Genomic DNA, 57,671 nt, shown 5'->3' with positions numbered 1-57,671 from the left:
CCAGCATTTCCATTCGTTCATTCAGCAATGGGAGCCGGGATTGAAAAAAGAGCTCTGGAATCCCGCCCTCCCTGCACTCGGCCCTGTATAAACAGCGCTGCATAGTCACCCTCCAGCCTTATGTCATCTTCCTCTTCAGAGTAGCGCATCCGGCGGGCCGCTTCCTTGACGATCAGGACCATCTTTAGCATAATAACGACATGACAAAAAAACTCTATGCACGAGATCTGGGACTCGAACCCGGCTTCACTTTCCGTATTCAAAAATGCCCGCTGACGCATGATTATTATGTGCACTGCCATGATTTCTCGGAACTGGTGGTCATTCTGGAGGGAAGCGCAATTCATATCATTGAAGGAAAGGAGTACCCCGTTTCTGCGGGTCAGGTATTTTTTATACACAGTGATATTTCCCACGGCTACAAAAATGTGCAGAATATTCAATACGTCAATGTCATGTTCCATCCCGACCAGCTGCTCCAGCTGCCAGAGCTTAAGCTTCTCCCGGGATTCCAGGCACTGTTTTATCTGGAGCCCTTTTTCCGCAAGGAAATGTTCTTCAAAGGCATGCTCGCTCTGCAGCCTGCTCAGCTTGATGAGGTGAATCTTTTGCTGGACCGGATTCTGGAGGAGCATGACCGGCAAATTGACGGCTACCGGCTGATGATCCGCACCTATTTCACGGCGCTCGTCGGCACGCTGTCACGGTATTACCGGCAGAATGGCGGCGGGACCGAGAACAAGGCACTGCGGATCGGGGAGGCGATCACCTATATTGAGGAGCATTTTTTGCAGCCTGTTTCTCTGCAGGGTCTGGCCGATCTGGCCTATATGTCCAAGCGCCAGTTCCTCCGTGTATTCACCCGGAATTATCATACGACACCTATGGATTACGTTATCCGCAAAAGGCTGGACTACTCCTGCACGCTGCTGCGCAATCCAGAGCTGTCCATCTCTCAGGTGGCAATGGACAGCGGCTTCCGGGATCACAACTATTATTCCAGGCAATTCAGAAAAGTGTTCCAGTGCTCGCCTTCGGAATATCGGGTGCATAAGGCGGGGCTGTGATTGCAGGCCGTCTATGTACAAGAATCTTGCTAATAGCCGCCGTCTCTGGCATTGTTCATAATGAAATCATTGAATAATCAGGAGGTTGAAATGTTATGAAAGTCAAGCTTGATCTTTTTCCGGGCGGTGTTACTAAAGCGCTAACAACGAGCTGGGATGACGGCAGAATCTATGACAGACAGCTTGTGGCGATACTGAACCGGCAGGGTCTGAAGGGCACCTTTCATTTGAATTCAGGGTTTTTCGGCAAGGAAAGCTATATCCTCGGAGAAGAAGTGTCATCCCTTTACAAGGGTCATGAAATATCCGCACATACCAGCACTCATCCCTTTCTCTCCATGACCCCCCGGGCGGGCATTGCTGAAGAAATTCTGAAGGACCGCGGGCATCTGGAAACCCTTGCGGGCTATCCCGTGAGAGGTATGTCCTATCCGTTCGGTGACTACAGTGATGAGGTGCTGAGCATTCTTCCTGCACTGGGAATCGAGTATGCACGCACTGTGCAATCCCACGGCGGCTTCACCTTGCCGGATCATCTGCTGGCTTGGCACCCCACCTGTCATCACCGTGATATGCTGCCGCTCGGACAACGATTCCTGGAGGAGAAGCCCAGACATTCGCGGATGCAGCTCCTATATGTCTGGGGGCACAGCTATGAATTCAACGACAATCACAACTGGGAGGAATTAGAACAGTTCGCCGGCCTGATGGGCGGTCGTCAGGAGATCTGGTATGCGACCAATATCGAGATTGCCGACTATCTGTCTGCTGTACGGGGGTTGCGCTTCTCCGCTTCCCAAGCCATCGTGTATAATCCGTCAGCAGTGGATGTATGGATCACGGCAGAGGACCAACCCCGCCAGATATCCGCAGGCGCTACGGTGCGGCTGGATTAAAGCAGGATGCGGCAGGAGCTTGCAGACAAAGGCTGAATTTCAACGGGAGTGTTTCCAACGATAATGGCCTGGGCTGAAGCAGATCCACCTGCGATGCTTCAACAACGGTATTTCTGCCGTTGTTACGGAGCAGATCCACCTGCGGCGCTTCAACAACGGCATTTCTGCCGTTGTTTCGGAGAGAACCCCTCCTTTGGCCGATTCAGCTTTTATTCGCAGCAGCAGATCATCATTCCCTAAATAAAAAGAGACCCGATTTCTTCCTGCACCAGCCGCAGAAGAGATCGGGTTTCCTTGTTAAAGTGTGTGTTATCAACACATAGCTGGACTAGCTGCTCAGCCATCCTCCGGCGGCTGGCTTAGCCTGATCCTGCCGGGCCATCCAGGTCAGGCAGGCTGCCCGCAGCAGCGCTTCTGTCCGCTGGCCCGCGCTGCAAAAGATCCCGCCGAAGCCGATCCGGTACAGATCGGCCAGCGCATACGCCGCCGGGGCACCGGCGGCGAGCAGTACCGCCGCCGGCTTCACGCGCTGCACGGCGGCCAGGATCTCTTCCGCCGCCTTGGCGAAGCCTCCGGCGGCGTCTTCCGGCGCGGCTTCACCTGCCGCGCCGTCCAGCACCAGGAAATCGGCGATGCGCGCGATTTCCCCCGCGGCGGCGCGCTCCACATCGGGCGGAATCATCGCCCCGATGCGGCACGCCGCCGCGTAAGCGTGGCCGAGGGTCTGTTCGGCCACGCCCTCGATGAATTCGCGCTGCGCCGCGAATTCGGCTGCGCTGGCGGGATACGGCGCCAGCAGGTCCACGCGGCAGTCGCCGCCCAGGCGCTGGCGCTCCGCGACCGAAGCGAAAAGCGCCTCAAGCTGCGCATCCTGCAGCGCAGCCTGCCTGGCCGGCTGATCGGCCAGCTCCGGCATGAAGGGCAGCGTAACGGCGGCCCAGGCCCCGTCCGCCGACTCCAGCAGTGCTGCTGCTGATGCACGCAACCGATAATAGATCCGCTGCAGAATCCGTTCCTCCTGCTCGGCGGTTTCGCTGAACAGCCAGCCCGCGTAGAGTTCGTTCACCTCAGGAGCAAACAGCCACTCCCCGCTGCGGATCAAGCAGGGGCCCGCAGGCAACGCTCCAGGTTCATCCCGCAGAACCGTCCGCTCCTCGCGCCCATCCCGCAGCACCAAAAAAGCCGGACGTTCACCCGGACGTCTGAAATAAACACGGTGCATCGGCTCGATTAAGCTTGTGCGCTCTCCTTCAGCAATAAACTCTGCAGCTGCGGAAGCCACAGACGCAGATTGGCTCATTTCTACCCCAATTGCCCGATCTCCGGCAAGATACTTGAACGGACGCTCTTCCTTATTCCGGTTATGCTCCTGCTCGCGTTCACCCTTCATTTCCGCACCCACCTTTTTAGCTTTGGATTGCTGCCGGCTTCCTTCGGGCTTCAGACCACCACCGGCATCGTCTGCATACTTCATCTTATAAATACGGGAACCCGCAGCAAAATATGCAAGCGTTACCAATTTATTAGGGGAACAATGCGGGGGAAAGTGTAACTCTGCCGCCGATCCCTTTTTAAGGAATAGGCATACAGCGCAAGTGATATCCTGCATTATTTAAGCGGATAAGCAGCAGCTACATTTCATGAAAAAGGCCACTATCCCATTACGCCGCTCACCGATCGATGAACGATTGCGTATTTGGATAGTGGCCTGTACACACTCTGACTTATTGTTGGCTGGCTGCGATGGCCTGCTCCAGATCATATAGAATATCGTCGATGGATTCTGTACCGATGGAGAGCCGGATTAATTCCGGGGTAACCCCCGCGGCAATCTGTTCCTCATCCGAAAGCTGCTGATGCGTGGTGCTCGCCGGATGAATAATGAGCGATTTGGAATCACCGACATTGGCCAAGTGGGAGAACAGCTTCACGCTCTCAATCAGCTTAACCCCGTTAGCCGCTCCGCCCTTAATTCCGAAAGTAAGAATAGCCCCCTGCCCCTTGGGCAGATACTTCCGGGCCAGCTCATACGATGGATGGCTTGGAAGTCCCACATAGCTGACCCAGTCCACAGCTTCATGCTGCTCCAGATAGCGGGCTACCTTCAGTGCATTCTCACTGTGACGCTCCATTCTCAAATGAAGGGTTTCTAGGCCCTGCAGTAGCAGCCAGGAGTTGAACGGCGAGATCGCTGCACCCAAATCACGCAGCAATTGTACGCGTGCTTTGATGATATAGGCAACAGGTCCTACAGCTTCCGCATAGACCAGTCCGTGATAGCTTGGATCAGGTTCGGTCAGGCCGGGGAATCGTCCGCTTGCCTTCCAATCAAACTTGCCGCTGTCCACAATCACCCCGCCAATGGAGGTTCCGTGTCCGCCAATAAATTTGGTAGCAGAATGGACAACAATATCTGCACCAAATTCAATAGGACGAAGCAAGTACGGACTTGGGAACGTATTGTCCACAATCAGCGGGATTCCATGCTCATGGGCGATAGCCGCCACCGCTTCGATATCCAGCACATTTCCCTGCGGATTGCCGATGGTTTCGGCGTACAGGGCCTTTGTCTTGTCCGTTATCGCACTGCGGAAGTTCTCCGGATCATCTGAATCCACAAAGTGCACCTTGATTCCCAGCTTCGGAAGTGTAGTGGAGAACAAATTATAAGTACCGCCATACAGGCTGGCAGAAGAGACAATCTCATCTCCGGCCCCGGCAATATTAAGGATGGAAAAAGAAATTGCCGCTGACCCGGAAGCTGTCGCAAGCGCACCCGCCCCGCCTTCCAGTGCAGCAATACGCTGCTCAAAAACATCGGTGGTCGGATTCATCAGACGGGTATAGATGTTGCCGAACTCCTTCAGCGCGAACAAATTGGCGGCATGCTCGGCGTCACGGAATCCGTAGGAAGTGGTCTGGTAGAGCGGCACTGCACGTGCGAAGGTAGTAGGATCAATCTCCTGGCCTGCATGCACGGCTAACGTTTCAAATGACAGCTTGCGATCTTCTGACAATGGGTTTTCCTCCCTTGATCTGTATGATGGTAAACCTTAACAACTAAGAATTGTACCTATTCTCTCACAATCTATGTTATTTGGGAAGAAAAATATCTCATTATTCCAATGTGTTTTATTCAGTTGAGAAGAACTGTGATTCGCAACATCCCGCCATGGTAAGCGTTCTCAAATGTATCGAAGCCAAACTCAAGCCTCTCCTTCGGAATTCCATCTTCTGATGAAGCTGCGTAAGCGGCAAAAGTAGTCATCCGGTAAATTGATTTCGCCGCAAAAAGAAATATACCAGATTATCTACAAGCTCCGCCTCTCTAGAGAACCCCAACGCCATCAGCAGGCGTATGGATCTGTCATTCCCGGGATCAACTGTAGCTTCGATGACCTCAAGCCCCATCTGTTCAAATCCAAATTGGATCACCGGATGAAGTGCTTCCGTCATCAGACCCTTGCCCCAGAAGGCTCTGGACAGATCGTAGCCAATTTCCGCTGTGCCTGGGGGTCCAGTTCTCCAGCAATGATATCCACAGGTTCCCGCCATTCGCTCCTGCTGTTTATCGAATATTCCCCAGCGGCAACCCGAATCGTCGATGTGAAACTGGATCATTTCATCGGCTTCGGCAATATCCCGGCAGGGCGGAATATCCATATAGCGCGTTACTTCTTCATCCGAGAAATGCTGGAATACAGCCTCATTATCTTCCAGCGTAAGTACTCTTAACCTCAGTCTATCTGTTTCAATAACAGGGTAATTCATCTTCGTCAATGACCTCTTCTCCGCCTTCTCATTCCCTAGAGAATCCTATTAATTCTCATGCAATAAAAAAAGGCTGCAGCGTCCCTGATACAATGACGCCGCAGCCGCTTTTTTTGAAACTAACTGCAATTAATAGTTGCTCTGGCTCTGTTCGCCTTTGGCAATAGCCACTCCGCCGCTGGTGCCGATGCGGGTTGCGCCTGCCCCAACCATAACCAGCCCATCTTCTGCGCTGCGCACGCCGCCGGAAGCTTTGACACCAATATCAGGACCTACAGTCGCACGCATCAATGCAATATCTTCCTTAGTCGCACCGCCTGTGGAGAATCCGGTCGAGGTTTTCACGAAATCGGCTCCGGCTTCTACAGCGAGCTTGCAGGCGCGGATTTTCTCTTCATCTGTAAGCAGGCAGGTCTCAATAATCACTTTGGTCAGCGCTTTACCGCGAGCTGCATCGACTACCGCAGCGATATCTCGCTTCACCAGCTCGTTGTCGCCATCCTTCAATGCTCCGATGTTGATGACCATGTCCACTTCTCCCGCACCGTTCGAAATCGCATTCGTGGTCTCAAATGCCTTGGTTTCCGGTGTCGAAGCGCCCAGCGGGAACCCGATAACCGTGCAGACCTTCACTTCAGGTGTATCCTTCAATACCTCGTAAGCAGTAGCAACCCACGCCGGATTCACGCAAACTGAAGCGAATGTATAGGTTTTGGCCTCTTCCGCCAGCTTGATGATATCTTCTTTACGGGCATCCGCCTTCAGCAGCGTATGGTCAATAATCCCGGATAATTTGTTTTCGCTCATTATTAATTCCTCCATGATAATCGGTAGTAGACGTTCGCATTCCTTGTAATCATACCAATAGTAAGGCACTTTGGAAAGCTGTGCGGGCGGGCGTCCCTTTAGTCTAATTATAGTTAACAAGACCTTGCCTGCACTTTCACCTGGCGGATGGCCCCGCATATCATTCGTGTTTGCGCGGATAACCTTTGAAGCCTTGTACACTTCACTTCTTTGATTTTCTCCAATTGAAGATCGGTCAGCTCCCGGATCTGCCGGGTCTATCCGACTCGCCGCTGGCAATTTTCATGTTGTAGCTGCTAATCGTACCCTTCACAGCCGAGCCGGTATCCCCCTTTGGATGGCTATGTTCCCTGCCGCGATGCAGATGATATACAGAAGATACGGGCAAAAGACAAAAAAAGAAGCCCTCTCCGCAGCCAGGTATCTGGCATTGGAGAAAACCTCTCAATGAACATCATTCAACTAATGACCGCCAGATGGTGACAATCCGATCCGTTTTACCAGCAGCGCGCTTTGTTCGTTCAAACCGGTAAGGGTTACTTTCTTGCCAATAGCTTGATACTTGGATATGATCTTGGCCATTGCATCTACTGCGGACTGATCCCATACATGCGAATGGGTGAAATCAATAATGATCTGCTCCGGATCGCTGTCCACCATGAAATGATGGATGAATTGGCTTGTTGTGCCGAAGAACAGCTGACCATGCACCGTATACCGGGTAGAGACCGCCGCTGTATGAATAGTCATACGGATGGAGGCGATTTTCCAGGCAAAGGTAAGGGCACTGAGCAGGACACCGAACAATACACCAATCGAGAGATTATCGGTGACAACCACCGTAACCACGGTGACGAGCATAACCAGAGCATCGCTTAACGGAACCTTCGTCAATGAAGTTAGTGATTTCCATTCAAAGGTACTGATGGATACCATGAACATCACCCCAACCAGAGCTCCCATGGGAATCTGCTTCACCACATCGCCCAGAACCAGAATCAGGAACAGCAGAAAAATTCCGGACACAAGGGTCGACAGCCGGCTGCGGCCGCCCGATTTCATATTCACCATAGATTGGCCGATCATCGCGCAGCCAGCCATGCCCCCAAAGAAGCCGGTGACTATGTTCGCCAGACCCTGACCCTTTGCTTCACGGTTCTTATCGCTCCCGGTGCCAGTAATATCGTCAATCAGGGTCGCGGTCATCAATGATTCCAGCAGTCCTACTACGGCAAGCGACAGCGAATAAGGTAAAATAATCAGCAGTGTATCCAGGGTAAACGGAAGCACCGGCAGGTGGAATACTGGCAAAGCCGACGTGATCTCTCCCATATCACCTACGGTTCTCACATCCAGATCCAGAACAATGCTGAGCACGGACACCACTATAATCGCCACTAGTGCCGAAGGCACCGCCTTAGTGAAACGGGGAACCGTATAGATAATAAGCAGCGTGAGTGCCACCAGAGCATACATTACCCACCCTTGTCCGCTGAAATGCGTCAACTGCGCCATAAAAATCAGAATCGCCAGCGCATTCACAAAACCGGTCATCACCGGCTGCGGCAAAAAGGTAATAAATCTCCCAAGCTTCAGCATCCCCATGAGGATTTGAATGATTCCGGCCAGCACGGTAGCTGCAAACAAGTACTCTATGCCGTGGTTCAGCACCAGGCTACCGACCAAAAGGGCCATGCCCCCCGTAGCTGCCGAAATCATACCCGGCCTTCCACCCGCAAAAGCCGTAACCACCGCAATGCAGAACGAAGCGTACAGGCCTACCATGGGACTGACTCCCGCAAGTATAGAAAAGGCAATCGCTTCCGGGATCAGGGCAATAGCCACCGTCATCCCGGACAAAACATCGTTCCTCGTGTTCAAAAACCACACGTTCTTCAAACTAAGCTGCTTCAAATCTTTTGTTCCTCCTGTGACTGTTATGGGATGAGGCACTTTCTGTATAGTCCCGGGTCCGGTGCAGCTCCAATGCTACTTAATTGTACCTGACCATCCATAACCTCCACAAAAGTTCAATCTGCTCTTGTAAGCGTTGTTTATTGCGTTATCCTCGTCTTAACTGCACTATCCGTCCAAATTCTATATATTCAAATTTGAGTTTGACAGATTCAGCGGTTTTAGCGGTACAACCCGGAAGCTTTTACTTCATTGAAGAACGTATTGAACTCCTCAATGTTCAGCTGCTGCGCGGCATCGGACAACGCAGTAGCCGGATCAGGATGAACTTCTACCATAATGCCGTCGGCTCCAGCGGCGAGAGCAGCCTTGGCACAAGGGATCAGAATATCCTTGCGTCCGGTTGAATGGGTCACATCGACCAGCACCGGCAAATGGCATTCCTGCTTGAGAATCGGCACGGCCGAGATATCAAGCGTATTGCGGGTCGCTTTCTCATAGGTGCGGATACCGCGTTCAATCAGCATAATTTCCATATTGCCCCGGGACATAATATATTCCGCCGCATGGATGAATTCATCCAGCGTAGCCGATAGTCCGCGCTTCAGCAGCACCGGCTTGTTCACTTCGCCTACTGCTTTGAGCAGTTCGAAGTTATGCATATTCCGCGCGCCAACCTGAATCACATCCACATAATCAAGGGCCTCTTCAATATGGCGGGGGTCTACAATTTCACTAATGGTGAGAAGACCGTACTCCGTAGCTGCTTCCCGCAGAATTCTCAGGCCATCCATTCCAAGTCCCTGGAAATCATAAGGGGAGGTACGGGGTTTGAAGGCTCCGCCGCGCATAACCTTTACACCAGCCTTCTGCAAAGCGGCAGCAACGGTACGGGTCTGCAGCTCACTCTCCACGGAGCATGGACCTGCCACCATCAACGACGATAATCCGCCGACCGTAACATTACCCGGCAGAACGATAACGGTATCCTCCGCGTGGTTTTTCCGGGCTACCAGCAGGGACTTTTTATGCTCCGTACTTTGCAGATCAAGCGATGCAGAGAAAATCTGCTTGAAGAGGGTGCGGATCGTTCCGCTTGTGAAAGGACCCTTGTTGCTTGCCACCAGCTTCTCCAGCATCTGTTTTTCCCGTTCGGGATCGAACTTTGGCACACCCTGTTTTTCTTTTACCGCTCCAATTTCCTGCACAACCTGGGCCCGCTCGGAGATTAACTCCAGCAGTTGTCCATTGATCTCATCCAGGCGGGCTCTCAGCCCATTAAGTTCCACGTTGCTCATTACCTTCCACTCCTTCTTGTCAGTTGAATTTAAAATATGAACGCAAAAAGGCCCCCCGTCGCAAGGGACGAGGAGCCGTGGTACCACCCTAATTTAGAAATTAATCCATTCTGAAGCTTCGGCAAAAAACACCTTCAAGCCCGGCTGGAATCAACTCTGTCTTATACCCGGTAACGCGGAGCGCGGGCCGTCCTACACATACCTGCTGCAGCAGTGTACTTCAGGGGCCAACTCGGAAGTGAACTTCGGCGCAAATCGTCTCTTGAGGGTGCTCTCAGTCTCCGGCACACCTTCCCTGTTAAGATCCGTTTCTCGCGCTTACTCTCTTCGTCATCATCATTTCATTATGGCTGGCACTACATTTGTACCAGTTTCTGCTATCTTAAACAAAATAGATAACACATGCAAGATATCCATTCACCGCATCTCAGCTTTAATGCAGTACAATGATTTATATACGGTTCCGCAGCCCATCTTCAGAAAAACTTGCCTAACATAGTGCTTACGGTCTCACTTCTCAGCGGCTTGCTGATATATTCATCCATTCCGGCAGCCAGGCATAGCTCGCGGTCTCCCTTGAGCGCATTGGCAGTAACGGCAATGATCACCGGCTGCTTCTCCGGCGGCAGCATTTCTTTGATCGCCTGTGTGGCTTCCAGACCGTTCATGCGCGGCATTTGCACATCCATAAATATAAGATCGTAGCTCTTCCCGCGAACCATCTGCATGACCTGCAGCCCGTCTCCCGCAACATCGACGGAATAACCGCGTTTCTCCAGAATTTTACGCAATACGATCTGATTGATCTCGTTGTCCTCAGCCACGAGAATCCGCAAGGGATGTCCGCCCGAAAGCGGTTCAGTCCCTTCTTTGCCAGTCTCTGTACCAGACTGCCTGCCTGTTTCTTCATGCAGCACGACTGTGAACACAAAGGATGATCCTGACTCCACTGAAGTATCCAGAGCGATTGTGCCGCCCATCAGTTCCACAAGCTGCTTGGTAATGGCTAGTCCCAATCCTGTCCCCTCATGGCGCCGGTTCATGAAATGATCAAGCTGATAGAAGGGCTCGAACAGCCGGCTGCGCGAACGCTCGGGAATCCCAATACCGGTATCGGCCACTGTGAATTCCAGCGTCACCTTTCCCTCGGCTCTTGCTGCTGTCCTTAGCCTTACCTTTATCCCTCCGCTGTAAGTAAACTTCACGGCATTCCCCACCAAATTAAGCAGGATCTGCTTCAGCCTGTCACCGTCACCAATCAGATGGTGCGGTACATCCGGACCGATGTCCATGTCAATCTTCAGGCCTTTCTTGTCTGCTTTATGCTGCAGCAGCTCTAGCACAGAATCTACACAGGTCATCAGCATAAACGGCTCTTCATGCAGGACGGTTTTGCCTGCCTCGATTTTGGAGAAGTCCAGCACATCATTGATGATTGCTAGCAAGGTATCGCCGCTTTGACGGATGATATCCAAGTACTCTCTTTGCTGTGAACCCGGTTCACACATATCCAGCAGCAGGTCCGTCATCCCGATAACACCGTTCATGGGCGTACGAATCTCATGGCTCATCATCGCCAGAAACTCGCTTTTGGCGCGGTTTGTTTTTTCGGCAGACTCTTTGGCAATCAGCAGCTTCTTCTGTTCGGTAATATCCTTAACGATAATATAGAATCCTACTGTGATGTTATTGATAATAATCGGGGCAATGGTCGTCAGCACCTCTACAGAATGCCCCTCCCGATGCCAGATATGGCCGATATTCACCTCAGCGTAGCCGTCTTTTTGGGGATAGGTAATCACTTCCTCCAGATGGTCTTCCCCGATAATCCGGCCCACATTCATACCAACCAGCTCCGGAATGCTGTAGCCAGTAAGCTGGCAGGCTTTCTCATTCCCGTTAATAATTCTACCCTCAAGGTCAAGGGAAATAATCGCATCATGGTTATACTTTTTAAGGGATGTATATCTTTCGACGGATTCCTGCAGCTTCTGTTCCACAATCCTGCGTTCCGTCACATCCCGTCCGACAGCGAGTACGCTGTGCCGGGATCCCTCTTCGATCAGGCGAAGGGTGAACTCAATCCACAAATAGCGGCCGTCGGCATGTTGAATCCGGATCTGAACCCTCTGAAAATCCTGAGTTTCAGGAAAATCCAGCCCCTCAAGATCATCAGGATGGATTAGCCCGCGGATATCCCGGCCCACCAGCTGTTCGGGATCGTAGCCGAGCACCTCCCTTACCGAAGGTGAACAGTACCTGCAAATACTGTCCGGTGTTGCATAGTAGACCACATCGGAAATATTGGCCACAATCTGTTTATACAGCACGTCTGTATGAGAACCCAGCTCATCACTTTCTGCTTCAGCAACCAGCTCCGCCAGATGCAGCAGATAATACAGCTTTTTTCCCGTCGAGGGATCGCTCACAAGTGTCATATGGAGCAGCACCGGCACCGGCGATCCGGAGGCGGCGGACAAATTAATTTCGCACTCCAAAAAAGGTGTCTCTCCAGCGTCTAGAGCACCTGCCATCTTAATATATTTCCCTAGTGAATCCCCGTATAGAAGCTCTCTGAAATGCTGTCCCAGGAGCTGTTCCTCCGTAAACCCGAGCAGCGAGGTTACCGCCGGATTTACGCTGGTCCAATGCTCGTCCATGGAAAGGAAAGCTACTCCAACCACTCCCGTTCTGCATGCATATCCAAAGTGGGAATATGCTTCTGCATGTTGTTTTGACATGTAATTTCACCGCCCGTTTGTGGAGTATCAAACGCAAGAATTTTAGTTAAAATCTTCAGTATTAATATCTTGCATTATCGGGTGAATGTCAAATGATAATCTAAGCTGGTTCTTCTCCCCTGAAATGTCTGTAGCATCAGTCAATTCCGGCTAAAAGCTTCTCCACAGCCTCTGTAAGGGCTTTTACCTGAAACGGCTTGGTCATATAACCGGAAAATCCTGCATTTTGAGCCCGTTCGATATCAGATCTCTGGGCAAAGGCGCTGATCGCCAGCACCGGTATCGGACGTGTTAATTCATCATTTTGCAGCCGGTCCATCGCTTCATATCCATTCAGGTCGGGCAGGCCAATATCCAGAATAATCAGATCCGGCAGTGCCCGCCGGGCGATCTGCAGACCCAGCGCTGCCGTCTCAGCTTTTAGCAGAAGTACGGAGGGCAGATTTTTTTTGAAGATATGATGCATTAAAGCCATATTGAGTTGATTATCTTCCACGTACAGCACTGTCTGCTTACGATCCACCAGCATGTCCCCCTAAATATCCAGCGTAACTCTCCCTATGAGACAGCAGAAAAAATAAAAAGCCGAAGAAAGGGGATCAATCCCCCTTCTCCGGCTCATGTTCGGCTCATTCGCATGTCCGACTCATTTCCGCCTCATATGATGGTGATTATAGAAAAGTATAGGCTATTACGCTGGTATCTTTGTCGAAATCCCAATCCACATAAATGTCGGCAAGCTCTTTGCCGAGCATCGGCGCAATCGTGGTGGTATCCTCCAAGTATCGTTTTTCCATCTTGCGTTTGGTTGTTTTGAGTGTGTTCTCATAACCAAGTCCAATTAATTCCTTCTCCAAAGGAATCAGAATACCTTCACGCTTAATAATCAGGGTGCGGGGGCCCAGCCACCAGGAATCAGTATATACCGGCTCCTTCTGCACCTTTCTGCTTACCTCGTTAATTTGGGCATGAACCTCATCCCGTCCAGCATAATCGTCAATTTCTGCTCCATCCTGCTTTATGAGCGCAACGATCATTCCTGAAGCGTTATGTATCCCCCAATCGTAAAAAAGCTCGCCGACCTCAATAGCCATCATGTCCTTCAGGTACGCTGAAAGCTCTGGAAGCAGCGATTTCATTAAAAGTTCACGTGTGTACCGGAAAGCCTGTTCCTCTTCCTTGTTCAGCAGAAACCGCTCCACAGGTCCGATAAAATTACGTATATGCAGGGCTATGCATTGCTTCCCTATAGATGCATGGATAGACTCGGGTCCTTTCCCGAAACGCTCCCGAAGCAGTCTTCCTGTATAACTGGATAGTTGGCTAGTAAGTTCCGTAGTGCTCATTCAATTTCCCCCAGCATTATTTTTTGTGTATGTGTTTGTTAGTGTGGGGAGAACTCCACCTGCTGAAAGAAATGGCCAGTTCTCTTAAGTATAATATTATCCAGCTTCTGCGTATACAGTAAAATTAACCAGATCAGTTGGAATACTAATCAAATGGCAAAGGTTAGACCAGATACCTCAGATAGATATACACGCTTGAGATTACAATGGACAGCAGCATCAGAGGAAAGCCGAATTTCAAATATCTCATAAAGGTGATCGGATGTCCCTCTTTTGCCGCAAGGCCTGCTACAATTAGATTCGCACTTGCGCCAATCAGCGTCCCGTTCCCTCCCAGACATGCCCCGAGTGCAAGACTCCACCATAAAGGCTCCAGGTTATGGATACCCAACGTTCCCATCTCCTGAATCAGAGGAATCATCGTTGCCACAAAAGGAATGTTGTCCAGAAAAGCCGAGGCCAGCGCGCTCAGCCATAAGATCAGCATTGAACTGGCCACCAGATTCCCGCCGGTAAGCTCCATCGCTTTGCCTGCCAGTTGTGCGATCACACCCGTCTCCACCAGGCCGGACACGAGCACAAACAGACCGATAAAGAAAAATATCGTAATCCATTCCACACTCTTAAAGGCTTTAAGCAGCATCTTTTCTCCCCCAGCCAGGAGAAGCAGTACAAAAGCTCCAGCCAGCGCCACTGTTGCCGACTCCAGATGTATCGACTGATGCAGGAAGAACCCAAGAATCGTCAGTCCCAGCACCCACAGACACTTGCGCAGCAGCTTGCGGTCCTTAAGCATCGCCTGTTCATCCATCTCCATGACCCTCTGTTGCAGCTCGGGTGAGGTCTTGAGCTGCTTGCCGAACATGAGCAGGAACAGCGGCAAATATGCCAGAATGATAATCAGGATCACCGGAGTGAGGTTGCTGATAAACGCCATGAATGTCAGTTCCTTTACGGCGCTGCCAATCATAATATTCGGGGGATCCCCAATCAGCGTCGCTGTACCGCCAACGTTCGAGGCAACGATTTGTGATAACAGAAACGGTATTGGATTAATCCGCAGCTGTCTCGTAATGCTGAAGGTAATCGGCACCATGAGCAGAACCGTGGTCACATTATCAAGAAACGCCGAGGCCAGTGCAGTCACTACGACCAGTGCCACTAATATTCGCCTAGGCTCACCCTTGGCCACCTTGGCTGCCTTTACCGCCACATAACTAAACAAGCCGGTCTCCGCGGTAATCCCCACCATCATCATCATTCCTACCAGCAGGCCAAGCGTATTGAAATCAATATGCTCCAGCGCTGTTTCCTGCGAGACAATGCCTACCCCAACCATAATCAAGGCTCCCAGCATCGCCACAATCGTGCGGTGAACCTTCTCCGAAATAATCAGCCCGTATGTAAGCAGAAAAATACTTATTGCCCAAATCCCTTGCTGTTCCATAATGCCTCCCGTAAAATTCTTATGGCTTGCTCTAAAGCTTATCATATCTTCCTTGGTAGCAAAAAAAAAGCCCGAAGGCCATGTGCCTCGCAGCAGCAAGCTGAACAGGTTCACGCACATCCGGGCTTAGGAGAGTCTTTTGAGAGGATTCCCCCCTTAGTTTTACATCTCTTTCATCAGCGTAATCAGACCTTCCGTCTGGTTCCAGGTTACATTCCATTGCAGAAGTTCAGCAATGAAGCGAAGAGGAACCATCGTTCTGCCGTCTTTGTTAATGATGACTTTGGCGCCGACAGATTTTTGCATACCATTGACTTCCATTACATTTCTGTCAATCCAGAACTTCAACGTATCATTGCCCGCCATTACCCATACGGTGCGGGTCTGGTGATCATATTTCACTTTTGCTCCAATGCCCTCACCAAGGTAACGCAGCGGGATATATGTTGTACCACTCCTATTCGAAGGTTTTGTATCCATCATCGTTACAATTCTGTTAATGTTCAGTTCTTTGCTGTTCAGCTTCATCCATACCGTGGTCATGCTGGCGGGAATTGCTGCTTCCTGGAACTTGTCGTTGAACTGTGCGACAATCGCTCCCGACAGGGCCAATCCTACGCCGAACATCGTTTTATAGCCTGCACGGTTTGTGGTATAAGAGGCCGTATAATCTCCGGCAGCATACTGGTCCAACGTGCTCTGCACCTGACCTTCATGGGCCTTCAATGCAGTCTGTGCCGCACTTGCCGGCAGCTTCCCGGCCGTTGCAGTGCCCAGAAATTTGCCCAGTTCCATAGTGAAGCCGTCGATCCGTGCCAGAACGGCTGCACGCGCGGCAGCATCTTTGTTCTTCACTGCATTCACATAATCGCTCTGGGCAGTGATATGGTTGCCCACCCAAATCTGTTCAAAAGCATCCCCGCCAGCAGCGCCGTAGATCGAGGCAACAGCCGCTTTGAAATCAGCTGTATTGCCCGCTTCGGCGTTAATGAGAGCCTGGTAGTCGGCTTTGCCGTCGAATTGCTTCTGCATTTCCAGTACCGAGAGCGCAAAGTGCTCAGCAGCTACACTGTTCAGCGCTGAACGGAGGTCAGCAGCCTTGGTATCCGGACGGGTGTTCTGGAATTTATCCGGCATTTGCGTGGCAATTGCTGTAGACAACACCTTGCTGATCGTGAACATTTCCTGAAAACCAGTGCGATAGGTCGTGTATGCCTTGTTATAATCACCGGCTACATAAGCATCGAATATCTGCTGTACATGATTTTCATGACTGCGAATCGCTTCTTCTGCCGCTGTTTGCGGAAGTTTTCTGGCAGTTGCGGTACTCAGAAAAGCAGCAAACTCTGTGACGAAGCCCTGAACCTCCTGCTCTGCTTTTTGACGGGCGGCGGTGTCGTTCGCTTTGGTGGCCTTGACCAAATCATCCGTATATTTGTTATGTTCGCGGAAGATCCGTTCAAATTCTGTACCTCCGGCTTCGCCGTACAGCGAGGTAATCGCCGGCTGCATATCCAGAGCATTCTGGTCCAGCGCCTGATAAGCGGCAGCAGCATCCCTGGAACCGTCATAGGCTTTGGTCATCGCGGTAACCGCAAGGGCGAAATGCTCGGACAGCAGGTGATCGAGACTCGCTCTGAGCTGGGCGGCTGGTGTATCCACAACGGCTTGGGGCGGCGCTGCTGCCGCACTCGCCATCACTGGCAGCAACAGGGACAAACTAAGTACAGGGGCTAGCAATTTCTTCAGCTTCATCTTCTTACCTCCTTGGAATGGGGTGAACCTGGGCTCATGTAGAGGGTGCCAAATTGGAGAAGCGCTCGCTCATCAGCGCATACGCTTAATCCTGCTTACTCTAATGAATCGCAGAGTTTATATTTTTGGATCACCTTTTCACAAAAAAATTCAAATCAAAACCCAGGGCACCAGCAGTCCATGGATGAAAACAAAAAAATCCAACACACTAATCCTAAGTAAAATCATGGATTCCAACACATCTGCAAACTTACACTCATGTACTTACATTTTGTAAGTTATTGTGATACAATAACTTATATTCTTCCTTACATCGGATAGGAAAACACTAATACTTAAATAACAAGGGGTTTGAACGATGGACAACAATACTATAGAAGAAACATTACCGGAATTTGAATTTGGCATTTACACATTGGGGGATATTGTAACCGACTGCCACACAGGGCAGCGGATCAGCCCTCAGCAGCGTATGAATGAAGTCATCGAAGCCGCCAAGCTTGCTGATGAAGCGGGGCTTGATGTATTCGGGGTGGGTGAACATCACCGGCTGGACTTTGTGATCTCCTCAGTACCCGTGGTGCTCGCCGCCATCTCTCAAGTGACGAAGCGGATCAAGCTGACCAGCGCAACTACCGTGCTCAGCACTATCGACCCGGTGCGGGTGTTTGAGGATTTTGCTTCCCTTGACTTGCTGTCCGGCGGACGCGCGGAAATCATCTCCGGACGGGGGGCATTCCTGGAATCCTTCCCGCTGTTCGGCTATGAACTGGAAGACTACAAACAGCTCTTTACCGAGAATCTGGAGCTGCTGCTGCAGCTCAATCAGCAGGAAGTCATGAATTGGAAAGGGCATTTCCGATCCCCGCTGCACAATGCCGAGATCGCACCGCGTCCCCTGCAGCAGAAGCTTCCGCTCTGGGTCGGCATCGGGGGCTCCGCCGAGAGCGCTGAACAGGCTGGACGTCTCGGCATAGGTATGGCCATCGCCATTCTAAGCGGCAGCCCGGAGCCTTTCCAGAACCTTGCCAATACTTACCGGAAGAGCGGAGCTGCGGCCGGACATGCAGCAGCAGACCTGAAGATCGCCATCACGAGCCATGGCTACATTGCCAAGACTTCACAACAGGCGCTGGATGAATATTATCCCTACTATTACAGCTACCGCAATGCCATTAGTCCAAGCCGTAACCAGGAATACCGCGTCTCCCGCAGTGATTTTGGCCACTTCGTATCTCCGGTCAACACTCTGGCTGTCGGCAGCCCGCAGCAGATTATTGAGAAGATCCTCTACCAGCACGAGCTGTTCGGCCACAACCGCTTCATGACCCAATTGGATATTGGCGGAATTCCCTACAATAAGGTGGCTACTGCGATTGAACTGCTGGCTACTGAGGTAGCCCCGGTTGTGCGCAGAGAAATTGCCAAGAAGAGCAGCAGAATTTCGCCCGCCCGTGAACTTTAACACCGTTAATTTTTACGTCTCCGACCGGTATGATTTACCAAGCTCCGCACTTAATCCAAAGTAATGGCGGAAATTATAGATCAGCGGGTTCCAGCTTGACGGATGAATATGATGTTCACCGGCAACCAGTTCCTTATGGACATGCACCTGTGTGCTTTTCGTTTCGACAATAGCAAAATGCGGTGAATCCTCCGGAATACGGATATGCTTCACCCGCGCTTCAATCTGGATCGGGCATTCGGCGATTCTGGCTGTTTGTACCGTAGTGGATACAGCCTGCGTAAAGCCTGAATGAGCAAATTTATCCTTTTCAAAAATAAATCCGGCTCCCTTCCTTTCAACAGGGACCGGATTTTTCCCTGTCAGTCTGGCTAATCCTTCCACCTGCTCCCACTGCGAAGCATCCGGCAGATTGATCACGCATTCAGGCATCCGTTTGAGGTTTTCCAATGCTTTCCCGTTGATTCCCAGTCCCAAAATAATATGATCTCCTAAAGCCCACGAGGAGGAAATCGGACTAATATTAACGGTTAAATCCTCATTTAGTGTCGTCAACAGGATGACCGGCGTCCCGTAATAAAGAATTTTCGGATGTATCGGTACCGTTCGGTGGGTTTCTGCAAAATTATTCATCCTATAAGCTCCTCTGCAAGTGTATTCGATTCTATTGTAAAATAGAGATCTTACAATATTCATCGAAATATGGAATACAGAAGGAGGATATACGATGCAAGCTAATCCAGCCGTTGCCCGAGTGGCATCCCTGATCAGCGAACCATCCCGGGCAAGCATATTGACAGCATTAATGGACGGTGGACTCCACCCTGCCACGGAGCTGGCTTATGTAGCCGGAATCAAACCCCAGACCGCCAGCTTCCATCTTAACAAAATGGCTGAAAGTGGCGTACTCACCGTTCATACCCAGGGCAGACACCGTTATTATGGCATTACCAGTCCGGAAATCGCCCAAGTGGTAGAGCTGTTGTTATCCATCTCGCCTCCAGTGAAGGTTAACTCCCTTCGCCACTCCGTACAGGATCATGCCATGCGCGAAGCCAGAACCTGTTATGACCATCTGGCCGGAAAATTCGGGGTGCAGTTAACAGAAGCTTTGCTGCTTGAGGGGATTATAGCGGAGGAAGCAAACGGCTTCTCCATCACAGCCGCAGGTGAACTTGTCTTGGGCAGGCTGGGAATACAGCTGGATGAGGTTAGAAAATGCAGGCGCGCCTTTGCCCCCAAATGCCTGGACTGGAGCGAACGGCGTTACCATCTTGCCGGGGCCTTGGGAGCTGCTATCCTTCAACTTCTGCTGGAACGCCATTGGGTGAACAGACTCCCTCGTACAAGAGCCATTGTTATAACTGCAGAGGGAAAAAAAGGATTGGCGGCTGCGTTTCCGTCGACCTTTTCAGAACCTTTGTAAACGAATCGGTCATTTAACACAAAAAGAGGGCCCCCAGTATGTACTGGGGACCTATCCTGGTGAAGCACCGGTTAAGCAAACGAAGGCTTGGTATTGTCAACCTTCCCGCTGATGAGCTTCTTATATTCGTCGTCTCCGCCTTCAAGAGAAGGCGCAATATATACGTTCATGGTCGAAGGTGACAGCTTAGTGGGCCTTCCCGCTCCTGTCTTTCGCTTCATGCGGCCTTTGCCGCCTTCACTGCCGGTGCTGCTGTTCGCGGTTCGGCGGACAGCACTGGATAAACTGACTGCATTCTTCATATTCTTCATCGTGTCAGTCCCCTCCCACTAAATGATTGACGGTACGGAACAAATCCCGGTTGTACGACACGACCTCGGTCAGATCATCCGCAGACAATCCGTCGTTTCCGGAAAAATGAACAGAAAGGACATGCCTCTCACCTAAAGGATAGCATAGGATATATACCTCAGCAACTTCGGTACGCTGCAAAAAGGTCCATTCTTTGGCTAAAAAAGCATCCACCACACCCGGACGGGAGCCCTTTTCTTCAGTCATTGAAAAAGGATAGGAATGTCCGCGCCCCACATTACCGCCCACCTGCACCAGCCCCTCCTGCTCTCGGGCCTGCCACATAGCTGCGCCAATCACCCGGCAATGCTTGGGCGGCAGAAAGGAATTGCGGATTGCCTCGCTGAGCGCCTGATATTTCTCCCTGTCATCTGTGATAGACATATTACTATTATATTGCCAGAAGAAGTGAAGGATACTTTCTTTCCGCCTAAGTTCAAGCTTCAGATGTTCCAGCTCCTTCTGCGGATCACGGAAGCTTCCCAGCTCCTGAATGCTGTCGATTATCTTGCCGCAGCTGACATCTACGGCTGCCACCGGATTCTCATGCTGCCATTCGTATTCCAGCGGGGTGAGGCCGGATAGATCCGACAGCAAATGATACTCCTCAATATTCTCTCCCGGAATTAAATCCTTGTGGACAGGCACCTGGTCCGGAAGCAGACAGAACACGCGGCTTCGCCGCAGCCGGGCCCAGAACAAGCCCATTTCGAACTGAGTATTATCACGGGTCACATAATAGTATTTACCGCGGATCCTGGCTACATCATCCGGCGAGAACACAAACACGGCAAAATCACTCTCATCAAGATTTCGTTCCAGCGCTTCCATGGTATATTCATTTGCCCGGAAAGCATTGGCATACCACGGATTGACCTGGGCTTCCCGTTTCAGCTGCTCATGTATCGCCCGTGCGTAACGGATGGATTCTCTGGAAGATCCAATAAATAATTTCGGTCTGGTCACGTCGGCACTCCTTTGTCGTCTTCCCCGATATGTAATAATTATACAGGTGATTGCGGACCTGGAACAGAGACAGTTTTCGTAAACATCAATTTCTTTCCTGCAGCGTAAGCATCGTTGCAAGTGTCGGGAAAGTTGCGGTTTTTTTCTTTCTCAGTATAACGATCACTTCAGACTACAGATGCAGGTAAATTTGAAAAAACCGCAAGGAAGCGAACATAACAAAAAACAGGTCTGACCATAATCGACCTGTTGATTGTAACGGATTAACGTTATTTAGGTTATAAAATTAAAGCATCTTATGTGCGTACAACCAAAAGGGAGAAATCTTCATACAGGTATTACATGGGTTATTTGTGTTATTGGGTGGATGTAGGGTTCATTCTGCACTGGGTAGCCCCCCACACATGATACACTAGGGGACTGGCAAGACCATCATATTTACATGTTATCAATACCTTCCTGAAACATATCTATTGTATAATCATCAAAGGTTTCATAGCGGACGGAAAGTTCTCCTCCCCCCCTAATCCAACTAAATACTCTTTCGTCATTAACATCAGCGGAGTACATACATCGAACAAATTCTCCTGAATCTTCAATCACAATTAGCCCCATATCTAACCCTATGTTTCTCCATCTTTCAGTCGCCTTTACTACAGACGCCCCAAGATTTCCCTGAACACCTACGATTTCAACACCACATATTCCACCTGAACCATATTCTTTTAGAAATTCTCGGTAACTCTGAGGAAACTTTAAACCAAGCATTTCTTCAGCATTAAGAATATCTTCCTCTGATGCTCCTCCGAAAAAATCCCTTTCTTCACTATGTTCTTCGATCATTTTTATAATTTTCTCATTCATGGTATCCCTCTTTTCTATTCTTCATTTGCACGCATTTTCCAGTAATTGCTTCTAAAATTATTATACTGTTTTTCAAGTAACGGATCATTCCTGAAGCTATTTCCATCCTCTACCAAACCATGTAGTTGACTGCTGTACTTATCGTGGGTAGATTCAGCAATTTCAACCATACCTCCTGGCTCTTTTTGAATCAAGTGGTGCAGTTCAACTTTACTCTCCACTCCGTCTTTTGCAACATAGGGGGATTTCCCTTTCGACATTAGTTCCTTATTAGTTAGTCCGCCTGCGGCCGGATCTTTCGGAACATAGTTTTTATCAATCTCGATTTGGTACACTCTTCTTGATACATCTACATCTTTTCCTGCCACTTTAACAGATCCTTTTACTTCTACAGCAGTATATTTATCTGGTAACCAATCCAGTTGGGTTCTTTCAGAAGATAGCTTTGTGGGTTTTAGCCTACCTTCACCCGTCCCCTCAGCAATCTTACCCACCGGTTCCACCGGTTTGGGAACCGTTACCTCAGGAACCGAAACTTTTGGCTGCTTCACCCTGGATGCTGGTATTTCATTTGCCCCGGGATGGAGCGGAAGATTCCTCTTTAGACTCCCCCGAAATGATTCAATCCCTTGAAAAGTAGTGATTAAACTGCTGACTATTATACCATAGGCTTGCAGTTTAGATATTTTTTCACCGGTCCAATAGTTAGTTCCATTCTTGGCTGCTAATATTTGTTCCGTAAGGTAATCGACAGGTACATTCTCCTGATAGGATTTAATCTCTCCATTCTTAATGGCCTCGTTATACGCCATGGAGGCTTGCGCTGCCTCACGATCAGTCTTGCCATTTTTACTGAGCACCCATGTATTTCCCCAGAGTGTTTTAGTATACTCATCAAAGTTATATGTCTTTTTCCCTGTCTCTGCATCCAGTGCTAATTGACGTTCCGCTTCCTCAATCTCCAGCCGCTTTGCCTCCAACTGACTTTTTGCATTTTCTCCAGCGGGGGTTTTTTCCATCGCCAACCGCAGCAGGAGTAGATATTCCTCGTTTTGTAATAGCGGTACATGTTGAGTTGTGATCGACGGATCGTAGTCGCACGCTTGAACCGCGGGCTGCTTAAAATACACGCTCAAATCCTTCCCCGCTTCATAGTGGATCTTATCTACTTCCATGGACTCCAGCTTCTGACGTGCTTCTTCCGCCTGTCGATTCACTGCGTTCATCTGTGCCTTGTTTCCAAACTCCTCATAGATCTTATAAGCCCATTGCGCCTTTGCAATCTGATCCCGCGCAGCGAAGATATCCTTCAGTTTGCTCTGTGCTGCAATATTCTCAACGGTCCCGAGTCTAGACGTTTGGATGGTATTCCGGAGCTTCTCTACCGCAGGATCGCTATCCAGCTCATCCCGTCCCCCTAGGGCGGCAAACGAAGTGATCAGATTCGCCGCCGCCTTCTGGGCAGCCGTTGGTATCGTATACCGCCCTGCAAACGTCTGTGTTCTAAAGCTCGCAAACATCCCAGCAAATAAACTGAACCACTGGGTAAGCTGGGTTTGACGCTTGCCAGTTTTCAATTTAAATTTTGACTATCTGCGGTTTCTCTCCTGTCGGAGCGGGTAATAAGCCTTTAATCTATTCCTGAAACAAGAAAGGGAAATTTATAGCGTGAAACCAATAAAGATAAATTCACATCATTTCAAAAAAACAATATCTGCATCCATGCTGGCTGTCACCTTATTACTATCCACTACTTTGCAGACTGAATCAGTCCATGCTGCTGGAGCCTATACGGCAAAGGTCTACGCTTCTTCCCTGAACGTGCACAGTGAGCCAGCCGCAAGCGCGTCAGTCACCGGATCACTAAAAAGCGGAGCGCTGGTCACCGTAACAGAAGAGCAGCACGGCTGGCTCAAAGTACGCGCTGGTTCCGTGTCCGGCTGGGTCGCCGGATATTATCTCAAACGAACCGGCGGAACAAGTTCCGTAGCTTCGGGGACCACTGCAGCAGCAGCTTCCGTGAAGACCTCGGCCAAACCCTCTGGCAGTGCCGGCGGAAGTGCGCACGTCACCGCCTCTTCCCTACGGATTAGGGGAGGTCCGGGAACCGGGTATCACGTGCTGGGATCTTTGAAAGAAGGGGATTCTATTACTGTATTGCTTCGTCAAGGAGATTGGGCACGCATTCGTACCACGAGCGGAGAGACTGGCTGGGTATCAGGTCAATATATTGCCGGAGGAAGTACAAGCTGGAGCAGCGGGAGCAGTAATCCCAGGATTTCCGGGAGCATCCGCGGAAAGATTATCGTCATTGACCCCGGACACGGCGGAAGTGATCCCGGTATGCTGGGCACAAGCTTTGACACAATGGAGAAGGACTTGACGCTGCAGACCGCTTTTTATGTGCGGGATTATCTGACAGCCAAAGGGGCGCAGGTGAAGCTGACGCGTACACGGGGAGACCAGAAACCTTCCCTCGCCAGGCGGGTACAGATCGGGCAGCAGCTGCGGGCGGATGCTTTCGTTAGCATTCATTACAATTCTTCTCCGAAGAAGGTATCGGGGACCCTCACTTTTTTCTACTCGGAGAATAATGATCTGCGGCTGGCCCGTTCCATTGAGAACCGGCTAAGGCAAGGGATTGGCCTGAAGAGCAATGGACTATCCTTTGGGGATTATCATATTCTGCGGGAGAACAGCCTCCCGGCAACGCTGGTGGAGCTTGGTTTTCTGACCAACCGTTCCGACGAGTCCATCGTCCGCAAAGCGTCTTATCAGAAAAAGGCTGCCAAGGCGATTGCCGATGGGCTGGCAGACTATTTTGACTAAAACACAGCAATCTTACGCGTTACTCAATACTGATCTCTTTAATCTTAAGGGTATTCAGCTTACTCAAGTCTATATACTCGTCATCAACCTTCACTAAAGGGGTTTCAATATCATGGGGGTTCAAGTAGACAATCTCACCGATCCGCCCGTCTGTCAGTACCACCTCGCGGCCCACGGTGCGCTTCACGATATTCTCAAGAAATACGGATACAATATTCGGATCAAGCGCACCAAAGCTTCCCCTTCTCATCTGATCGACAATGGTATGGAAGGGAACCGGTTCATGATAAGGGCGTCTGGAGGACATCGCATGAAAAATATCAGCAACGGCTACAATCTTGCTATAGGAATCAATCTGCTCTTCTTTTAGACCCAACGGATAGCCTCTGCCATCATTCCGCTCATGGTGCTGAAGTGCTGTCAGTGTAATATGGGAATTGGCCCCTGTAGTCTCCTTCAGCATTTCATAACCCAGAATGGTATGTTTTTTGACGATTTCATATTCATCCGGGGACAGCTTGCCCGGTTTGTCCAAGATCTCCGTGGGAATCTTCAGCTTGCCGATGTCATGAAGAGTCGCGGCCAATGACAGCACGGACAGCTCTGCCTCACTCATGTTAAGCCATCTGCCGATAAGCGTGGATAATACACCCACTCCAATATTATGCTGGTACGTATAATCGTCTTTGCCCTGAATCGCACTGAACAACGCAAAAATATCGGAATTCCGGGATATTTCCTGAACCACAGGCACGACTTCCTTGCGGATATCTGCCAGAGGAACCTTACGTGAGTTTCTGAAGGATTCGAACAAATTCTTGGAGACGTTAACTACGTTATATGCCATCTCCTTGCAGGAAGGTGCCTGACCCGCCTCACCTGCAAAGATGATGTCAAGTACATTAATCTTCTGCTTGCGGATAAGCTCCAGGTGCTCTACATTCAGAACACTGTTCGCGGGGATTACTGTTACTCCATAGGCATTGATCAAGTCATTTTTTATTTTTTTGCCTAAATACCTTTCCATGCCCCGTCCTCCCGAATCAACCGAATGAATATGTAGCTTAGCTATACCTATACTATCGGTTAAAAGCAGAAAAAAGCTGAAAGGCCCGGCTGACAAATTTGCTAGAGGGATTCTCCCTGCTTACGGTATTCCCTGGGCGTTTGCCCCGTGGACTTTTTGAAGACACGGCTGAAATATTTCTCATCCTCATACCCGACCAGCTCCGAAATTTGTGACAACCGGAGATTCGTATTCTGCAGCAGCGTTTTGGCTTTGTCTACCCGGAGGCCGGTCAAATAATCAGACAGATTCTCTCCGGTGATCTGTTTGAACTTCCGTGAGACATTCTCCCTGCTGATAAAAAACCGCTCCGCAATATGCTGCAGCGTCATATCCCGGGCATAGTTCTGATGGAGATACTGCCTGATCTCCTCCACAAGCTGGCTATCCGGCGCCTGGGTATTCCCCTTGGACAAGCGCTGAATCACCGCCTTGAACTGATCCTGCCAATTCTCCACGGAGAAGAGGCCCTCGCTGTCATAGCAAATGTCTAACGAAATCTCCTCATCCGGCCGCCAACGTTTCAGGACCTCCACAATCTCTTGCTGAAGCTGCAGGAACCGGCTCTCCGTCAGCAGAGGCAGTCCCGACAACAGGTCTGACCATTCATCTACAACCCGCTCCATTTTGTCCAAGTCTCCGGAGAGCACTGCTACTCTCAGCTTGTCCAACTGAGCCTCGGAGGCGTAGTCCCTTGCAGGCCCACTCTCTTCCGAATGCTCCCGGTACAGGTGAATCCGCCCTTCCCGCTGCAGCAGATTGCGCTCGTTCAGACCCTGCCCTGCCTGGTAGAACGCCGTTTGCAATCCTTCTGGAAAGGCTGCGGGAAGGCTGAGCCCCATATCCATTTGCACACCATAGGTCTGCCTGATGGACTCATTAATGCGGCCCAGCTCTACCTCCGTCTCTCTGACGGCTGCCCAGAACAGAAGGACCAGGTTCGCCCCCCTTTGCCAGCTGCGGAAGGCGAAGCCGATCTGCTTCGGGGCAAGCACCTCATTGCAGACATTTGCCAGTACAAAAGAAGTCAGTCCCACATCGCCATGAAACCTCTGCAGTAGCCGGCAGTCCGCTCCCTGGAGTGAGATGACCGCAATTCTGCACTCTGCCGCAAACAGCGGCATACCGAGTTCTTCGCTCAGCGAATGCTTCAGCTCCTGAAAGGAAGCCTGTCCAGCCACCAGATCCGAGAGTACCTTATCCCAGTAGAGCGGACGCAGCACATTTAACTGCATATTCTTACGCTGCGCCTGCTGCCGGCCCTCCTCCTCATCCAGCCACAGCTTGAAGGCATGCTCGGCTGCAGCAATCAGCTGCTTGCTGTTCAGCGGCTTCAGCAAATAATCGGTTCCGCCGAAGACAATCGCAGGCTTCACATAGTTAAAGTCCTGATAACCGCTGATCACAATAGTCTTCGTATTCGGATAGTGGGTGTGCAGCCACTCCAGCAGCTCCGCTCCATCCATGAGCGGCATCCGCATATCCGTGAAGACAATCGCAGGCTGATGCTCCTGCATGATCTGCATCGCTTCCTGCCCGTTGGTAGCCTCATAGATATCGGTAATATGATGTTTCTCCCACGGCACAAAATAGCGGATTGCCTCTCTAACATGCTTCTCATCATCGACTATCAGCACCTTCATTACCCGCAGCCCCTTTGTGTAAATGATTGTATAAGCTGTCCAGCGGAATCATGAGCGTGACCGTTAGGCCTCTGTCTCCATTGTCGTGCAGCAGCAGCTCCGCCCCGCTGCTCATCTGTAAACGGAGCCTTGCCAGCACATTGTACAGTCCAATCTCTTCATGCTCCGTTCCTCTGTTGCCTGCAAGCAAGGCATTGATTTCCTCCAGCCGCTCAGGTGCAATCCCTTTACCGTTATCCTTGACGGCAAGCACTAACCGGCCCTGCGTATCCACCGCGCAGGCGATGGAAATGAGCCCGCCCTGGATGCCGTCCGCGAAGCCATGCTTGAAGATATTCTCCACGATAGGCTGCAAAATCATTTTGGGCACCACTACCTCCAGCGCTTCCTCTTCAGCATCGACATCTAGGTGCAGGTTCTCTTCCCCAAACCGCTCTGTCTGCAGGATAACATAGTTCTGCACATGCTCGATTTCGTCGCGAAGCGGCACCTGTATGCGTTCTGTATTCATGGAATAACGCATCATACTGCCAAGTGAATAGATGAGATCATATACCTTCGGCGCATTGTACCGCAAGGACAAACTGGCGATAGACTGCAGGGCATTATACAGAAAATGCGGATTGACCTGGGCCTGCAGGGCCTTCAGCTGGTTGGTCTTGTTCGCCAGCTCCAGCTTGTATTCCTTGAGGATCAGATCATTGATCGTCCGGGTCATGCCGGTGATTTTGCGTGTTAGCAGGCCGAATTCATCTTCCCGTTCCACATCCATATGCGCATCGAGCTGCCCAATCTGCACCTTCTGGGTGAAAGAGATCAGCTTCTTGATCGGTCTGGTGAAGCCAATAGAGATGAGCACCGCGCTGATTCCGCCCACGAACAGAAACAATATGCCAATTCCGGCATTGAACCGGGTGATGATCCTGGCATCGCCGTACAAATCCTCGTAGGGAACCAGCTTGATAATACTGCCCTTAAACAGAGGGTCTTCTATATGCCGATACATGACAATTCCCTCAAATCCATCCTTCTTCCAGGTAAAATGGCCGCTGCCCTTGCTTCCGGGAAGCTGGCTCCAGCCTGCCTTGAACGGCTTGCCAATCCATTTGGAGTCGGAGGCGAACAGTGCCTGACCCTGATCATTCAGCACATAAAGACGTTCCGTATCGGAATTGTACATGGATTTGACGATCCCCTCCAGCTCTGTAAGGCGGTAGTCGACCGACAGATCCGCCAGAACCTCCGCACTTGGGGTTTTGTATATGGGGAAATGGGCAGTAAATACCGGTTCAATCCCCGGCTTCAAATTAGGGAACCCGGACTTCATCCCGTATTGGTGATCCATATGTGTGACCTCAATGTAAGGACGGTATGTTCCTTCCAGGTGCTTCTCCAGGGCATAGCGGCTGTTTACCTCCCGGCGGAAATATCCGCCGAGCAGCAGATTGGACTGCTGGACCGCCCGCACATACAGATGAATCTGAAAGGTGTTCCGGTCGGAGAGGAACAGGTTATACATCTGGGTGGAGATCACTGCTCGGGTATCGGGAACAGCGGTGCCGGGCGGAACATCTTTCTGGCTTTTGGAGGTGAGCAGTGTGGTATAAAAAGAGCTGGGCACATTGATCCCGCTATACAGCGACATTGCCCGCTGACTCATACCGCTGAAATAGCTGCTCAGATTCGCCTCTCCGAGGGTCAGCAGCTTTGTGTTCTGCTTCACTGACTGTTCGGTAACCGATTGCTTGGTATACAGATAAGAGAATGTAACCGAAATGGCTGATGGAATCACCGAGGCCAGCAGCACAAGCGCCATGAGCCGGGTCCGGATGCTGTTTTTGAACATGATTAGGCCTCCTGGAAATTTGGTTAGCATCCGCTGCAATATAATCCACTTTTATCATCATCAAATTGAGTGTTGATCATTCCTGCCTGTTCCTATAATGAAGGTGTGAACCCGTAGATTAACTATACAAAGGAGACTCCATATGAGAAAAACTCTGCGCCTGCAACGAGGCTGGGGACAGCAAATTATCTTCCTCTGGCCCGCCCTGCTCTTTTTCCTGACCATTGTGGTCACACCCTTCATCCTTGGCTTCTATTACTCCTCCACCGACTGGAACGGGCTGGATCTGAACAAAGCGGTCTGGACGGGTGCGGCCAACTGGAAACGAATTTTTACGAATGACGACAAGTTCTGGGAATCCTTGCTATTCACCTTGCGCTTCACCATCGTATCCGTGATCGCTGCCAACGTGCTGGCACTCCTGCTCGCATTCCTGCTGATGACGACGCTGAAGACCAAGAAGGTACTGCGTACCATCTTCTTTATGCCCAATGTGATCGGCGGTATTCTGCTGGGCTACATCTGGCAGTTTATTTTCACCAAAGGTTTCGCCACGATTGGCGACATCACCGGCATTTCCTTCTTCAAGCTCCCTTGGCTGGGTACGCCGAGCACCGGATTCTGGGGTCTGGTCATCGTGTTCGTCTGGCAGACTGCCGGGTATATGATGGTGATTTACATCGCCGGACTGGCTGGAATTCCGAAGGACCTGATCGAAGCGGCCAAAATCGACGGCGCACGCGCTCCACAGCTGTTCAAAAGCGTCTATGTCCCGCTGATTATGCCAGCCATCACCATTTGTCTGTTCCTGACCACTTCGAATGCCTTCAAAATGTTCGATCTCAACCTGTCACTGACCAAAGGCGGACCCGGTACCTCCACCCAGTCGCTCGCCTATAACATTTATGCGGAAGCGCTGATCAACAACCGTTATGGACTCGGCACCGCCAAAGCACTGCTCTTCTTCTTCGCCGTCTCCATAATCACTGTCACCCAGGTCTGGATCACTAAACGGAAGGAGGTATCGGCATAATGCAGAGCAGCAGATACCGTCTCAGTAATTTCATTCTGGAAATCGCCGCCATTCTTCTGGCTCTTGTGTTCCTGTCTCCGTTCTACCTAGTACTGAGCAACTCGGTGAAGGGACTGAAGGAAATTCTGATGGATGCCGCATCCTTCCCGCAGGTCTACCAGTGGGATAATTACTCCAAGGTATGGGACGCCATCAATTTCCCTCAGGCATTCTGGAACTCGCTGCAAATTACGGTCCTGAGCGTGATCTTCATCGTGATGTTCAGCTCCATGGCCGCTTACCAGATCGTCCGGAAGCCGTCGCGTTTCAATTCCTTTGTATTCCTGCTGCTCGTATCGGCAATGATCATCCCGTTCCAGTCCCTGATGCTGCAGTTGGTCCGGGTAACCAGCATACTGGAGCTGCGCGGTGAATTATACGGCATTGTCGCCTGCTATCTCGGCTTCGGGATGCCGTTGTCCGTGTTCCTGTTCCACGGCTTCATTAAGAGTGTGCCCATTGAGCTGGAGGAAGCAGCCCGGGTCGACGGCTCTAGCCCATATGGAGTATTCTTCAAAATCGTCTTCCCGCTGCTGATGCCTATTATCGTAACTGTTATTATTCTGAACACACTATGGATCTGGAATGACTACCTGCTTCCGGTGCTTGTGATTGGAGGCAACAAGGATCTGACCACATTACCGGTGGCGGTGACCAAGTTCTTCGGCCAGTACACCAAGAAGTGGGATCTTGCCCTCGCGGGTCTGGTTATGGCGATTACGCCAATTCTCTTGTTCTTCCTGTCGCTGCAGCGTTATATTGTTGAAGGTGTGACCGCCGGCTCCATTAAGGGATAACTCCTTTGCAACAATATCCACCTTTTCGAGCAAAATATTAAGTGTAAGTCCAATCGTATATCCATTACGATCAAGTTGCAGGAACCACTAGACCAGGGAGGTTATACTATGAAAAGAAAGTTCGCATTTGTTATCGCAACCGTTTGCACACTTATTATCGCAGGTTGCGGTAATGGCGGCAATAATAATTCCGCAAGCAATGGGAACGCTGTCAATTCAGGAACAAAGACAGCGGCACCAGCGGCTACCGCAGCTCCGGCCAAAAATGTAACGATCAAAATGTTCCAGTTCAAGGTTGAAATTGCCGAGCAGTTGAACGCACTCGCTGAACAATATGAGAAAGAAACCGGCGTAAAGGTTGAAGTGGAAACACATGGCGGCGGTGAAGATTACGGCGCACTGCTCAAAGCGGAGATTGCTTCCGGCTCCGAACCTGAGATTTTCAATAACGGCGGTTACACAGCCCTGGTTCCTTATATGGACCGTGCCACTGATTTGTCGAATGAGCCTTGGGCGGCCAATCTGATTCCAACCTCCAAAACGCCTGCAACCGTGGACGGCAAGCTGTACGGCATGCCGATGAACGTTGAAGGCTACGGACTGATCTATAACAAGGACCTGTTCACCAAAGCAGGGATTACCGAAGAACCCAAAACACTTCCCCAGCTGAAAGATGCAGTGGCCAAATTGAAAGCTGCAGGCATCACGCCTTTTGAAGCTACCAATGAATGGTGGTCTATGGGGATTCACTTGGTTAACGTAGGCCTGGCTCACCAGCCGGATCCGAAGAAATTCATTGAGGATGTCAAAGCCGGCAAGGCAACCATCAAAGGCAACCCGGTCTTCGAGCAATGGCTCAACTTGGTAGACGTTATTTTTGACAACGCACAGGATAACAAAATGACTACAGACTATGCTACCCAGGTTGCTGAATTTGCATCCGGCAAAGCGGCTATGATGCTGCAGGGCAACTGGACACAAGGGGATATCGACAAAATTAATCCGGCGATGAATCTTGGCCTCCTGCCACTCCCAATCAGCGACAAAGAAGGAACGATCCTCGTAGGTGTGCCTAACAACTATGTGGTGAACAGCAAGTCGGCGCATCCGGAAGAAGCCAAAGCATTCCTTAACTGGCTTGTGACTTCGGAAACTGGTAAAAAATATCTGACCAAGGAATTCAAATTCATTCCGGCTGAAACCAATGTGGAAGCCGATGCCGCAGATATCGGTCAGGTTGCCGTTGCTGTGCAGAAGCAATCCGCCACCGCACTCGGCTGGAACTGGGATATGTTCCCTGACGGTGTAACCCAAGGCTTCGGTGCAGCCATGCAGGAATACCTGGGCGGCCAGCTGAATCATGATCAGCTTCTGGAAAAGCTCGACAAAGCTGTACAGGATATCGTGAAGCAATAACAATTACAACAACAAGACAGGTTAATCCTTGCTCAAACTTAAATAACGGGGCCTTCCTACTCAGGAGGGTCCCGTTATTTGCTTGCAGCTATTCAAAATGGGTACTTGCAAGGGCGGAAATCTGTACAGAATTAGCCCCAAGACCCTCACCAAAGCGAGTGATGAAACTTAAGTGGAATTTGTCCACCTGTTATTATAATTATTATCCTTTTCCCAGCTTTAGGTGGAAAAAATCCACTTACTTTAGCGGGATATCTCCAAAAGGGCCTTTATCCAGCCTAATCAGAAATTTTAGATGGACTTTTTCCACTTATTTCAATATTTTCTACTAAGCAAACTCAATTAGTGGTACTTTTTCCACTTAGCATTACCGAAATGAATGCTCCGTGCTCCGCCAACCCTCTCAGATAACCATCTCCACAATCAGGAACAGATTCAGCGATACAACCAGTGCGCAGATGATCCAGCCCAGGATTGTGGTGATCCGGTGATTGACCAGTCCGTTCATAATCTTGCGGTCGCTCGTGAAGATCACCAGCGGAATCAAGGCAAAAGCGATCCCGAAGGAGAGAACGACCTGACTCATGACCAGCGCGCTTGTAGCATTGATGCCGAAGGCAATGATGGCCAGCGGAGGAATAATCGTAATCGCCCGCCGCAGGTAGAGATTGATTCTTTTGTTAATGAAGCCCTGCATGACCACATCGCCGGCCATTGTCCCTACCGAGGAGCTGGAAAGGCCGGCAATCAGCAGGCCCAGTCCGAAGGACAACGCAGTAACCGGTCCGGCTAAATGGCGGAACTGCTCGAAGGCAATATCCAAATCCTCGACCACTAAGCCGTTTTTGAAGAATAACGCGGCAGCCACAATCACCATCGCCATATTGACCGCCCCTGCAATCAGCATGGCAATCAGGATATCGATGAACTCCAGCTTGAAGATCTGTTTCTTCTCCTTGTCATCGATTCCGACCACGCGGCTCTGTGTCAGCGAGGAGTGCAGATAAATCGCATGCGGCATTACCGTGGCACCAAGGATACCCGCAGCCAGCAGAATACTGTCCACACCCTGGAATTGGGGAGTAAAGATCCCGGCGACTACCGACCCGGCATCCGGCTTTGCCATGATTACCTGGAACGCAAAGGCCAGAACAACGATAAGCACCATGCTGGCGATTCCCGCCTCAAGTGTACGGTACCCGCGCCGCTGCAGCTCAAGTATGGCGAATGAACCGACAGCGGTAATAAGTGCGGCTGGCAGCATCGGAATACCGAACAATAAATACAGTCCGAGAGCCGCCCCGATAAACTCTGCCAGGTCCGTAGCAATAATCACCAGCTCACTCTGAATCCACAAGAAAATCGATACACCCTTCGGGAATTTCTCCCGCGCCACCTCGGGTAGATTTTTACCAGTAGCGATGCCGAGCTTGGCGGATAAAGACTGAATAAGAACAGCCATCAGATTGGATGCAAATATTACCCATAACAGCAGATAACCGTATTTCGAACCTGCCGTAATATTGGTGGCGAAATTCCCGGGGTCCAGATAGGCTACGGAAGCGATAAAAGCCGGGCCCAGGAAAGGAAGGAGTCTTTTAAGTCCTTTGACATCCCCGTCTAGCACTGCCTGTGCAGTGAGTCTGTTTTTACGTCTGTGTATCATTGGAGGTGTTTCTGCTAAGTTTTGCTCCATCATTTTCAATCCCTCCTCTTGCCCGGAAAAGTTGTCTATACACACGAAAGTTTCCCTGATGCAACATTTAATTTAATTTTATTATAATCTGCGTTGTGAAAAATGTAAATGCATTTACGCAAACAAATGCCTGACATCATTTCCACACCCTATTCTTAACCCAACCTGCCTGCCGTTCATGTTTAACAAGTTAATCTAGGCTACCTTATTCATATGAAAAAAAGCCCCACAAAGTGAAGCCTTGGCGAAAAAGGATTCTCGCAAAAGAAAACGGGCGAGGTTCAGGATTACCCTGACACTCGCCCGCTGTTACTATATGCCTTTTTCTTCATGCCGTTAAGAAATAATACTGTTAAGATCTGCCCGCATTTTTTCATTTTGCGCCTTCAGCTCATTCAGTTCCTGCTGCAGATCCTCAACCTTCGGCTGCCGCCGTGAATGCATGCCGTGCCCATGTCCTCCACGTATGCCGAACATCATGAAGATCATCATTAGTGGACAGACCAGTGTAACTAACCAGGACCAGTTCATCACTCTACCTCCTCCAGAATTCAGGGTGCTGAGTTTATTATAAAGAGGGGTTGTGAAGAAACTGTGTTGCTGCGTGAATTGCTCCGTGAATTACCGCATGTGTTGCCGCTTATTTCCCGCCCTTCCACGTATCCTTCAGTGGAACGATGCGGTTGAACACCAGCCGCTCTTCACGGGTCAGCTTGTTGTCTACGCAAAAGTAGCCTTGGCGCATAAATTGGAATTTGTCTTCAGACTTGGCATTAGCCGCATAAGGCTCCAACAGGCAATTCTTCATAAGCTTTATAGAATCGGGATTCAAGTACGCCTCCCAGGTTTCGCCTTCTGCCTTGGGGCCATCGTTGTCTTCCAGCAGCTTTTCATACAAGTACACTTCCGCCGGTATGCCGTGACAGGCCGAAACCCAATGGATTGTGCCTTTCACCTTACGCCCGCTAAGGGCCCCGCCGCTTTTCGTCAGTGGATCGTAGGTACAGCGGAGCTCGCTGATCTCACCGGTAGCTTCATCTCGAATTACTTCATTACATCTAATGATATAGGCCCCCTTCAGCCGCACTTCGCCGCCCAAAGTCAGCCTGCGGAACCCCGGAGAAGGTTCCGCCATGAAATCTTCACGCTCCATGTAGACTACACCGGAGAACGGCACCGCTCTCTCGCCCAGCTCCGCATTTTCGCTATTATTGGCAAGGGTCAGCCATTCTGTCTCCTCCGGTTCGTAGTTGGTAATTACGACCTTCAGCGGCTCGAGCACGGCCATAATACTCGGTACACTGGCCTTTAGATCCTGTCTCAGGCAGTGCTCCAGCATGGAGAAATCCACCATCGTCTGGTTCCTAACCATCCCGATCTCATGGACAAAGCCCTTGATGCTCCCGGGGGTGAAGCCCCGTCTCCGCAGCCCCCGCAAGGTGGGCAGCCGCGGATCATCCCAGCCGTCCACATAGTTCCCCGCCACCAGTGCTCTGAGATACCTCTTGCTGGTGACGACACCCGTCAGGTTGACCCTGCCGAACTCCCTTTGCCTGGGCGCTTCTTCAACTCCCAATTCCTCCAGCACCCAATCATAGAGCGGCCGGTGATCCTTAAATTCAAGCGAGCATAATGAATGGGTGATGCCTTCAATGGCATCCTGAATCGGGTGGGCGAAATCATACATCGGATAAATACACCACGAATCCCCTGTACGGTAATGCTCCGCATGAATAATTCTGTACAGCACCGGATCACGCAGATTGATATTAGGTGAAGCCATATTGATTTTGGCCCGCAGCACCCGGGAGCCGGTGGGGTACCCCCCTTCTCTCATCCCGCTGAATAACCGGAGATTCTCCTCCACGGAACGTTCCCTGTAAGGGCTGTCCTTCCCCGGTTCCGTAAGTGTTCCTCTATAGGCGGTCACCTCTTCCGGTGATAAATCGCAGACATAGGCTTTGCCTTTACGGATCAAGTCCAGCGCGCTGCTGTAGATGCGCTCCGAGTAGTCCGAGCCGTAGTAGATATGCTCTCCCGGACTGCAGCCCAGCCATTCGATATCCCGGATGATCGCTTGAACATATTCCATATCCTCTTTGAGCGGATTCGTATCGTCGAAGCGCAGATGAAAGGTTCCGCCATATTTTTGTGCTATCCCGTAATTGGTGTGAATGGCGAACGCACTGCCGATATGCAGATACCCGTTTGGTTCCGGAGGGAACCTTGTGCAGATCTCTCTGCTGTAGATTCCGGCCTCTATATCTTCCCGGATCAGCTTATCCATATAATTCTCCGCTGCCGCGGCTTCCAAGTCATTACCCATGGCCCAAACCTCCTGTGTATGTGATTACCGCTTTTACGAACCTTTGCCCATGCAAAAAAGAACCTCACCTCCAAGACGTATGGTCTTGGGGACGAGATTCTCGCGGTACCACCCCAGGTTTATTAATATGTCGCCATATTAATCTCATCGAGTACGGCATTGTCGGGCAGGCAAGACTTATACTCTAGCTCTGTAACAGGAGCTCCTGTCGTACCATCCCCAGCTTCATCAGCCCGTTCCGATACGCCGCTCAGAGACTTGGTTCAATACACCGTTCTGTGCCCCTTTTCAGCGTCCGGAGCTCTCTGTGAAAGAATGGATATATCTACTCTTCTCTTCATTGCGTTTCATTATAATTGCTTATATTATTACCAAAAAACTGCCGTAATGTAAAGCAGGCATCAGTCCCCGCTAAGTGCTGCCAGCAGATCCAGCGCTTCCTCATGCTCCGGCGCAAGAACCAGCGCCTGCCGGGTATACTCCAGCGCAGCTTCCAGATCCTCAAGCTCATAGCTGCAGATCGCCAGGCAGTAGAGAACTGTAACCACAGGCTCGTCTTCCGTCTCCTTCAACGATTGCGTAAGGAAGCGCCGGGAATCCTCATACAATCCCATCTCAAACAGCAGCAGACCGCTGTCCAGGGCCAAATCGTATTTCTGCGGCATCGGGTAGAAGCCTGTCCACATCCGGTCGATCCCCAGCTTCAGATCAAGAATCTCCTCGTCACTGGCATCCTCCAACAGGCTGGAGATCCGCTCCGCAGTCTGAATGAACAGCTCCGCATCATAGCCGCCCAACCGCCAGAAGGCCAGGATCTGCTGCATTCCGATGGTATCAAAATTCTGATCGATCCATAGCTTCAGGCTGAAGAAATCATCCGGACCAAAGCGCTCGATAAATCTGCGGTAGGCCAAGCGGGCCTGGACATGGCGCATCGGCTCTTCCAGCATATAGATGCAGCCAACGTTCAGATTCTTGTAATGATGCTCGGTAAATGAAGATATTGCACCTTTTTGTTCAAAATAACACACCAGCGCATGATAGTTGGCGGTTAGCGAGATGCTGCCATGATGAATCAGCTTCGGCGGCTCGGCATACTCCCAGTTCTCCGGCCGGTGATCGCCTTTATCGGCGGTCAGCAGCAGAAAGCCCGCCACGGACAGCGCACTCAGCCGCTCCATACATCCCAGTGCAGCCGCAGGGAAGAGGACATGCGCATCCTCCATCTTTTCCTGATAGAAGGCGATCACATCGCGGTACGGGTATGACTTCTCTTCGTAGCCCTCTGCACGGCGGTAGTAATATTCCGGGATAAGATCCCTGAGCACCTCTGAAGGGCCCATGGTGGCTGACTGCTCCGGGTACTTCAGGGATACCTCGCATTCGTATATTTTCCCTTCATCCACATAGAGCAGCTCCTGCGGGATACTGTCAAAAAAGTAGTTGGCAATGACCATCAGCGGCTGCTCAAGCGTTCCCGGTATAATCACCTTTCCGCTCTGCGTCAAATGCAGCTCTGTATCCGCAACGGCATCGAAACGCGCGAAATCAAGGATACCCTGCTGAGCAAATGGAATCAGGCCGGGATGCTGCTGCCAGCCGGTGATATTTTTCCAGGGAAGATCGCTCATGACATAAGTAAATGGAGGAAGGGTCAGCCCTGCATAATCGATTAATTCACACAGCTTCTGCAGCACATGGAACGCAAGGCGTCCTGCCCCCGCACCCAGCTCCAGAATAATCACCGGCTCTGCCGTCTGCCCCATCGCCGCCCGGTCCTGCAGAAAGCCGAAGATCATCTCCGCATAGCCCGTTCCAATCATCGGATTGCTCGTTATATACTGGGGAACCTGGTCGTTCTTCCAGGCTTGCATACCCAGTTCTTCATAATATTTGCGCTGCAGCTCCCATATCGGCGCTTCGCTGAAGCGGTAGCGTTCTTGTCCGCTGTCTGTCATATGTGTATACCCTGCTCTCTGTAATCTTCTGATAAATATTACTGTTATTGCCCTTTACTCACTGTTCTTGAATTGTAAATGACATACTGGGCGGCGGATGGAATGTCGGCTGTAACGGATAATGCCGCAGCCTTGGGTGTCTGAACGGACGGGCCAGGGACTCTGCGTACAATGGCTTGACCTTGGCTATCCACAGCCACCAGCAACAGTTCCGAGCTTGCCTTCGGAATGTCGAACCCGGATGTATTGATCACACTAAGGTTTAGCCGGTACCCCTTGCCGGATAAATCCTGGGTTAATACCACCGGATAAAAAGGATTGTAGTTCTCTCCGGAAACGCCAGTAAATGGTGTAATGCTCAGCCAAGGTCCCGTCTGCGGCAATGTCACGCCCATTCTGCCTTGTATCGACAGCGTATACCGGTTGATATTATTGCCCATGTTCTCCCAGCGGACGGACTTCAGAGCTCCCAGCACAGGGCTTATGGGAACAAATAGCACACCTTCACGCAGCTCTGGTGCTACTTCAAGGGAAATTGCCTTTCCCTCCCCGGTTTCAGCTGAAATCTGCCCGGCTCTGATATGATTCACAGTTTGCCCGAGGAGCGAAACCGAGATGCTCTTCGCGGGGACATTGTACGTCATTTGTGCTCCGAGCGCCATGGAGAACGGACGAATGGGGACCATTAATTTCCCCGATTTCGTATAGGGAGCAAGCTTGCCAGGGAACAGCACATAGCTATTGTGAATCAGTATTGGCTTGATCTGATTTCCCATCACCGGTTCCGCCTTTGCGGCTGAAGACATCAGGGACAATAACATGATTGCACATACTGCCAGGATTGAGTATGGGGTTCTTCTTAATCGCTGGAGCAGAAATCCGGGTTGATTCATCACATACTCTCCTTCACGGGTAAGTTTCCAAAGTATAAGTCCACTATTAAGAATCCATCTTCAAGCGGCCTCTGTCAATTACTGTTTTAGAAAAGCGGGCATCTTCAAACATCCTTACGGCATATATTCTCTATTGAGCGATTGCGATCAGGAAAGGAGCCAGGCCCATGGAATCCGCTAAACATTCAGCGAGTTACCCAAAGATCCCCCAGCCGATACGCAGTGACGGCGCAGGCAATGTTGATCTCGGCCCCCGCGATGTGATGCGGGACCGGGAGAACCCGGATATGTTCGTCCCTCCAGTTACAGATAACGGACTCATTCCCAATCTGAAATTTTCTTTTTCCGATGCCCACATGCAGCTGAATCAGGGCGGCTGGTCCAGAGAGGTCACGGCCAGAGAGTTACCCATTGCCACCACTCTTGCGGCGGTCAACATGAGTCTGACCCCGGGCGGTGTACGGGAGCTGCACTGGCATCAGCAGGCCGAATGGTCCTACATGCTGCTTGGAAGTGCAAGGATTACCGCGGTAGATCAGAATGGCCGGAACTTCATTGCTGACATCGGACCGGGGGATCTGTGGTACTTCCCTCCGGGAATTCCCCATTCCATTCAGGGGCTGACGGAGGGCTGCGAATTTTTACTTGTTTTTGATGATGGCAGCTTCTCCGATCTCAATACCCTGTCTATCTCCGACTGGTTCGCCCATACCCCAAAAGAGGTGCTGTCCGCTAACTTCGGGGTGCCGCCTTCGGCCTTTGACTATCTCCCGAAGGATCAGGTCTATATCTACCAGGACCAGGTCCCTGGCTCCATACTGAGCCAAAAGGTCCAGTCCCCGTTCGGTGAAATTCCGCTGAGCTTCAAGCATCAGCTGCTGGCCCAGCCCCCACTGAAAACTCCGGGCGGAAGCGTGCGGATTGTGGACAGCTCAAACTTCCCCATCTCCAGGACGATAGCTGCAGCGCTGGTTGAGATCGAGCCGGGGGCGATGCGAGAGCTGCACTGGCATCCGAACAACGATGAATGGCAGTATTATTTGACCGGAGAGGGCCGCATGACTGTCTTTGGCGGCAACGGGGCAGCACGTACGTTCAACTACAGGGCCGGGGATGTCGGTTATGTCCCCTTCGCCTTTGGACATTATATCCAGAATACCGGAACAGAAACCTTATGGTTCCTGGAAATGTTCAAGAGCGACCGCTTCGCCGACGTCTCGCTGAATCAATGGATGGCGCTCACACCTGAGGAACTCGTCAGGAGCAACCTGAACGTGGGGCCTGAGCTGATGGACGCGCTGCGTAAGGTGAAATGGCCTGTCGTTACCTATCCAGGGTACGGCAGCCCGGGGAAATGAAAGGCCCATGCATAATCGCATGGACCAAGAGTTAAATCTTATAGTTTGGTTAACTCGAAGTTGTCGAATGCTGCCCAGTTATTTGTATTGGCGTCGGACCATACGCCCACTTCAATTTGCCCTGTCGTAACTTTTATATTGTCTATTGTATACTTGTGCCAGTAATCTGAAGCGTTAGATGTAATTTCAGCCGTCACTTCCTTGCCGCCTGTTTTGGAGAACAGATGCAGTGACTTTTGCCCTCCGCTTGAACGTACCCAGGCGCTGAACTTATAAGTGCCATTCGCTACAGCTACCGTTTGTTTGGTTAATTGCTGATAAGCAGTGGACGCCCAATGTGTCAGCTTATAGGTACCTGTATAGGGGTTATCCGTATCCGCTGATTGGGCTGGAGTACCTCCATTCCATTGCTCCCAGCCTGTCATCGTCCCTGATTCCAACCCTGGATTGGTCAAGAGATTACCGGCGGTTGTAGAGGAGGTCGGCTTCACTTCTAGCCAGTTCAAATTCCAGTTGCCCGCAGCGGCATGAACTCTGAGAGTCTGAACGCCGGCATTCAGCGGGACATTGTTCGAAACGGTTGTCCATGTCTGCCATCCACCCGTATTTGGCACACTGAATGTGGCAAGCGTCGTCGATCCGTTCTTCAGTTGGATTCCATTCGTCGCACCTGATAAACTTGCTACTCGCAAACTGACTTTGTAAGTTCCTGATACAGGGACGTTCACCCTGTAATCCATCCAGTCGTTCTCATCCATAAAACCCGTATTCAATCCGCCGTTAATATCCGTCGTTGCTTCCGTTTGAACGCCATACATGCTGTTGTAATTTTCCGCTTCGATCACGCCTGGCGTCTCTTTCGTGTTGGTCGCGGACGTGTTCAGGCCAAATCCGTATGGAAAGAGAGGCGAATAATTGGCATCATTCGAGTTGGCCGGAATTTGCGCCATACTTCTTGGCCAGGTAAGCGGAAGCTTTCCTGTGAATTCATAATCTCCAAACAACACATCCGAAAGCCCGCTGCCTTCCGTTCCCGGCAGCCAGGCAGCTACGAAAGCAGCCCAATCCGGGAGCCCATTGGTGATTATCATCGGTCGCCCCGAGAGCATGATGACAACCATCGGAACACCGGAACTTTTCACATTGTTCAGCAAGGTGATATCATCCGTGCTCAGTTCCAAATCCGCTATCGGCTGTCCGGTTCCAACATCCCCGACCATTTCAGCGTAAGGATATTCTCCAATTACAACAATGGCCGCATCGTGCCCAGCCGCGCCAGTACCGGTAGATGAATAGGTGACATTGGAGGAATTCGCAACAGCGTTTTTAACGCCTTGCAGGATCGTCGTGCCTGGCGTAATATTGCCCGGAGAACCCTGCCACGAAATCGTCCACCCTCCAGATTGATAACCGATGTCGTTCGCTTTGGTACCGGCTACGAATACTTTCGCCCCTTTGGACAAAGGCAGAATGTGGTTTTCGTTCTTAAGCAGCGTCGCCGATTTCCGTACGGCTTCCCGGGCAATCGCACGGTGTTCGGTCCCGCCGAATGTGCCGCCGCTAATCAAGCTTCTGTCGGTATAAGGCGCTTCAAAGATTCCCGCTTCGAATTTCACACGCAGAATACGGCTGACTGCATCATCAATTCTGGACTGGGAAACCTGTCCGGTATTGACAAGATCTTTGAGCGCCGGAATAAACTGCTGCCAGTTATCCGGCTCCATAAACATGTCGATACCCGCATTTACCGTATCCTTTAGGGCACTGGAGTAACTGGAATAGACGCCTTGATTGAACAGTGCATACGTACCATTCCAATCCGAAACGACCATCCCCGTAAAGTTAAGGTTTTGTTTTAGCATATCTGTAATCATATGGTGATGCGTATGCGCTTTTTCATTATTCCATGTGGTGAGTGAGATCATAACCGTTCTTGCACCAGCTGCAACCGCTTCACGATACGGCTGAATGTACGGCTCTAATTCCGGTTCGGATAGGATAACATTGCCTTGGTCGTCACCGTTTACGGTATTGCCATCACCCATCCAGTGTTTGATGCTCCCTACCGCTTTAGTTCCTTTCATGAAGCCGCTGCCGGAAGGAAGACCCTGCAAGCCTTCTGTGTAGGCAACGCCCATTTGAGAGACAAGCGAGACATTTTCAGAGAAGCCTTCATAGGTTCTGCCCCATCGGATATCTTGCGGCGCACACAAGCATGGAGAGAAATCCCATTGCACCCCCGTCGTTCTGACTTCTTTAGCGGTTGCTGCGGCAACACGCTTCACCAGATCCGTATCCCGGGTCGCCCCTAGACCCGCATTGTGAGGGAAAATAGTCGCCCCATAGACGTTATTATGGCCATGAACCGCGTCAACCCCATAGATGATTGGAATTTGAAGCCGGGTTTGCATCGCAGCAGTCTGAAAAGCATCCACCGTATCCGCCCAGGCAGTTGGAGTGTTCGGGGTTGGATTCGAGCCGCCTCCACTCAAAACGGAACCGATGAAATGATCTTTAACTTGCGTCGTAGTTGCAGTTAGACGTTCAACTTGAAGCATTTGGCCAATCTTTTCGTCCAGCGTCATCCGTGAAATGAGATCCGCTACTCTAGTATCAATGGATTGAGCGGGATCTTGATAAGGCAGTACGTCTGCAGAAACAGTAATTGGAAACGCCGTTGACAATGAAAATATCATGCAACTGATAAGCGCAATGGAAGCATATTTTCGAAAAATGAAAAATGGCTTAACATGTTTCATACGATCCCTCCTGTTCATGGAGAAGCCCTTACGATTATTCATACACTCTGAATTCAGAAATCGACCACCAGCTCGCGGAGCTATGCTTCAAGGTGATCTTAATATAGCGGCCTTCGGTTATCGGGAAGTTGACCGCTACGATAGGACCAGTTCCTTCGCCATTCGCTACCGTTTTCCAGTTCGTATTGTCGTACGACATTTCTACAACAAACTCCCTCGCATAATCATTTGTGCTGGTGCTGGAATCCATGACAATATGGTTAATCCATTGATTAGATCTCATATCTACTGTGAACGACTGTCCATCTGCTTGTGCTGCACCGCTGCTCCAACGGTTCGCGGTGTTTCCGTCCAAGGCATTTGCCGCTGAACTGCCCGATTCTGTTGAAGATGCTGAAGCTATCCAACCCGTACGGTTCCTCTCCAGTTCGCCGTAAACGTTCAGTTCTGCGATTGTCCACCAATTGGACGCGTTGCCCGTCTGAACGACTTTCAAATAACGTGCGGTCTGCGGAGCGAAATCCACAAGAACCGAAGGGCTGCTGCCGGTTCCGCTTGCTATAGTCGTCCATGTCGAAGCATCAGCGGACACCTGAATTTGATACCCTCTTGGATAATCAGTCGTATGAGTTCCTGCATCGATTAATACACGATTAAACGTTTCGGCCCGCCCGAAATCCACTTGGTAATACTGGCCGTTCGTTTGCCCGGCACCGCTGGCCCACCAGGTGGAACCGCTGCCGTCAATACCTCTGGAAGCAACGTTGCCAGAAGGGTCCGACGACGATGCTGTGGCAGTCCAGCCCGATTTACTGAGCATCTGCTCGTTATAAATATGGAACTCGGCGATCGACCACCAATCGGGACTGGTGCCGGTTTGGATAACACGCACATACTGTGCATACTGCGGCGTGAAGGTTATCGCCTGCTTCCAGCCAAAGCCCTTGCCGCTCTTCACCGTCGTCCAGTTCGTCCCGTCATTGGATACCTGGATATCATAACCTCTCGGATAATCCCACTTTTCTGTAGACTTCGTTTCGAACGAAATCTGGTCAAACACCTTCTTCGATCCCATATCCACCTGGAACCATTGACCGTTCGCCTGCGGCGCCCCGGCGCTCCAACGGGTGCTTGCACTCCAATCAAGCGCATTGGAAGGAGAGCTGCCGGGCTCCGTGGAAGAAGCGCTTGCCGTCCAGCCTGTTTGGTCAAGCGGTACGGTTGCCAGCCATGGATCACCCTTGGCGAACTTTTTCACCGTGTTGATAAAGCTGGTATTCGGTTGGAAGTTGCTTGTTGCAAATTGCTGCAGCTTTGATGTAATCGTGGACGCGGAATCATTATTGATGACTGGTACCGGTGCAGAGTTGCTGTTATACAATCCCCAGTAGCCACCAACGCCTTCATTCATATCGCCTTTAACCTTGTACGTCCAGTTAGTCCAGTTCGCATGAATGGCGTTCAGCCCGCCCATCCATTTAGACCATACATCATCGTAATGATAGAGCGAATATTCGCCGAGCAATACAGGGACATCCCAATCCTTTTGCTTGACCGCCATCGATTGTATTTTATCTTCGGCTAATGTGTTTTGCGCGTTCCAATCTTTCCCGTTTGGCATATCGTACGGATGTACCTCATATACAACGTTCGTCCATCCTTTGACGCTTGGCGGTACAATATTACCCCAGTCAAAGAAGGCCGCAATGTAAATCGTATGATCAGCATCGATGGCCCGGACGGCGTCATACATGCGATCGTAGAAATCCACTTTCTGATTCACATCGTCCGTATCTTCGCCATAATCAATTAAGGGCTCATTCATAAGATCATAGCCTGCAATGGCGGGGTTGTTTTTGTATCTGTTTGCGATCTTTTCCCAGATATCGACTACCCAATCCTGGTACGTTGTATTGGTCCAGAATTCATTAGGATTCGGTCCAGAACGTCCACAGCTGGCAAAAGGACAGTTTCCGCCTGGCAGCGTGTGAAGATCCAGCAAGACGTAAATATTTCTGGAGGCTGCTTCGCTTACCAGCCAGTCGATCTTCGTCCAAGCATTGGCTTTCCAGGTGCCGTCTTCATGGAGGAGCTCGTTCCAGCCGATCGGAAGACGGATCATGTTGAGGCCCATGTTCTCGACATTGTCAAGGTCACCGGTCTGAATCCATGTATCTTGATGCGTTGTGACAATGTCTTCTGCTGCAGCAGCGCCAAAGCGTTGTTTATAAGTGGAGTTCATCGACAGATCGTCGTTATTCAGATAGACGTTCATCTCTCCGATGGACCACCAGTTCGCGGAGGTGCCCGTCTGTGTAATTTTAATGTAACGTGCAGTTACGGCTGGAAAGTTAATCGGTGTAGCTTTGCGGCGTCCTTGGCCGCTTGCTGCCGTTGTCCAGTTGGTCCCGTCCTTAGATACTTGGACGGTATAACCGGCCGGGTAATCCTGCTCAGAGGTTGAATTCTTTTCGGTATCCAGAATGATTTGATTAAATGGGATGCTTGCCCCCATATCGGCCTGGAACCATTGACCATTCGACTGGGCCGCGCCGGTCGTCCACCGTGTACTTGCATTTCCATCCTTAACATTGCCAGGTGTCATGCCAGAACCGCTGGAGGATGCGGAAACCGACCATCCCGTTCTCTCCAATGCGTTGTTGGAGAAAAGCGAGACGTCAGCAATCGACCACCAGCTAGAGCTGCTGCCGGTTTGTGCAATTCTGACATATCGCATATAGGAAGACCACCAAAATTCCGCAACCGTAATCCGCGAATTTCCATAAGCGCTTGCATATTTGGTCCAGTTGATTCCGTCTGCTGAGCCAAGAACCTCATAGCTGCGCGGATAATCGCCTGCAGATGATGGCCCGGCATCAATAATTACCTTGCTTATATCCTGACCTGATCCCAGATCCATTTGAAACCATTGTCCGTTGGTCTGCGCAGCCCCGCTCGTCCAGCGGGTATTCACATCTCCGTCAAGCGCATTAGCTGCTGTCGTACCCGCTCCCGTTGAAGATGCCGTTGCCTTAAGGCTCGTATTGTTCATAGTTGGATCTGAGAATACATTAAACTCTGCCACAGACCACCTATTGGAAGAGCTCGATCCGGTCTGAACCACCCGGATGTACTGTGCCACCTGTGGCATGAAACGAATAACCGTGTTCTGTACCGTGCCTGAACCCGTTGCGACGTCTCTCCAGTTCGTACCATCATTCGATACGAGCACCTGATAACTTACCGGATATTCTCCCGTGAAGCCTGCTGCATTGACATAAATGCGATTGAAATAACCCGTATACCCCATATTCACCTGGAACCATTGACCGTTAGTCTGAGCGGTTGCTGTTTTCCAGCTCGTTGCTTGGTCGCCGTCAATCGCATTTCCGGCGTTAGAGCTGTTGATTGAAGCTGAAGCGATCCAACCTGTCCGATCGAAAGCAAATTCCCCGGCAGGCGACATCCAATCCTCAAAGTTCAACCACCCTCCGAAGTTTGTCCCCCTTAGCGTCACAACGTCCCCGGAACCGGAATTGTTTTTAATAAATTTGCCGTCCGTTTTCAAGAAATCGCTTGAGGTGAGCGCAGCTTCAGCCCTCTCAGCTCTTGGCAAAACAATAAGGAACTCCAGTGCGAGAACCAAAGCCAAAAAGAGTGAAAAGCCCCGTTTCTTCTTCATCATTTTCCCTCCTAGTAGTCATCTTTTTCTTAAACTAACCTGACTTGATAACGCCGGTAATCCCCCGTCCCCAAAAAAGCGTTTACATTTTTCTAGTGTACATAAATCACCTTCTTCTCCTTTTTTTTCTATTATAGAAAATAAAGGAATGTAAATCTTTTGATCATATTAGCATCCGCAGATGTACAATATTGACAATGTTATTCATCCAGCTCTTAAAGATATCAAACAACCCTCCAACATTAAATTGGAGGGTTGTTTGGTCACACCTTCTTATTTTCCAATCCTAATCCACTCCATAGCGAGCGGCTGCTCCAGCGCCTTGATGACAATCCGGTTATTCCCTTGAAGAAGTGGATGGGGATCAGCCGTTCTAATCGTATGCCATGAGTTTCCAGTGACAGGGAGAATGACAGATATGCCATCATTGATTGAAATTTCGACCTTTGACTGTTCATCACCCATCCCGCAAACACGCAATGAAACCAGATGTCCTTCACCATGATGGGGTACATGATTCACCTCATAAGCCAGCCATTCATGAGGTCTTACATACACATGCATCCATTCATCCTCAGCCCAATCCTCACCCCGCATATGCTGGAAGTTAGTAAGCTTGCGGTTCCCCGAAGTAAACCGGATATCGGTTCCATCCGAATCCCGGAAGCCTAATTCCCGTTCAACGAATTCCACGACATGATAGCTGATACCTTGTCCTTTATATCCATAGAAAATAGCCGGGATGCGAACCGGAGGCCGGAAAAGCAGGGATTGAACGATCTCCGGAAGGTAGACGCAACGATCCAAGGACAGATTCGCGAGGTATTCCCCTAATATTTGTTCAGCATCAGCCGTTTCCGGTTTCGCTCCGCCTTCGAGATAACCGATAAGCTTCTCCCATCCTTCCGGCATCCTAACCGAACAAGGAGAGTTGGTCGTATCGAGCTTCTTCCATGTCCAGAAGTTCCAAGAAATGTCGTGATCCTCATATAAGCGAAAAGCGCCGGTATACCACTCGATGTTGTTCTCTCCCCCTTCGCCCATATAGATCGGCACATCCCACTCCGTGCGTTTGTCCAGAAACTTCTGAATGCTCTCTGTGTCCGGACTATTCCAATACTTATGGAACTGCAGCATCAGGTTGTCATCCGGCTTCTCCTCAAAGATGGACCAGTCTGTCGCCCAGTGGACCCCCTCCAAAATAATCATATGCTTATCATCGACTTCGCGAATGGCGCGAATGATATCGTTATATAACGGCATAAGTAGGCTATTATAGGCCGAGAACCATTCGGGCAGCGGCTCATTCAGCAAATCGTACCCCGCGACAATCCATTTGTCCTTATAGCGTCCGGCGAGCATGCGCCAAATCTCGATCGTACGCCGCCGGTTGTCTGCATCGATGAATAGCTCCGGTTTGTCGTTCGGGGAATCGTCAATATTTGTGCCTGTCTGCCCGCCCGGCGCACCGTGAAGATCCAGTATCGCATACACGCGATGGGCTTCACACCAGCCGATGACACGATCCAGCAAAACAAGATGGTCCTCATCATAACGCTCTGTATCTCCGTCATACAAAAAACGCGAATTCATCGGAATTCGGACGGAGTTAAAGCCTTCCGCAGCAATCCGCTGAATATCCGCTTCCGTGATATACCTGTCGTAGTATGCTTTCCAGAAATCCCTGGCCTTTTCTTCACCGGTCAAGTCGCGTATCATTTGTTCGATCCGGCGAGGACGGTCTCCCTGACCGGGGAATCGCCACATGTATCCCTCTGGCAGCAGCCAGTTGCCAAAGCCAACACCGCGCAGCAACAGCTCCTCACCATGACCATTCACAATTTTCTGGCCTTTTGCCTTAATAAATCCACTGACTTTGTTCATTCTTATCCGCTGCTCCTTCTCTCTGGCAAGAATTAACCCTTTACCGCCCCATCTGCGATCCCGTTCAAAATATACTTCTGTAGAAGCAGGTAAAAAATGATAACAGGCAGCATAGCCATAACGAGCGAGGCCAGAATGCCCGACCAGTCGTTGTTGCCATATTGGCCGAACAGCATATTGGTGGACAGCAGCAGCGTATACGAGTCGCTGTCTGTCAGCATCAGAAGAGGAAGCAGAAAGTCATTCCACATCCACAATAAATTCAAAATGGCGTTGGTCGCTGTAATAGGCAGAAGTAATGGGAAAATGACGACAAAAAACAAACGGAAATCGCCGCAGCCGTCCATCACAGCCGCTTCATCCAAATCACGCGGAATGGATTTCACGAAGCCATGGTACAGAAAAATCGCGAAGGATACGCCTAAGCCAATATAAATGAGGCCAAGTCCAAGGATCGAGCCCTGAACGTGAAGCTCTCTCGTTATTTTGGTGAGCGTAATCATGGTCGAATGGAACGGAATAAGCATCGACAGAATGAATAGACTGAATAAAAAGCGGCTTAACCGGCCCGGCGTTCTGGACAATTTATAGCCTGCCATGGAAGAAAACAGGATAATTCCCAGAAGGCCAACTGCAGCAATTACCGCCGTGTTGCCCAAGCTTCTCCAAAAGTTGATTTTGTCTATGGCCGCGGCGTAATTGCTAAATTGAAAGGAAGCGGGAGCCGCTAAAACATCGTTCAGCAGCTCGCCGTCTGTTTTGAATGAATTAAGGACACCCATGTAAATGGGAAATAACGTAATGACAGAACCGGCAAGCAGGACCAGGAGGATGAGGCCTGACCTCCAGTTGCGCTCTCTGATCATGCTTCCACCTCCCGTTTCTTCATAATGGCAAGCTGAATGAAAGTGATCGCCATGACGATCAGGAACAAAATCATCGCTTTGGCACTGGCATAGCCGTATCGGTTGCTTTGCGAGAAAGCCTCATCAAATATATTCAGCGCAATGACTTGGGTCGCACGGCCAGGTCCTCCCTTGGTCAAAGCGAACACGGCTTCAAATACTTTGAACGAGCTGTTTAGCGTCAAGAATACACCGATCGTAATCGCGGGGAGAATCATAGGCATTGTAATGTAACGCAAAGTTTGCCAGCCGCTGGCGCCATCGATAGCAGCCGCTTCTTTCACATGGTCGGGAATATTTTGCAGCGCCGCTATATAGATGACCATCAGATAGCCGACGCCTCCCCAAAGCGACAAGATGATAATCGCAATGAAGGATAAGCGCGGATCCCCAATCCAGGACTGATCCAGAAATAACAGACCCGTTCGACCAGCCAGATCAGGCAGCACTTTGGTAAAAATAAAGAGCCACATCATGCCCCCGATAATGAGACTGATCATATTGGGCATAAAAAAGATCGTGCGGAATAGCGATTTCGTTCTTCGCCGCGATTCAATGAGAACAGCCAGCATGATGGCAAAGACATTTTGCAGAATGACCATGGCAATGACATACTTCAAGGTAAAACCTATCGATTTCAGGAAGTTCTCATCCTCTATCATTGCTTCCCGGTAATTGGCCAATCCAATGAACGAATACGCAGGATTGACGCCATTCCAATCCGTCATGCTGTACCAGATCCCGCCGAAGGCGGGGGCTAGTACGAAGAATGCATAAAAGACTAGAGCTGGAAGAACGAATGCCAGGAGGATGACTGTTCGTTTCGTTATAGGGTTGCCTGCCACCTTGGCTTCACTCCTTATTCACCTTATGGGTGATTACTTGGCTGTTACTTGAATCGCTTTCACCCATGTATTGTCCATCGTCTCGATGAATTGGTCCTTTGTCACCGTCTTGCTATAGTAGCTTTGAAGCTGCTTGGCCTGCTCATCCGTAACGCCGTTCGGCAGCTTCAGGTCCTGATAAGCCTTTCCTTTAGAAACATAGCTCATTGCTTCATCGATCCAAGGGAACGATTTGTAAGTATGGACAGAGGAAATCGGATTGAATTTAAGTTTTTCGAACAGAGCGGAAGAATCCGTATCGTCAAGCATATAGTTCAGCAAATCAAGCGCAACGTCTTTATGGTCGCTATCCGGGGATACGGCGAGCGATGTCGAAGCCGACAGGTTGATCATCGTTCCACTTGGATCATTGCTTACGGGCAGCGGAGCTACTCCAAACTCCATGTCCGGATTTGTCTTTTGAATCGAATCTGCCATCCAAGGTCCTTGAACCCACATGGCCGCCTTACCATTCGCAAAATCCGCAGCGCCTGCCGCGCTGCCGGCCTCAAACGGTTTAGCCGTACCATTCGACATAATCAAATCGATAATATTGAAAATATCCGCTACATCTGCATAAGAGGCTTCGCCTTTATTCATTTTATCGACCCAATCGGGGTGCTCAGAATTCACAAGACCGCCAAGAGATAGTGCAGTCATTAACTGTGGAACCCATGCCTCCTGGAAGGCTAATTCGAAAGCCGGGATATTTTTGGACTTTAGCACTTTAACCACATTTTTCATTTCATCCAGCGTTTGCGGAGGCGTCAGACCATTATCGCTGAATATTTTTTTGTTATACAGATATCCCCAAGCAAGGCTTTCGAGCGGAAGAACGGGCACTTTACCGTCATAGGTGACGGTCTGCTTGACACTGTCGAAAAGCTTGCTTACTGCCGGCTGATCCGACAGATCCGTCAAATAGCCTGCATTATAGTAGGTCGGAATGTCGTTAGCATGGATGGCAAATACATCGGGTGCATCGTTCGAAGCCAAGCGGGTTTGCAGGATTTGTTTCGCCTGGTCGGCGTTTGGAGTTTCAAGTTTGATTTTCACTTCGATGTTTTTTTCCTTCAATTCCTTGGCTTTGAACTGTTCGAAGTATTGGTCGAACTGGTCTTTGAATTGCGGCAAGGTCAGAAATACTTTGAGTTCCACTTTCTTGGCAGGTTCTGCCTTTGCCGCCGTCTCAGCTGCATCGTTGTCATTGGATGCTGACGTGTTGCCCTTGCTGTTCCCCGAACCGCATGCCGCAAGTATGGATAGCATGAGAATCAGTACGACGGACAGGTGAAACGTTTTCTTCATGTTCGATTCCCCCCTTGAGTGAGTTGCATCTTCAGTATAAAGAAAACGGTTGCAAGGGTCTTTCCAGCATTTTAGCATTCTGATTTGCATTATTTTGATGCCGGATCTACTTTCTTAAATTGCCGGGAGGCATTCCATAATGCTTCTTAAACACCCGGTAAAAATAAGCGATATCCGAATAACCCGTCATCTCCGATGCCCGTTTAATCGAGACACCCTCTTTTACAATTAAATCCCGCGCCTTCTCCATACGTAACCGTAAAATAGCGTCCGAAATATTCTCGCCTGTTCCTGCCTTGTAAGCCCGGCTTAAATGCTCCTTACTGATAGCAAAAATCTTTGCAATCGTTTCCAATGATATAGAATCCTGATAGTATTTATGAACATAGGCCTTCACTTCATCGATATTCAGCCTGGTTCTCGTCTGGCGTATGTCTTGCACGATTGTGATCACAGCTGTATACAAATTCGACAATTCCTTAGCCGCATCTAATAGGGAGGACTGGCGGATCCGTTCCCGGTATTCTTCCACGTCCATTACAAGCTCCGAAAGCTGAAACTCATCCTTAGCCAGAAGCTCCTCTAATATCGTAATAAAATCATAGGCAAGCTTAATCGGCATCTTCCTTCTCGCCGCTTCATCCTGAAGAGACTGGCTAAGATGTTGAGCCATTTGAGTAAAGGCATGCTCTATCGCCCGGCTATTCAAATCCAGCAAATGTCCGTAAATCAGCTTGCGATAGGACAAGTACCGATCCTGTATAGCCGCTTCCAGCTGGAACGCAATGGTCGGCGCGACGTTCATACCCGACATCATTTCCGTATTCAATTGTTCTACGCACTGGGACAGGGAAGCGTTAAGCTCCTCCGGATGGATCGGCTTGAGCATGTAATTAATCGCTCTGGATTGAATAGCTTGTTTTAAATATACAAAATCATCATAACCGCTCATGACAAGTATTTTAATAGAGGGAAATTGATCATGAATGGTTTGAAGAAGCTCTACCCCTTCTAAACCCGGCATGCGCATATCGGTAATAACAATATGAGGCATGGTCTCTGCAATGAATTGGACTCCTTGATAGCCATCTTCCGCTTCGCCCACGATCTTCAGGCCTAGTCTGTCCCACTCTCCCAACGATTTAACCACTTGCCTTGACCAAGGCTCATCATCCATAATCAGCACGTTATACATCACGAATCCCTCCTCTCTGTCTCCTTGTTGTCAACATAGGGTAATTTCATAAGTATGAGGGTGCCTGCCATGGATTTACTAAACATGCGAATACCGTAGGCTTCCCCAAAATGCAGTCGAAGCCGCGCATGAACATTACGAATTCCGATACTTTTACGACGCCGCGGCCCTGGGAGAGCAGCGGATGGCTCATCGGTGTCACTACCGTTTCTCAAACCGGCACGAAGGAGCGCTAGTTTCTCGGGCAACACCCCGACACCATCGTCCTTGATCATTACAATGACCCTTTTATCGATTTGCAGAATTCTTATATGCAGATGCCAAGCGCCTTCTTTGGCTTGCAGCCCATGCTCAAATGCATTCTCCACCAGCGGCTGCAAAATGAATTTTGGCACCCGGCAATCCATCACTTCCTGATCCGTTTCGATGACCGTATGGCATCTGCCGGCGAACCGCTGTTCCTGGATGAACAAGTAGTTGCGGGTATGGTTCATTTCATCCTGAAGGGAAACCATTTCATTCTCAGATCTAATGGAATATCGCAATAAGTCCCCCATCATCCTCGTGATCTGATAGATTTCAGGCGCCTGCTTAACGAGAGCCATCCCGCCGATCAGATTGAGCGTATTATTGAGGAAGTGGGGATTAATTTGAGCCTGGAGTGCCAGCAGCTGCGCATTTTTCACTTCAATTTGATATTGATATTCGTGCTCGATTAATTCTTTAATTCTGTGCATCATCAGGTTGTAACCATGCTGCAGCAGACCAATCTCGTCAAAGCTTTTAACCGATTTCATTTCGAAGCTCTGCAACTGCGCCTTTCGCATGGTCCTGGCCAGACTTATGATTGGCCGTGTAATCCGTAAGGAGAATAAGATGGAGAGAAAGATGGAAGCGGTTACAAAAATCCCACCGGTCAGCATTCCTGCTCGAATCGTAGGAGAGGCGCTTGCCTTTACGGTAGACTGGGGGATCGCCTTTACGACGGTCAATTGTCCGTCTCCAATTCGCTCCATGAAGTAAAAATATTGTTCACTCTGATGGGATACAAGCTCGTTCGCAGGTATGTCCATCGTATGCAGTTCGTCCAATACCTCGGATGAAGCAATTCGCTGTGTTGATCCTGACAGAAGCTCGCCTTCATCGTTCATCAAGAACACGTAGCTGTCCGCTTCCGATTGCAAGATATGAACGACTTCCTGCCAAACTTCATTACGTATGCCAACCGATATGCCTCCCAAAAACATCTTATCCGGGAAACGATTAATACTATGATAGGCGTAAACCCCTTCAGGCGTCTGTTTAAAATACATGCTTACAGGCTCTTTGGCAATTCTACGCCATGCATTTTCTTGAATATTGAGGGGCCGAATCGTTCCACTATCTGTATAACTCACGGATAACGCCTTTTCGGTAGAGTGACTGTAGAGGGTGAGACGGTCCACCTTTCGCGCATTGGAGAAAAATGTTGTTATGAGCATGTCTCGTAATCTTTCATGGTTCTGTGACTGAGTATCACTGTTCATGTCATCGAGACCCGCCGTCATCTTGTAAATCAATTCCTTGTTAATTTGGAGAGTATAGAACAAGACGTCAATCTGATCAATTAATTCACTTAAATATTGATCCGCCCACAGCATTCTAGATTCGTTAGCACCGATCATTTCCTTCTCCACTGACTCACGAGTGTTTATCGTCGCAATCCAGGTAACCGTGACAACTGGAAGCGTAGTCAGACAGGTCATGAGGATCATAAGCCGAAAACGCAGACTGATTCGCTTCATAAATGCCTACCTCCTAACCTGTGTTAAGATGCCTTATTCCCTTTAGTATAAACGGTTCATTCCTAATCACATAGGTTCAAATATTGATCTGTTTTTGTACAATATTGATAGCCGGATGACAACAAGATCAGAGGATGGATATAGAAACCAATATACGTAATATTCTCCTTCACGAGCTCATAGTCTGTAAAGGGGGAACGAAGCAGCTTCTTGGGAGAGGAGATGCGGTCCGAAGAGCCATCCTGCAAGGATTGGAGGTCGGACCCCTATGAGTACAGACCAGCTCATTGCCCTGCTCGTTCTTGTCATCATGATTGTACAGCTTGCCGTTGGCAAAAAGAAATCCTAAAGCCCGCACTATTGCATCTGCCTGCCACCCCTGCTTGCCTGGGTGGCGGGTATTTTTTTGCTCCACAATCACTTACTAAAGTTGAGAAACATTAAAAAGTATAGTAATATAAAGATACGAATAAAGGAGGCGGATTGAAATGCCCGAAATGGATAACCGTATGGAAATAGGCATCAGCACATTTTTGGAAACTACACCGGACCCGGTGACCGGGGAAGTCATCAGTCATGCCGAAAGACTGCGTGAAGCCGTGGAAGAGATTGTACTCGCCGATCAAGTCGGACTGGATGTATACGGTATCGGGGAGCATCACCGTGCCGATTACGCCGGCAGTGCCCCGGCTGTAGTGCTTGCCGCTGCAGCGGCTATGACGAAGAAGATCCGGCTCACCAGTGCTGTAACTGTATTGTCCTCGGATGATCCCGTACGCGTCTATCAAGCCTTCTCTACCCTGGATGGCCTCTCTAACGGACGTGCGGAAATTATGGCGGGCCGGGGTTCATTTATCGAATCCTTCCCGCTCTTCGGCTATAGTCTGGATGACTACGACGAGTTGTTCGAAGAGAAGCTGGAACTGCTGCTGAAGATCAGAGCCTCGGAAAAAGTAACCTGGCCCGGCGGCCATCGTCCGGCTATAGATAATCTTCCTGTCTATCCGCGCGCCGTCCAGGACCCGCTGCCGGTATGGATCGCCAGCGGCGGCAATCCCGAATCCGCAATCCGGGCAGGCATGCTTGGCCTTCCTATCGCCTTCGCCATCATCGGCGGTATGCCGGAGCGCTTCGCACCGCTGGTCAAGCTGTACAAAGAAGCTGCCGCCAAGGCAGGGCATAACCCGGACAAACTGCAGATCGCCACACATTCGCATGGCTTTGTCGGCGAAACCACCGAGCAGGCAGCCGCCTTGTTCTATCCTTCCACGCAAGCCCAGATGAATGTCATCGGGCGCGAGCGGGGCTGGGGGCAAGCCTATAACCGTGCGACCTATGACGATGCCCGCAGTCTGCGCGGCGCCCTCTATGTAGGGGATTCCGAATATGTCGCCGAGAAAATTCTGCTCCTGCACAAGAATCTCGGCGTTACCCGCTTCTTCCTGCATGTCAACGTCGGTACTATGCCGCACCGTGAAGTCCTGCGTGCCATCGAGCTGCTGGGCACCAAGGTTGCGCCGATCGTCCGCCAGGAGCTTGCCCGGGGAGCCGCTGCGCAGTAAGCTCCGCAACTACAATTAAAGGGATGCTGTATCCGCCATGCGTATCATCAATGGCTGTACAGCATCCCTTTTTTTATACATGGCTATGTTAAATCCCAACAATAATATTAACAATAATGATCATATTATCCACCTCAGACCGTCCAATCATTCTCTGACTTGATGTTAATCGCTTCTTGTAGAAGCCTTTGGAGGATAGCAGCAAAAACGGCGATAACCAACGAAGCAAATATGATGATCAGTCCCAAAAATCCAACAGGAGGGTCAACTTTCTTCGCTATAAAACGAAAGAGCGGCATACCTAATACATACAAACCACTGATTGTAAACGCACAGCACTTGATGTTCTTCAACGCTTTCACAGATAATTCAGAGAACGCTGTGTTCTCGTCAATGTACCGTAAAAGATTGAAAGACTGATAGAGCGCTAAGTAAAAGGGCACAGCCGCTCCATACATCACAATGAAAATGAGATATTTCATTAAGTGAATATTTGGATACAACTCCGCTGCGAAATTCGCTATACGGGGCACTAAAAATATACACAAAGCAAGCACTGCAATTCCAGCCAGAACAATAATCACCTTTAAGAAAGTGGTTGAACCTCGTTTAACATTCATGTAAAACACCTCCTCCACTTATGTAATGACAACATGATTTTAGCATATGATTTATCGTTTTAAAACAAATTAAT

At 50.1% G+C, this 57,671-nt stretch carries 44 protein-coding genes and 1 other annotated feature (1 of these 45 running past the window's edge); of the genes, 10 read left to right on the top strand and 34 right to left on the bottom strand.

The features are described 5' to 3' along the window. Positions 1-103 carry the start of a hypothetical protein gene (locus tag A3842_RS28225; protein ID WP_074103509.1) on the bottom strand. It extends 566 nt beyond the left edge of the window, so the window shows 103 of its 669 coding nt (coding positions 1-103); it begins with the start codon at positions 101-103; its stop codon lies off the left edge, out of view. A gap of 97 nt (positions 104-200) precedes the next feature. Between A3842_RS28225 and A3842_RS28220 the strand changes: the two genes are divergently transcribed. Then, a complete protein-coding gene (locus A3842_RS28220; RefSeq protein ID WP_074085013.1) occupies positions 201-1,067 on the top strand; it encodes an AraC family transcriptional regulator in 867 nt (288 codons plus the stop codon). Positions 1,068-1,162: 95 nt separating this feature from the next. After that, positions 1,163-1,963 carry a polysaccharide deacetylase family protein gene (locus A3842_RS28215; RefSeq protein ID WP_074103508.1) on the top strand — a complete coding sequence of 267 codons (801 nt, stop codon included), beginning with the start codon at positions 1,163-1,165 and terminating at the stop codon, positions 1,961-1,963. 328 nt (positions 1,964-2,291) lie between these two features. Here A3842_RS28215 and A3842_RS28210 read toward each other — a convergent pair whose 3' ends face one another. The 11 genes from A3842_RS28210 to A3842_RS28155 form a co-directional block, all read right to left on the bottom strand. Then, positions 2,292-3,437 carry a hypothetical protein gene (locus tag A3842_RS28210; RefSeq protein WP_143186391.1) on the bottom strand — a complete coding sequence of 382 codons (1,146 nt, stop codon included), beginning with the start codon at positions 3,435-3,437 and terminating at the stop codon, positions 2,292-2,294. 250 nt (positions 3,438-3,687) lie between these two features. Beyond that, entirely contained in the window at positions 3,688-4,980 is a 1,293-nt protein-coding gene (locus A3842_RS28205) for a homocysteine synthase (RefSeq protein ID WP_074085016.1), read from the bottom strand. Between the two features lie 247 nt (positions 4,981-5,227). Beyond that, on the bottom strand, positions 5,228-5,734 hold the full coding sequence (locus A3842_RS28200; RefSeq protein ID WP_074103506.1) for a GNAT family N-acetyltransferase: 507 nt from the start codon (positions 5,732-5,734) through the stop codon (positions 5,228-5,230). Between the two features lie 129 nt (positions 5,735-5,863). Next, positions 5,864-6,541 (bottom strand): deoxyribose-phosphate aldolase, encoded by a 678-nt coding sequence (gene deoC, locus A3842_RS28195; RefSeq protein ID WP_074103505.1) that lies wholly within the window; start codon positions 6,539-6,541, stop codon positions 5,864-5,866. Positions 6,542-7,003: 462 nt separating this feature from the next. Further along, positions 7,004-8,455 (bottom strand): SulP family inorganic anion transporter, encoded by a 1,452-nt coding sequence (locus tag A3842_RS28190; protein ID WP_074103504.1) that lies wholly within the window; start codon positions 8,453-8,455, stop codon positions 7,004-7,006. A gap of 221 nt (positions 8,456-8,676) precedes the next feature. Beyond that, complete coding sequence (locus A3842_RS28185; protein ID WP_074085020.1) at positions 8,677-9,753, bottom strand: bifunctional 3-deoxy-7-phosphoheptulonate synthase/chorismate mutase; 1,077 nt, start codon at positions 9,751-9,753, stop codon at positions 8,677-8,679. A 476-nt stretch (positions 9,754-10,229) separates the two neighbouring features. After that, a complete protein-coding gene (locus A3842_RS28180) occupies positions 10,230-12,494 on the bottom strand; it encodes a PAS domain-containing hybrid sensor histidine kinase/response regulator (protein ID WP_083609774.1) in 2,265 nt (754 codons plus the stop codon). A gap of 136 nt (positions 12,495-12,630) precedes the next feature. Beyond that, entirely contained in the window at positions 12,631-13,017 is a 387-nt protein-coding gene (locus A3842_RS28170) for a response regulator (protein WP_178382427.1), read from the bottom strand. Positions 13,018-13,165: 148 nt separating this feature from the next. Continuing rightward, entirely contained in the window at positions 13,166-13,840 is a 675-nt protein-coding gene (locus A3842_RS28165) for a Na-translocating system protein MpsC family protein (RefSeq protein WP_074085022.1), read from the bottom strand. Between the two features lie 163 nt (positions 13,841-14,003). Further along, positions 14,004-15,287, bottom strand: coding sequence for an ArsB/NhaD family transporter (locus A3842_RS28160; RefSeq protein ID WP_074103551.1), 1,284 nt, complete (start codon positions 15,285-15,287; stop codon positions 14,004-14,006). A 162-nt stretch (positions 15,288-15,449) separates the two neighbouring features. After that, a complete protein-coding gene (locus tag A3842_RS28155; RefSeq protein WP_074103502.1) occupies positions 15,450-17,042 on the bottom strand; it encodes a stalk domain-containing protein in 1,593 nt (530 codons plus the stop codon). 358 nt (positions 17,043-17,400) lie between these two features. Here A3842_RS28155 and A3842_RS28150 point away from each other — a divergent pair, with 358 nt between their 5' ends. Beyond that, a complete protein-coding gene (locus A3842_RS28150) occupies positions 17,401-18,507 on the top strand; it encodes an LLM class flavin-dependent oxidoreductase (RefSeq protein WP_074103501.1) in 1,107 nt (368 codons plus the stop codon). A 12-nt stretch (positions 18,508-18,519) separates the two neighbouring features. Here the strand turns inward: A3842_RS28150 and A3842_RS28145 are convergent, their stop codons facing one another. Further along, positions 18,520-19,140 (bottom strand): flavin reductase family protein, encoded by a 621-nt coding sequence (locus A3842_RS28145; RefSeq protein WP_074103500.1) that lies wholly within the window; start codon positions 19,138-19,140, stop codon positions 18,520-18,522. A gap of 94 nt (positions 19,141-19,234) precedes the next feature. Between A3842_RS28145 and A3842_RS28140 the strand changes: the two genes are divergently transcribed. Then, positions 19,235-19,933 (top strand): ArsR/SmtB family transcription factor, encoded by a 699-nt coding sequence (locus A3842_RS28140; RefSeq protein ID WP_074103499.1) that lies wholly within the window; start codon positions 19,235-19,237, stop codon positions 19,931-19,933. Between the two features lie 71 nt (positions 19,934-20,004). Here the strand turns inward: A3842_RS28140 and A3842_RS28135 are convergent, their stop codons facing one another. The 4 genes from A3842_RS28135 to A3842_RS33515 form a co-directional block, all read right to left on the bottom strand. Beyond that, positions 20,005-20,244, bottom strand: coding sequence for a hypothetical protein (locus A3842_RS28135; protein WP_074085027.1), 240 nt, complete (start codon positions 20,242-20,244; stop codon positions 20,005-20,007). A 4-nt stretch (positions 20,245-20,248) separates the two neighbouring features. Further along, a complete protein-coding gene (locus A3842_RS28130; RefSeq protein WP_074103498.1) occupies positions 20,249-21,250 on the bottom strand; it encodes a TIR domain-containing protein in 1,002 nt (333 codons plus the stop codon). A gap of 438 nt (positions 21,251-21,688) precedes the next feature. Next, the gene (locus A3842_RS28125) at positions 21,689-22,114 is read right to left on the bottom strand and encodes an SMI1/KNR4 family protein (RefSeq protein ID WP_074103497.1); all 426 of its coding nucleotides are present in this window, start codon (positions 22,112-22,114) and stop codon (positions 21,689-21,691) included. Positions 22,115-22,128: 14 nt separating this feature from the next. Beyond that, positions 22,129-23,691, bottom strand: coding sequence for an HNH/ENDO VII family nuclease (locus tag A3842_RS33515; protein ID WP_256701906.1), 1,563 nt, complete (start codon positions 23,689-23,691; stop codon positions 22,129-22,131). A gap of 91 nt (positions 23,692-23,782) precedes the next feature. On the opposite strand from A3842_RS33515, the gene A3842_RS28115 reads away from it, so the two are divergent. Beyond that, positions 23,783-24,943 (top strand): N-acetylmuramoyl-L-alanine amidase family protein, encoded by a 1,161-nt coding sequence (locus A3842_RS28115; RefSeq protein ID WP_256701905.1) that lies wholly within the window; start codon positions 23,783-23,785, stop codon positions 24,941-24,943. Between the two features lie 19 nt (positions 24,944-24,962). Here A3842_RS28115 and A3842_RS28110 read toward each other — a convergent pair whose 3' ends face one another. The 3 genes from A3842_RS28110 to A3842_RS28100 form a co-directional block, all read right to left on the bottom strand. Then, positions 24,963-25,970 (bottom strand): HD-GYP domain-containing protein, encoded by a 1,008-nt coding sequence (locus tag A3842_RS28110; RefSeq protein ID WP_074085030.1) that lies wholly within the window; start codon positions 25,968-25,970, stop codon positions 24,963-24,965. A gap of 101 nt (positions 25,971-26,071) precedes the next feature. Next, positions 26,072-27,652, bottom strand: coding sequence for a response regulator (locus tag A3842_RS28105; RefSeq protein WP_074103496.1), 1,581 nt, complete (start codon positions 27,650-27,652; stop codon positions 26,072-26,074). Next, positions 27,630-29,498: a sensor histidine kinase gene (locus A3842_RS28100; RefSeq protein WP_074103495.1), complete on the bottom strand. Its 1,869-nt coding sequence runs from the start codon at positions 29,496-29,498 to the stop codon at positions 27,630-27,632. Before A3842_RS28100 ends, A3842_RS28105 begins: the two co-directional genes overlap by 23 nt. A 142-nt stretch (positions 29,499-29,640) precedes the next feature. On the opposite strand from A3842_RS28100, the gene A3842_RS28095 reads away from it, so the two are divergent. From A3842_RS28095 to A3842_RS28085, 3 genes are all read left to right on the top strand, one after another. Beyond that, positions 29,641-30,531, top strand: coding sequence for a carbohydrate ABC transporter permease (locus A3842_RS28095; RefSeq protein ID WP_074085033.1), 891 nt, complete (start codon positions 29,641-29,643; stop codon positions 30,529-30,531). After that, positions 30,531-31,367, top strand: a complete 837-nt coding sequence (locus tag A3842_RS28090) for a carbohydrate ABC transporter permease (protein ID WP_074085034.1) — start codon at positions 30,531-30,533, stop codon at positions 31,365-31,367. Before A3842_RS28095 ends, A3842_RS28090 begins: the two co-directional genes overlap by 1 nt. Before the next feature lie 108 nt (positions 31,368-31,475). Then, the gene (locus A3842_RS28085; protein ID WP_074085035.1) at positions 31,476-32,783 is read left to right on the top strand and encodes an ABC transporter substrate-binding protein; all 1,308 of its coding nucleotides are present in this window, start codon (positions 31,476-31,478) and stop codon (positions 32,781-32,783) included. Between the two features lie 403 nt (positions 32,784-33,186). On the opposite strand, the gene A3842_RS28080 is transcribed toward A3842_RS28085, so the two are convergent. The 5 genes from A3842_RS28080 to A3842_RS28060 form a co-directional block, all read right to left on the bottom strand. Then, a complete protein-coding gene (locus tag A3842_RS28080) occupies positions 33,187-34,449 on the bottom strand; it encodes an Nramp family divalent metal transporter (protein WP_178381977.1) in 1,263 nt (420 codons plus the stop codon). A 366-nt stretch (positions 34,450-34,815) separates the two neighbouring features. Then, positions 34,816-35,010 carry a DUF2933 domain-containing protein gene (locus A3842_RS28075; RefSeq protein WP_074103494.1) on the bottom strand — a complete coding sequence of 65 codons (195 nt, stop codon included), beginning with the start codon at positions 35,008-35,010 and terminating at the stop codon, positions 34,816-34,818. A gap of 109 nt (positions 35,011-35,119) precedes the next feature. Continuing rightward, on the bottom strand, positions 35,120-36,805 hold the full coding sequence (locus A3842_RS28070; protein WP_074103493.1) for a glutamine--tRNA ligase/YqeY domain fusion protein: 1,686 nt from the start codon (positions 36,803-36,805) through the stop codon (positions 35,120-35,122). A gap of 84 nt (positions 36,806-36,889) precedes the next feature. Beyond that, positions 36,890-37,155, bottom strand: a binding site (T-box leader). Between the two features lie 51 nt (positions 37,156-37,206). Further along, on the bottom strand, positions 37,207-38,763 hold the full coding sequence (locus tag A3842_RS28065) for a tetratricopeptide repeat protein (protein WP_074103492.1): 1,557 nt from the start codon (positions 38,761-38,763) through the stop codon (positions 37,207-37,209). Between the two features lie 44 nt (positions 38,764-38,807). Next, the gene (locus tag A3842_RS28060; RefSeq protein WP_074103491.1) at positions 38,808-39,656 is read right to left on the bottom strand and encodes a copper amine oxidase N-terminal domain-containing protein; all 849 of its coding nucleotides are present in this window, start codon (positions 39,654-39,656) and stop codon (positions 38,808-38,810) included. A 167-nt stretch (positions 39,657-39,823) separates the two neighbouring features. Between A3842_RS28060 and A3842_RS28055 the strand changes: the two genes are divergently transcribed. Further along, positions 39,824-41,014, top strand: coding sequence for an oxalate decarboxylase family bicupin (locus A3842_RS28055; protein ID WP_074103490.1), 1,191 nt, complete (start codon positions 39,824-39,826; stop codon positions 41,012-41,014). 38 nt (positions 41,015-41,052) lie between these two features. Here A3842_RS28055 and A3842_RS28050 read toward each other — a convergent pair whose 3' ends face one another. From A3842_RS28050 to A3842_RS28015, 8 genes are all read right to left on the bottom strand, one after another. Continuing rightward, a complete protein-coding gene (locus A3842_RS28050; RefSeq protein WP_074103489.1) occupies positions 41,053-43,773 on the bottom strand; it encodes a glycoside hydrolase family 3 N-terminal domain-containing protein in 2,721 nt (906 codons plus the stop codon). Positions 43,774-43,807: 34 nt separating this feature from the next. Beyond that, positions 43,808-47,455, bottom strand: coding sequence for a discoidin domain-containing protein (locus A3842_RS28045; protein WP_083609772.1), 3,648 nt, complete (start codon positions 47,453-47,455; stop codon positions 43,808-43,810). A 273-nt stretch (positions 47,456-47,728) separates the two neighbouring features. Continuing rightward, a complete protein-coding gene (locus A3842_RS28040; RefSeq protein WP_074103487.1) occupies positions 47,729-49,339 on the bottom strand; it encodes a cellulase family glycosylhydrolase in 1,611 nt (536 codons plus the stop codon). 32 nt (positions 49,340-49,371) lie between these two features. Next, on the bottom strand, positions 49,372-50,202 hold the full coding sequence (locus A3842_RS28035; RefSeq protein WP_074103548.1) for a carbohydrate ABC transporter permease: 831 nt from the start codon (positions 50,200-50,202) through the stop codon (positions 49,372-49,374). Beyond that, a complete protein-coding gene (locus A3842_RS28030) occupies positions 50,202-51,089 on the bottom strand; it encodes a carbohydrate ABC transporter permease (protein ID WP_143186389.1) in 888 nt (295 codons plus the stop codon). The genes A3842_RS28035 and A3842_RS28030 overlap by 1 nt, the downstream gene beginning before the upstream one ends. Positions 51,090-51,122: 33 nt before the next feature. Next, positions 51,123-52,436 (bottom strand): ABC transporter substrate-binding protein, encoded by a 1,314-nt coding sequence (locus tag A3842_RS28025; protein ID WP_074103486.1) that lies wholly within the window; start codon positions 52,434-52,436, stop codon positions 51,123-51,125. A 106-nt stretch (positions 52,437-52,542) separates the two neighbouring features. After that, on the bottom strand, positions 52,543-53,631 hold the full coding sequence (locus A3842_RS28020; protein ID WP_074103485.1) for a response regulator transcription factor: 1,089 nt from the start codon (positions 53,629-53,631) through the stop codon (positions 52,543-52,545). Continuing rightward, the gene (locus A3842_RS28015; RefSeq protein WP_074103484.1) at positions 53,631-55,415 is read right to left on the bottom strand and encodes a sensor histidine kinase; all 1,785 of its coding nucleotides are present in this window, start codon (positions 55,413-55,415) and stop codon (positions 53,631-53,633) included. The genes A3842_RS28020 and A3842_RS28015 overlap by 1 nt, the downstream gene beginning before the upstream one ends. Positions 55,416-55,903: 488 nt before the next feature. Here A3842_RS28015 and A3842_RS28005 point away from each other — a divergent pair, with 488 nt between their 5' ends. Further along, the gene (locus A3842_RS28005) at positions 55,904-56,977 is read left to right on the top strand and encodes an LLM class flavin-dependent oxidoreductase (RefSeq protein ID WP_074103482.1); all 1,074 of its coding nucleotides are present in this window, start codon (positions 55,904-55,906) and stop codon (positions 56,975-56,977) included. 134 nt (positions 56,978-57,111) lie between these two features. Here A3842_RS28005 and A3842_RS28000 read toward each other — a convergent pair whose 3' ends face one another. After that, positions 57,112-57,597 (bottom strand): DUF2975 domain-containing protein, encoded by a 486-nt coding sequence (locus tag A3842_RS28000; protein WP_074103481.1) that lies wholly within the window; start codon positions 57,595-57,597, stop codon positions 57,112-57,114. Positions 57,598-57,671 lie beyond the last annotated feature (74 nt).

The sequence above is a fragment of the Paenibacillus sp. P3E genome, assembly GCF_001909045.1.
GTDB classification, from domain to species: domain Bacteria; phylum Bacillota; class Bacilli; order Paenibacillales; family Paenibacillaceae; genus Paenibacillus_AQ; species Paenibacillus_AQ helianthi.
Note: the sequence above shows the minus strand (reverse complement) of the source record. Positions and strands in the feature narration are given on the sequence as shown.

Excerpts from the sequence above, each read along its gene's own strand:
- A3842_RS28015 (WP_074103484.1), bottom strand. The coding sequence starts at position 55,415 with ATGAAGCGAATCAGTCTGCGTTTTCGGCTTATGATCCTCATGACCTGT.
- A3842_RS28160 (WP_074103551.1), bottom strand. The coding sequence starts at position 15,287 with ATGGAACAGCAAGGGATTTGGGCAATAAGTATTTTTCTGCTTACATAC.
- A3842_RS28070 (WP_074103493.1), bottom strand. The coding sequence starts at position 36,805 with ATGGGTAATGACTTGGAAGCCGCGGCAGCGGAGAATTATATGGATAAG.
- A3842_RS28095 (WP_074085033.1), top strand. The coding sequence starts at position 29,641 with ATGAGAAAAACTCTGCGCCTGCAACGAGGCTGGGGACAGCAAATTATC.
- A3842_RS28145 (WP_074103500.1), bottom strand. The coding sequence starts at position 19,140 with ATGAATAATTTTGCAGAAACCCACCGAACGGTACCGATACATCCGAAA.
- A3842_RS28100 (WP_074103495.1), bottom strand. The coding sequence starts at position 29,498 with ATGTTCAAAAACAGCATCCGGACCCGGCTCATGGCGCTTGTGCTGCTG.
- A3842_RS28155 (WP_074103502.1), bottom strand. The coding sequence starts at position 17,042 with ATGAAGCTGAAGAAATTGCTAGCCCCTGTACTTAGTTTGTCCCTGTTG.
- A3842_RS28085 (WP_074085035.1), top strand. The coding sequence starts at position 31,476 with ATGAAAAGAAAGTTCGCATTTGTTATCGCAACCGTTTGCACACTTATT.
- A3842_RS28045 (WP_083609772.1), bottom strand. The coding sequence starts at position 47,455 with ATGAAGAAGAAACGGGGCTTTTCACTCTTTTTGGCTTTGGTTCTCGCA.
- A3842_RS28065 (WP_074103492.1), bottom strand. The coding sequence starts at position 38,763 with ATGACAGACAGCGGACAAGAACGCTACCGCTTCAGCGAAGCGCCGATA.
- A3842_RS28180 (WP_083609774.1), bottom strand. The coding sequence starts at position 12,494 with ATGTCAAAACAACATGCAGAAGCATATTCCCACTTTGGATATGCATGC.
- A3842_RS28110 (WP_074085030.1), bottom strand. The coding sequence starts at position 25,970 with ATGGAAAGGTATTTAGGCAAAAAAATAAAAAATGACTTGATCAATGCC.
- A3842_RS28185 (WP_074085020.1), bottom strand. The coding sequence starts at position 9,753 with ATGAGCAACGTGGAACTTAATGGGCTGAGAGCCCGCCTGGATGAGATC.
- A3842_RS28020 (WP_074103485.1), bottom strand. The coding sequence starts at position 53,631 with ATGTATAACGTGCTGATTATGGATGATGAGCCTTGGTCAAGGCAAGTG.
- A3842_RS28220 (WP_074085013.1), top strand. The coding sequence starts at position 201 with ATGACAAAAAAACTCTATGCACGAGATCTGGGACTCGAACCCGGCTTC.
- A3842_RS28055 (WP_074103490.1), top strand. The coding sequence starts at position 39,824 with ATGGAATCCGCTAAACATTCAGCGAGTTACCCAAAGATCCCCCAGCCG.
- A3842_RS28105 (WP_074103496.1), bottom strand. The coding sequence starts at position 27,652 with ATGAAGGTGCTGATAGTCGATGATGAGAAGCATGTTAGAGAGGCAATC.
- A3842_RS28150 (WP_074103501.1), top strand. The coding sequence starts at position 17,401 with ATGGACAACAATACTATAGAAGAAACATTACCGGAATTTGAATTTGGC.
- A3842_RS28125 (WP_074103497.1), bottom strand. The coding sequence starts at position 22,114 with ATGAATGAGAAAATTATAAAAATGATCGAAGAACATAGTGAAGAAAGG.
- A3842_RS28090 (WP_074085034.1), top strand. The coding sequence starts at position 30,531 with ATGCAGAGCAGCAGATACCGTCTCAGTAATTTCATTCTGGAAATCGCC.
- A3842_RS28050 (WP_074103489.1), bottom strand. The coding sequence starts at position 43,773 with ATGAAACATGTTAAGCCATTTTTCATTTTTCGAAAATATGCTTCCATT.
- A3842_RS28060 (WP_074103491.1), bottom strand. The coding sequence starts at position 39,656 with ATGAATCAACCCGGATTTCTGCTCCAGCGATTAAGAAGAACCCCATAC.
- A3842_RS28025 (WP_074103486.1), bottom strand. The coding sequence starts at position 52,436 with ATGAAGAAAACGTTTCACCTGTCCGTCGTACTGATTCTCATGCTATCC.
- deoC (WP_074103505.1), bottom strand. The coding sequence starts at position 6,541 with ATGAGCGAAAACAAATTATCCGGGATTATTGACCATACGCTGCTGAAG.
- A3842_RS28000 (WP_074103481.1), bottom strand. The coding sequence starts at position 57,597 with ATGAATGTTAAACGAGGTTCAACCACTTTCTTAAAGGTGATTATTGTT.
- A3842_RS28210 (WP_143186391.1), bottom strand. The coding sequence starts at position 3,437 with ATGAAGTATGCAGACGATGCCGGTGGTGGTCTGAAGCCCGAAGGAAGC.
- A3842_RS28165 (WP_074085022.1), bottom strand. The coding sequence starts at position 13,840 with ATGAGCACTACGGAACTTACTAGCCAACTATCCAGTTATACAGGAAGA.
- A3842_RS28005 (WP_074103482.1), top strand. The coding sequence starts at position 55,904 with ATGCCCGAAATGGATAACCGTATGGAAATAGGCATCAGCACATTTTTG.
- A3842_RS28200 (WP_074103506.1), bottom strand. The coding sequence starts at position 5,734 with ATGAATTACCCTGTTATTGAAACAGATAGACTGAGGTTAAGAGTACTT.
- A3842_RS28135 (WP_074085027.1), bottom strand. The coding sequence starts at position 20,244 with ATGAAGAATATGAAGAATGCAGTCAGTTTATCCAGTGCTGTCCGCCGA.
- A3842_RS28075 (WP_074103494.1), bottom strand. The coding sequence starts at position 35,010 with ATGAACTGGTCCTGGTTAGTTACACTGGTCTGTCCACTAATGATGATC.
- A3842_RS28080 (WP_178381977.1), bottom strand. The coding sequence starts at position 34,449 with ATGATACACAGACGTAAAAACAGACTCACTGCACAGGCAGTGCTAGAC.
- A3842_RS28215 (WP_074103508.1), top strand. The coding sequence starts at position 1,163 with ATGAAAGTCAAGCTTGATCTTTTTCCGGGCGGTGTTACTAAAGCGCTA.
- A3842_RS28040 (WP_074103487.1), bottom strand. The coding sequence starts at position 49,339 with ATGAACAAAGTCAGTGGATTTATTAAGGCAAAAGGCCAGAAAATTGTG.
- A3842_RS28140 (WP_074103499.1), top strand. The coding sequence starts at position 19,235 with ATGCAAGCTAATCCAGCCGTTGCCCGAGTGGCATCCCTGATCAGCGAA.